This window comes from Streptomyces sp. NPDC028289 (assembly GCF_055565975.1).
The window spans coordinates 1,473,290-1,528,451 of sequence record NZ_JBVHTI010000001.1 but is presented as its reverse complement, the minus strand read 5'-3'; the positions used below and the strand labels follow the sequence as shown (position 1 = coordinate 1,528,451).

At 69.6% G+C, this 55,162-nt stretch carries 54 protein-coding genes, 1 tRNA gene and 4 pseudogenes (2 of these 59 cut by a window edge); 22 read left to right on the top strand and 37 right to left on the bottom strand.

Annotated elements, in window-relative coordinates:
* Window positions 1-55 (top strand): annotated as a pseudogene (locus tag ACZ4UV_RS06755) (Tn3 family transposase); its annotated part reaches 242 nt to the left of the window's first position; the annotation flags it as partial.
* A 50-nt stretch (window positions 56-105) separates the two neighbouring features.
* Here ACZ4UV_RS06755 and ACZ4UV_RS06750 read toward each other — a convergent pair.
* On the bottom strand, window positions 106-627 hold the full coding sequence (locus ACZ4UV_RS06750) for a MerR family transcriptional regulator (protein ID WP_467836109.1): 522 nt from the start codon (window positions 625-627) through the stop codon (window positions 106-108).
* 123 nt (window positions 628-750) lie between these two features.
* On the opposite strand from ACZ4UV_RS06750, the gene ACZ4UV_RS06745 reads away from it, so the two are divergent.
* The 3 genes and pseudogenes from ACZ4UV_RS06745 (at window position 751) to ACZ4UV_RS06735 (ending at window position 2,549) form a co-directional block, all read left to right on the top strand.
* Window positions 751-1,467, top strand: coding sequence for an SDR family oxidoreductase (locus ACZ4UV_RS06745; protein ID WP_467836107.1), 717 nt, complete (start codon window positions 751-753; stop codon window positions 1,465-1,467).
* A gap of 178 nt (window positions 1,468-1,645) precedes the next feature.
* A pseudogene (locus tag ACZ4UV_RS06740) lies at window positions 1,646-1,852 on the top strand (recombinase family protein); the annotation flags it as partial.
* Window positions 1,853-1,889: 37 nt separating this feature from the next.
* Window positions 1,890-2,549 (top strand): hypothetical protein, encoded by a 660-nt coding sequence (locus ACZ4UV_RS06735; RefSeq protein ID WP_467836105.1) that lies wholly within the window; start codon window positions 1,890-1,892, stop codon window positions 2,547-2,549.
* Window positions 2,550-2,580: 31 nt separating this feature from the next.
* On the opposite strand, the gene ACZ4UV_RS06730 is transcribed toward ACZ4UV_RS06735, so the two are convergent.
* The 3 genes from ACZ4UV_RS06730 to ACZ4UV_RS06720 form a co-directional block, all read right to left on the bottom strand.
* Window positions 2,581-2,871 (bottom strand): transposase, encoded by a 291-nt coding sequence (locus ACZ4UV_RS06730; protein ID WP_467836103.1) that lies wholly within the window; start codon window positions 2,869-2,871, stop codon window positions 2,581-2,583.
* 105 nt (window positions 2,872-2,976) lie between these two features.
* Window positions 2,977-3,939, bottom strand: coding sequence for a serine/threonine dehydratase (locus ACZ4UV_RS06725; RefSeq protein ID WP_467836101.1), 963 nt, complete (start codon window positions 3,937-3,939; stop codon window positions 2,977-2,979).
* An 81-nt stretch (window positions 3,940-4,020) separates the two neighbouring features.
* On the bottom strand, window positions 4,021-5,046 hold the full coding sequence (locus tag ACZ4UV_RS06720) for a carbon-nitrogen hydrolase family protein (RefSeq protein ID WP_467836099.1): 1,026 nt from the start codon (window positions 5,044-5,046) through the stop codon (window positions 4,021-4,023).
* Between the two features lie 80 nt (window positions 5,047-5,126).
* On the opposite strand from ACZ4UV_RS06720, the gene ACZ4UV_RS06715 reads away from it, so the two are divergent.
* Entirely contained in the window at window positions 5,127-6,071 is a 945-nt protein-coding gene (locus ACZ4UV_RS06715) for a LysR family transcriptional regulator (protein WP_467836097.1), read from the top strand.
* 301 nt (window positions 6,072-6,372) lie between these two features.
* Here ACZ4UV_RS06715 and ACZ4UV_RS06710 read toward each other — a convergent pair whose 3' ends face one another.
* The 4 genes and pseudogenes from ACZ4UV_RS06710 to ACZ4UV_RS06695 all read right to left on the bottom strand — a co-directional run bounded on the left by ACZ4UV_RS06710 (window position 6,373) and on the right by ACZ4UV_RS06695 (window position 9,264).
* Complete coding sequence (locus ACZ4UV_RS06710) at window positions 6,373-6,609, bottom strand: DUF4158 domain-containing protein (protein ID WP_467836095.1); 237 nt, start codon at window positions 6,607-6,609, stop codon at window positions 6,373-6,375.
* A 148-nt stretch (window positions 6,610-6,757) separates the two neighbouring features.
* Window positions 6,758-7,422 (bottom strand): annotated as a pseudogene (locus tag ACZ4UV_RS06705) (IS630 family transposase); the annotation flags it as partial.
* Between the two features lie 145 nt (window positions 7,423-7,567).
* Window positions 7,568-8,461: an SDR family oxidoreductase gene (locus tag ACZ4UV_RS06700; protein ID WP_467836093.1), complete on the bottom strand. Its 894-nt coding sequence runs from the start codon at window positions 8,459-8,461 to the stop codon at window positions 7,568-7,570.
* Between the two features lie 50 nt (window positions 8,462-8,511).
* Entirely contained in the window at window positions 8,512-9,264 is a 753-nt protein-coding gene (locus tag ACZ4UV_RS06695) for an SDR family oxidoreductase (RefSeq protein WP_467836091.1), read from the bottom strand.
* A 128-nt stretch (window positions 9,265-9,392) separates the two neighbouring features.
* On the opposite strand from ACZ4UV_RS06695, the gene ACZ4UV_RS06690 reads away from it, so the two are divergent.
* Entirely contained in the window at window positions 9,393-10,031 is a 639-nt protein-coding gene (locus ACZ4UV_RS06690) for a TetR/AcrR family transcriptional regulator (protein WP_467836089.1), read from the top strand.
* A 410-nt stretch (window positions 10,032-10,441) separates the two neighbouring features.
* Here ACZ4UV_RS06690 and ACZ4UV_RS06685 read toward each other — a convergent pair whose 3' ends face one another.
* The 7 genes from ACZ4UV_RS06685 to ACZ4UV_RS06655 form a co-directional block, all read right to left on the bottom strand.
* On the bottom strand, window positions 10,442-10,654 hold the full coding sequence (locus ACZ4UV_RS06685) for a hypothetical protein (protein ID WP_467836087.1): 213 nt from the start codon (window positions 10,652-10,654) through the stop codon (window positions 10,442-10,444).
* Between the two features lie 178 nt (window positions 10,655-10,832).
* The gene (locus ACZ4UV_RS06680) at window positions 10,833-11,102 is read right to left on the bottom strand and encodes a hypothetical protein (RefSeq protein ID WP_451020221.1); all 270 of its coding nucleotides are present in this window, start codon (window positions 11,100-11,102) and stop codon (window positions 10,833-10,835) included.
* A gap of 202 nt (window positions 11,103-11,304) precedes the next feature.
* Window positions 11,305-12,648: an endonuclease domain-containing protein gene (locus ACZ4UV_RS06675; protein WP_451020220.1), complete on the bottom strand. Its 1,344-nt coding sequence runs from the start codon at window positions 12,646-12,648 to the stop codon at window positions 11,305-11,307.
* A 465-nt stretch (window positions 12,649-13,113) separates the two neighbouring features.
* Window positions 13,114-13,186, bottom strand: a tRNA-His gene (locus ACZ4UV_RS06670).
* 116 nt (window positions 13,187-13,302) lie between these two features.
* Window positions 13,303-13,905: an oligoribonuclease gene (gene orn, locus ACZ4UV_RS06665; RefSeq protein WP_351497616.1), complete on the bottom strand. Its 603-nt coding sequence runs from the start codon at window positions 13,903-13,905 to the stop codon at window positions 13,303-13,305.
* A gap of 653 nt (window positions 13,906-14,558) precedes the next feature.
* Window positions 14,559-15,731 carry a helix-turn-helix domain-containing protein gene (locus ACZ4UV_RS06660; RefSeq protein ID WP_390042883.1) on the bottom strand — a complete coding sequence of 391 codons (1,173 nt, stop codon included), beginning with the start codon at window positions 15,729-15,731 and terminating at the stop codon, window positions 14,559-14,561.
* A gap of 377 nt (window positions 15,732-16,108) precedes the next feature.
* On the bottom strand, window positions 16,109-16,411 hold the full coding sequence (locus ACZ4UV_RS06655) for a hypothetical protein (protein WP_451022996.1): 303 nt from the start codon (window positions 16,409-16,411) through the stop codon (window positions 16,109-16,111).
* Between the two features lie 327 nt (window positions 16,412-16,738).
* Here ACZ4UV_RS06655 and ACZ4UV_RS06650 point away from each other — a divergent pair, with 327 nt between their 5' ends.
* Window positions 16,739-17,266 carry a universal stress protein gene (locus ACZ4UV_RS06650; protein WP_123976766.1) on the top strand — a complete coding sequence of 176 codons (528 nt, stop codon included), beginning with the start codon at window positions 16,739-16,741 and terminating at the stop codon, window positions 17,264-17,266.
* Window positions 17,267-17,420: 154 nt separating this feature from the next.
* Window positions 17,421-17,987 carry a GPR1/FUN34/YaaH family transporter gene (locus ACZ4UV_RS06645; RefSeq protein ID WP_451022997.1) on the top strand — a complete coding sequence of 189 codons (567 nt, stop codon included), beginning with the start codon at window positions 17,421-17,423 and terminating at the stop codon, window positions 17,985-17,987.
* Window positions 17,988-18,224: 237 nt separating this feature from the next.
* Here ACZ4UV_RS06645 and glmS read toward each other — a convergent pair whose 3' ends face one another.
* Complete coding sequence (gene glmS / locus ACZ4UV_RS06640) at window positions 18,225-20,042, bottom strand: glutamine--fructose-6-phosphate transaminase (isomerizing) (protein ID WP_467836083.1); 1,818 nt, start codon at window positions 20,040-20,042, stop codon at window positions 18,225-18,227.
* Window positions 20,043-20,072: 30 nt separating this feature from the next.
* Window positions 20,073-20,330 carry a hypothetical protein gene (locus ACZ4UV_RS06635; protein ID WP_388912219.1) on the bottom strand — a complete coding sequence of 86 codons (258 nt, stop codon included), beginning with the start codon at window positions 20,328-20,330 and terminating at the stop codon, window positions 20,073-20,075.
* Window positions 20,331-20,495: 165 nt separating this feature from the next.
* Here ACZ4UV_RS06635 and ACZ4UV_RS06630 point away from each other — a divergent pair, with 165 nt between their 5' ends.
* Window positions 20,496-22,061 (top strand): purple acid phosphatase family protein, encoded by a 1,566-nt coding sequence (locus ACZ4UV_RS06630; protein WP_467836082.1) that lies wholly within the window; start codon window positions 20,496-20,498, stop codon window positions 22,059-22,061.
* Between the two features lie 17 nt (window positions 22,062-22,078).
* Here ACZ4UV_RS06630 and ACZ4UV_RS06625 read toward each other — a convergent pair whose 3' ends face one another.
* From ACZ4UV_RS06625 to ACZ4UV_RS06580, 10 genes are all read right to left on the bottom strand, one after another.
* Window positions 22,079-22,948 carry a DUF4429 domain-containing protein gene (locus ACZ4UV_RS06625; protein ID WP_451022942.1) on the bottom strand — a complete coding sequence of 290 codons (870 nt, stop codon included), beginning with the start codon at window positions 22,946-22,948 and terminating at the stop codon, window positions 22,079-22,081.
* Between the two features lie 102 nt (window positions 22,949-23,050).
* Window positions 23,051-24,820, bottom strand: coding sequence for an IucA/IucC family protein (locus ACZ4UV_RS06620; RefSeq protein ID WP_467836079.1), 1,770 nt, complete (start codon window positions 24,818-24,820; stop codon window positions 23,051-23,053).
* Window positions 24,817-25,362: a GNAT family N-acetyltransferase gene (locus tag ACZ4UV_RS06615; protein ID WP_451020561.1), complete on the bottom strand. Its 546-nt coding sequence runs from the start codon at window positions 25,360-25,362 to the stop codon at window positions 24,817-24,819. The genes ACZ4UV_RS06620 and ACZ4UV_RS06615 overlap by 4 nt, the downstream gene beginning before the upstream one ends.
* Entirely contained in the window at window positions 25,359-26,636 is a 1,278-nt protein-coding gene (locus ACZ4UV_RS06610) for a lysine N(6)-hydroxylase/L-ornithine N(5)-oxygenase family protein (RefSeq protein ID WP_467836077.1), read from the bottom strand. The genes ACZ4UV_RS06615 and ACZ4UV_RS06610 overlap by 4 nt, the downstream gene beginning before the upstream one ends.
* The gene (gene desA / locus ACZ4UV_RS06605) at window positions 26,620-28,086 is read right to left on the bottom strand and encodes a lysine decarboxylase DesA (RefSeq protein WP_467836606.1); all 1,467 of its coding nucleotides are present in this window, start codon (window positions 28,084-28,086) and stop codon (window positions 26,620-26,622) included. The genes ACZ4UV_RS06610 and desA overlap by 17 nt, the downstream gene beginning before the upstream one ends.
* A 125-nt stretch (window positions 28,087-28,211) precedes the next feature.
* On the bottom strand, window positions 28,212-29,084 hold the full coding sequence (locus ACZ4UV_RS06600; RefSeq protein WP_467836075.1) for a siderophore-interacting protein: 873 nt from the start codon (window positions 29,082-29,084) through the stop codon (window positions 28,212-28,214).
* 50 nt (window positions 29,085-29,134) lie between these two features.
* Complete coding sequence (locus ACZ4UV_RS06595; RefSeq protein WP_451020564.1) at window positions 29,135-30,181, bottom strand: ABC transporter substrate-binding protein; 1,047 nt, start codon at window positions 30,179-30,181, stop codon at window positions 29,135-29,137.
* A 55-nt stretch (window positions 30,182-30,236) separates the two neighbouring features.
* The gene (locus ACZ4UV_RS06590; RefSeq protein ID WP_467836072.1) at window positions 30,237-31,130 is read right to left on the bottom strand and encodes a methyltransferase domain-containing protein; all 894 of its coding nucleotides are present in this window, start codon (window positions 31,128-31,130) and stop codon (window positions 30,237-30,239) included.
* A gap of 410 nt (window positions 31,131-31,540) precedes the next feature.
* Window positions 31,541-32,263, bottom strand: a complete 723-nt coding sequence (locus ACZ4UV_RS06585) for a hypothetical protein (protein WP_451020566.1) — start codon at window positions 32,261-32,263, stop codon at window positions 31,541-31,543.
* Between the two features lie 142 nt (window positions 32,264-32,405).
* Complete coding sequence (locus ACZ4UV_RS06580; protein WP_467836067.1) at window positions 32,406-33,008, bottom strand: hypothetical protein; 603 nt, start codon at window positions 33,006-33,008, stop codon at window positions 32,406-32,408.
* 546 nt (window positions 33,009-33,554) lie between these two features.
* Here ACZ4UV_RS06580 and ACZ4UV_RS06575 point away from each other — a divergent pair.
* The 7 genes and pseudogenes from ACZ4UV_RS06575 (at window position 33,555) to ACZ4UV_RS06545 (ending at window position 38,196) form a co-directional block, all read left to right on the top strand.
* Window positions 33,555-33,806 (top strand): hypothetical protein, encoded by a 252-nt coding sequence (locus tag ACZ4UV_RS06575; protein WP_467836065.1) that lies wholly within the window; start codon window positions 33,555-33,557, stop codon window positions 33,804-33,806.
* Window positions 33,807-34,202: 396 nt separating this feature from the next.
* Window positions 34,203-34,850: an alpha/beta hydrolase gene (locus ACZ4UV_RS06570; protein WP_467836063.1), complete on the top strand. Its 648-nt coding sequence runs from the start codon at window positions 34,203-34,205 to the stop codon at window positions 34,848-34,850.
* 155 nt (window positions 34,851-35,005) lie between these two features.
* Window positions 35,006-35,609: pseudogene (locus ACZ4UV_RS06565) on the top strand (transposase); the annotation flags it as partial.
* Between the two features lie 21 nt (window positions 35,610-35,630).
* Entirely contained in the window at window positions 35,631-36,044 is a 414-nt protein-coding gene (locus ACZ4UV_RS06560; protein WP_451020570.1) for a cytidine deaminase family protein, read from the top strand.
* A gap of 270 nt (window positions 36,045-36,314) precedes the next feature.
* On the top strand, window positions 36,315-36,812 hold the full coding sequence (locus tag ACZ4UV_RS06555; protein ID WP_467836061.1) for a DUF6083 domain-containing protein: 498 nt from the start codon (window positions 36,315-36,317) through the stop codon (window positions 36,810-36,812).
* Window positions 36,813-37,083: 271 nt separating this feature from the next.
* Window positions 37,084-37,254: a hypothetical protein gene (locus ACZ4UV_RS06550; protein ID WP_451020572.1), complete on the top strand. Its 171-nt coding sequence runs from the start codon at window positions 37,084-37,086 to the stop codon at window positions 37,252-37,254.
* A 732-nt stretch (window positions 37,255-37,986) separates the two neighbouring features.
* Window positions 37,987-38,196, top strand: coding sequence for a hypothetical protein (locus ACZ4UV_RS06545; RefSeq protein ID WP_467836059.1), 210 nt, complete (start codon window positions 37,987-37,989; stop codon window positions 38,194-38,196).
* A 74-nt stretch (window positions 38,197-38,270) separates the two neighbouring features.
* On the opposite strand, the gene ACZ4UV_RS06540 is transcribed toward ACZ4UV_RS06545, so the two are convergent.
* The 4 genes from ACZ4UV_RS06540 to ACZ4UV_RS06525 all read right to left on the bottom strand — a co-directional run bounded on the left by ACZ4UV_RS06540 (window position 38,271) and on the right by ACZ4UV_RS06525 (window position 42,236).
* The gene (locus ACZ4UV_RS06540) at window positions 38,271-39,746 is read right to left on the bottom strand and encodes a sialidase family protein (protein ID WP_467836057.1); all 1,476 of its coding nucleotides are present in this window, start codon (window positions 39,744-39,746) and stop codon (window positions 38,271-38,273) included.
* Between the two features lie 469 nt (window positions 39,747-40,215).
* Window positions 40,216-40,422, bottom strand: a complete 207-nt coding sequence (locus ACZ4UV_RS06535; protein WP_451019099.1) for a hypothetical protein — start codon at window positions 40,420-40,422, stop codon at window positions 40,216-40,218.
* Window positions 40,423-40,624: 202 nt separating this feature from the next.
* A complete protein-coding gene (locus ACZ4UV_RS06530; protein WP_451019098.1) occupies window positions 40,625-40,900 on the bottom strand; it encodes a hypothetical protein in 276 nt (91 codons plus the stop codon).
* A 667-nt stretch (window positions 40,901-41,567) separates the two neighbouring features.
* On the bottom strand, window positions 41,568-42,236 hold the full coding sequence (locus tag ACZ4UV_RS06525; protein ID WP_451019097.1) for a class I SAM-dependent methyltransferase: 669 nt from the start codon (window positions 42,234-42,236) through the stop codon (window positions 41,568-41,570).
* 189 nt (window positions 42,237-42,425) lie between these two features.
* Here ACZ4UV_RS06525 and ACZ4UV_RS06520 point away from each other — a divergent pair, with 189 nt between their 5' ends.
* Complete coding sequence (locus tag ACZ4UV_RS06520) at window positions 42,426-42,968, top strand: SUKH-4 family immunity protein (RefSeq protein WP_467836053.1); 543 nt, start codon at window positions 42,426-42,428, stop codon at window positions 42,966-42,968.
* Between the two features lie 149 nt (window positions 42,969-43,117).
* Here ACZ4UV_RS06520 and ACZ4UV_RS06515 read toward each other — a convergent pair whose 3' ends face one another.
* Together ACZ4UV_RS06515 and ACZ4UV_RS06510 are read right to left on the bottom strand one after the other, a co-directional pair.
* The gene (locus tag ACZ4UV_RS06515; RefSeq protein WP_467836051.1) at window positions 43,118-43,648 is read right to left on the bottom strand and encodes a PaaI family thioesterase; all 531 of its coding nucleotides are present in this window, start codon (window positions 43,646-43,648) and stop codon (window positions 43,118-43,120) included.
* Between the two features lie 52 nt (window positions 43,649-43,700).
* Complete coding sequence (locus ACZ4UV_RS06510) at window positions 43,701-44,207, bottom strand: winged helix-turn-helix transcriptional regulator (protein WP_451019094.1); 507 nt, start codon at window positions 44,205-44,207, stop codon at window positions 43,701-43,703.
* Between the two features lie 144 nt (window positions 44,208-44,351).
* Here ACZ4UV_RS06510 and ACZ4UV_RS06505 point away from each other — a divergent pair, with 144 nt between their 5' ends.
* Window positions 44,352-45,935: an MFS transporter gene (locus tag ACZ4UV_RS06505; RefSeq protein ID WP_451019093.1), complete on the top strand. Its 1,584-nt coding sequence runs from the start codon at window positions 44,352-44,354 to the stop codon at window positions 45,933-45,935.
* Window positions 45,936-46,007: 72 nt separating this feature from the next.
* On the opposite strand, the gene ACZ4UV_RS06500 is transcribed toward ACZ4UV_RS06505, so the two are convergent.
* The 4 genes from ACZ4UV_RS06500 to ACZ4UV_RS06485 are packed head-to-tail and all read right to left on the bottom strand — an operon-like array spanning window position 46,008 to window position 51,668.
* Window positions 46,008-47,168, bottom strand: coding sequence for an acyl-CoA dehydrogenase family protein (locus tag ACZ4UV_RS06500; protein ID WP_451019092.1), 1,161 nt, complete (start codon window positions 47,166-47,168; stop codon window positions 46,008-46,010).
* Window positions 47,169-47,173: 5 nt separating this feature from the next.
* Entirely contained in the window at window positions 47,174-48,121 is a 948-nt protein-coding gene (locus ACZ4UV_RS06495; protein WP_451019091.1) for a hydroxymethylglutaryl-CoA lyase, read from the bottom strand.
* Window positions 48,118-50,040: an acetyl/propionyl/methylcrotonyl-CoA carboxylase subunit alpha gene (locus ACZ4UV_RS06490; protein ID WP_467836046.1), complete on the bottom strand. Its 1,923-nt coding sequence runs from the start codon at window positions 50,038-50,040 to the stop codon at window positions 48,118-48,120. The genes ACZ4UV_RS06495 and ACZ4UV_RS06490 overlap by 4 nt, the downstream gene beginning before the upstream one ends.
* 11 nt (window positions 50,041-50,051) lie before the next feature.
* Window positions 50,052-51,668: a carboxyl transferase domain-containing protein gene (locus ACZ4UV_RS06485; protein ID WP_451019089.1), complete on the bottom strand. Its 1,617-nt coding sequence runs from the start codon at window positions 51,666-51,668 to the stop codon at window positions 50,052-50,054.
* Between the two features lie 86 nt (window positions 51,669-51,754).
* Here ACZ4UV_RS06485 and ACZ4UV_RS06480 point away from each other — a divergent pair, with 86 nt between their 5' ends.
* From ACZ4UV_RS06480 to ACZ4UV_RS06465, 4 genes are all read left to right on the top strand, one after another.
* On the top strand, window positions 51,755-52,354 hold the full coding sequence (locus ACZ4UV_RS06480; protein ID WP_451019088.1) for an SACE_7040 family transcriptional regulator: 600 nt from the start codon (window positions 51,755-51,757) through the stop codon (window positions 52,352-52,354).
* Between the two features lie 453 nt (window positions 52,355-52,807).
* The gene (locus ACZ4UV_RS06475; protein WP_294005894.1) at window positions 52,808-53,965 is read left to right on the top strand and encodes an acyl-CoA dehydrogenase family protein; all 1,158 of its coding nucleotides are present in this window, start codon (window positions 52,808-52,810) and stop codon (window positions 53,963-53,965) included.
* 35 nt (window positions 53,966-54,000) lie between these two features.
* On the top strand, window positions 54,001-54,867 hold the full coding sequence (locus tag ACZ4UV_RS06470) for an acyl-CoA thioesterase (protein WP_451019087.1): 867 nt from the start codon (window positions 54,001-54,003) through the stop codon (window positions 54,865-54,867).
* A 9-nt stretch (window positions 54,868-54,876) separates the two neighbouring features.
* Window positions 54,877-55,162 carry the 5' end (the start) of a cation diffusion facilitator family transporter gene (locus ACZ4UV_RS06465; protein ID WP_451019086.1) on the top strand. Its footprint extends 722 nt past the window's final position, so the window shows 286 of its 1,008 coding nt (coding positions 1-286); the start codon lies at window positions 54,877-54,879; the stop codon falls past the right edge of the window.

Sequence of the window (55,162 nt, the reverse complement as noted above, 5' to 3'; positions counted from 1 at the left end):
GCGACAGCTGCGTGACCCGAACACCGACGATGGGGACGACGGCGGGCAGGACTGAACGTCAGGCCCCGGCCGGGGCGCTGATCAGCTTGCCCGCCGCTGCCTTCGTCAGCCGTTTCGTGGCGGTCGGGGTCCGCTCCCAGGGCGCACACGGCTCGATGAAGTGCTGTATGCCGGGTCACAGCGGAAGGGGAACAGTTCCGCAATTTTTCCCGCACCTCTGGTAGGCGTCCTGTCCTGCCGCGCGCCGCTCGGCTCGGGGTCGAGCGAGGCCGGGCAGGATTCGGTGTCAGGGTGTGTGGCGAGTTCGATCAGAACATTGAGCCTTCGGCTCGCCGCCTGTAGCTCGACGGTCTTCGCGTCGATGCGGGCGCGCTCGTGCAGCAAGCGGTCCAGTAGCTCGGGGCCCATCGAACGGCCGTCGATGGCGGGCAGAAGTGCGGCGATCAGGCGGCTGCCGAGGCCGGCGGAATAGAGCTGCTGAATGAGCTTCACCCGGTCGACGGCGGCCTCGGGGTAGATGCGCTGGCCGCCGGACGTGCGCTGGGGACTGAGCAGGAGCTGCTCCTCGTAGTAGCGCAGGGCCCGCGTGCTGACTCCGGCCCGATCGGCCAGTTCGCCGATACGCATCGCGACTCCTTCTGCTCGTGCTGTCGCCGCCGGTCGATTTGCACTTCACGTCGACGTCAAGTTCTAGCGTAGGCAACACGGAGCGGGATTGCACCGAGCGCCCGCCCGAGAGAGGGAACGACCATGGACATCGCCGGTTCCACCGCACTCGTGACCGGGGCCAATCGAGGGATCGGTCGGCGCTTCGTCGAGCAGATGCTGGAGCGCGGAGCTGAGAAGGTCTACGCGACCGCTCGCCGCCCGGAGTCGATCGGCATTCTGGACCCGCGGGTCACGCCGCTGTACCTGGACCTGCTGGACGAGGCATCGATCTCAGAGGCGGCCGTAGCGGCGCAGGACGTCACGCTGCTGGTCAACAACGCCGGTATCAGCACCGGCGCACACCTCCTGACCGACGACCTGGATATGATCCGGCAGGACCTGGAGACACACCTTTTCGGCACCCTGAGGGTCATCCGCGCCTTCGCCCCGGCCCTGGCCTCCAACGGCGGGGGCGCGATCGTCAACATCCTCTCCGTGCTGTCATGGGTGGCAACCGCTGAAGGATCGGGGTCGTACTCGGTGGCCAAGGCTGCGGAGTGGAATATGACCAACGGCGTACGCGTCGAACTCGCCGGCCAGAAGACCCTCGTCCAAGGCGTACACCTGGGGGCTGCGGACACCGACATGATGGCGGGACGCGACGTACCCAAGATCGATCCGGCGGATGTCGCACGCGCCGCCCTCGACGGCGTACAGACAGGAGCCATCGAGGTGCTGGTCGACGACCCCAGCCGCTTCGTCAAGTCCGCCCTCGCCGGCGACCCGGCGCAGCTCTACGGCCAGCCGTCGGGCAACTGACCGCGCTCCGCCGGCCCTGTCGGCAAAGGATCGAATGGCGACAGGTTGGGCGGACGTCCAATGAACCCCGGATTTTCGGGGCCTGACGACGACTCGGATCCAATGAGATCCGATAGCAGTTGGCGACAGGGTTAGATGACAGCCGAGGTCCGATGCGGCGGCAGAAGCGGGGAAGAGCGTGGCCAATCTCGTCTACAAGCGGGTGTCGACCGACCAGCAGTCGACCGCCCGGCAGAACCTCGTCCTGGCCGAGGCCGGGATCGAGGACCCGGTCGTCTTCGAGGAAGAGGCCGGTACCTCCAGCCGCCTCCACCCGCTCCAGCGACCGAAGTTCGGCAAGCTGCACGACTACTCGCGGCCGGGCGACACCGTGCACATCTCCGAGATGTTCCGCCTGGTGCGCGGCACCGGGCACATCCTCGATGTGCTCGACGTCCTGCACCGCGACGCTCGCCCTGCGCATCCACGACGGTGCCTTCTCCGGCATGGACCTCACCGCCCGCCACCCGCGCACCGGCGAGCTGCTATCCACCGTGAAGTTCATGGTGCAGACCCTCGCCGCCACCGGCGAACTCCAGCGCGATCTCCAGCGCGAGCTGACGTACGACGGACTACGGGCCGCCGAGGCCAAGGGCAACAAGGGCGGACGCCGCCCCGCCCTCGCGGGCGACACCGTCGCCGACGTACGCACCGCGTACCTGAAGGGCCAGTCCATCGCTGCCCTGGCCCGCGAGCACGGCGTCAGCCGCGGCGCCATCCGCACGGCCGTCGCCGACCTCCTGCCCGAGCACGCCACCGACCAGGACGCCCCGGCGCCGGAGCTGCCCATCACCCTCGACATGCCTGGCAAGGTCGCCGACTTCCTACGCGCTGCCGAACTGGAGCCCGCCGAGCGGACTGCGCTGGAGATAGGTGTGCCCGTACGACGCGGCCAGGGCTACACCTTGCGCGTCAGCACCACCCCTGCGATCCACCGCCAACTCCTCGCTCACTGCCAGGCACTCGACAGCTCCGCCGCGATCCCTGCCCAGCGCAAGGCCCGGCGCGAGTACGAGAACCGCGTCGACACCCTCAGCCACTGACTACGGAGCTACTTTGCGGCTGGTGTCTGAGCTAGGACTTCAAGGCCAGTAGCCTGCGCAGGCGGCGCGGTTCCAGCCAGCCGTGGTTGACCGCGCCGTACATCGCTCCGGGCCCACGCCGGTGCTCGGCCGTGAGCGTCAAGTCGATCAGCGACGTCATCGGGCCGTCCGAGCACAGCACCGCGTCGGTGAGCTCGAAGAGCGCATCCGCCCGGGTGTAGAGGCAGTCGTGGAACTGGACACGAAAGTGGGACAGAACACCCAACGCGGCGTCAGCAGACTGTTCAGCGGCGGGACTCTTCACCAGCGGCCGTTCCTCCACGCGACGTTGCTCGACCCCTCGAAGCGTGAAGAACGGCCGCCCTGCTGTCCCGGGAACGAACCAAGATCAGCGGGTCAGGTGAACGGCCGAGGTTGAACACCAATCTCAGCAGCCGATACTCGACGAGGGTGCTGTGTTGGCTCCTGAGACGACGACGGTGGCCCCGTCCGGGAAGTGTTCGGGGTGGGCGAGCAGCGCGGCGAGAGCGGTGGCTCCGCCGGGTTCGGCCACGATGCGTAGCCGCTGCCAGAGGAGTGCGCGGGCGGCGGCGATGTCCTCGTCTGCGACGGTGAGGGTCTTCATGCCGAGCGAGAGGCCGACAGCGGTGGCGATGCGGCCCGCCCGGCGGGCACCCAAGCTGTCCAAGGCGATCCCGCCGACTTCCACGTCCACCGGTTCCCCTGCCTCCAGCGCTGCGGTGAGCGAGGGCGCTGAGGACGGTTCGGCTGCGGTTACGCGGTTGCGTCCGTCCAGCGCCAGGGCGACCCCTGCGTACAGGCCTCCTCCACCGCACCCGACCAGCACGGGCTGCCCCTCCGGTACCTGCTCGGCGAGCTCCAGGCCGAGCGTGCCCTGCCCTGCCACCGTCTGCGGGTCGTCGTAGGCGTCGATGTGGAAGGCGCCCTCGTGGCGGGCATGGTCCTGGCTGGCTGCCAGTGCGTCGGCGTAGAAGCCTTCGACGCGGCGCAGGCGTGCGCCGAGGGATTCGATGACGTCGGTCTTGGTCCTGGGTGAGAAGTCGGGCACGAACACGGTGGCGGGCAGGCCCGCTTCGCGCGCCGCCCAGGCCACGGCGGCCCCGTGGTTGCCTCCCGACGCGCAGCAGACGCCGGCGGTCGGCGCGCCGCGTTCCGCGGCGCGCAGGAGGGCGAGGGCGTTGGACGCGCCGCGGACTTTGAAGGAGCCGGTGTGCTGGAGGAATTCCAGCTTCAGATTGACGGGGATGGGCACGTCCAATTCCCCGGCCGCCACCTGTATCACGGGTGTGCGGCGCACTACGGTGCGGATCCGTCTGGCTGCAGACGCGATGTCGTTCAAGGAGGGGATGGCGACGGGCTGTGCGTTCATGGGCGGTGTCCAAGGGAGCGAGCCGGGATACCTCTGAGTGAGGATGGGCATATCGGTCGTGCCGTCAGGCGTGGCACGCGACTAGGTGAACGTGGTGGGCAGGTCGGCCGAGGGGGATGGGCTCAGACTGTCGTTGGTCTGTACGGCGCGGCGGGCCGTGGTGTCCACGTGGAGGCGGAAGACGTCGGGCCGCGCGTAATGGCCGACGGGGTCGAAGTCGTAGCGAGCGCGCGGGATCAGTCCCATGTCGAGGTCCGCGGTCAGCAGGACCTCCTGATCCAGGACGGGCCCGGCCAGCACTTCGCCCAGCGGGCCGATGATGCTGCTGCCGCCCCGGGAGATGAGTTGCTCCGGGTCGTCACCGTACGGCGTGGGGTGATCCGCCGGGAAGTCCCTCGTGCGCAGGCATTGGTTCGCCGCCAGCACGAAACACCTGCCCTCCATGGCGATATGGCGCATGGTCGCGTGGTGGCTTTCCCTGCTGTCCGCTGTCGGCGCACAGTACAGTTCAATGCCTTGCGCATACATGGCCATCCGCGTCGCGGGCATCATGTTTTCCCAGCAGATCACGGCCCCGAGCCGTCCGAGCTTCGTACGGTGCACATCAAGGGTTGAGCCGTCGCCGAACCCCCAGATCATCCGCTCGGCGCCGGTAGGCATGAGCTTGCGCCGCTTCCCGAGCAAGGCTCCTGTGTCGGAGAAGAACAGGACCGAGCAGTAGAGCGTGCCGTATTCCCGTTCGACGACGCCGATGACCAGGTGTGTGCGGGCACCGGCCGCCAGTTCGCCCAGGCGGTCCGTGACCGGGCCGGGCACCTCCACGGCGCCGTTCCAATACCGGGCGAACTCGTCTCGTCCGGCAGTGGTCCGGTCGCCCACCACACCCCCGAACGCCGATCCCTTGGGGTACCCGCCGATGAATGCCTCAGGGAACACCACGAGATCCAGGTTCCGCTCGGCTGCCTCGGACAGCCACCGTTCCACCACACGCAACGTGGCCACCGGATCGAACGGAACCGGGGCGGCCTGCACCACGCCTGCCCGAACGACACTCGCCGGGCCGGAACCTGTGTCCGGGCTGTTGTAAGTGCTGTCGTCACTGGTCATGCCTATACGCTGCACTGCTTTCACCTTGAAGCCAAGAGCGAGGTTCTTCAACAATCCTGAAGCATCACTACAGTAAGAGGATGAATGAACGGCAGTTGCAGATCTTGCGGGAGCTCGGCGAGCTGGGAAGCGTCACCGCGACCGCCGAGGTGCTGTTGATGACTCCCTCGGCAATCTCCCAACAGCTACGGCTGCTGCAACGCTCGATCCCGGTCCCACTCACCGAACGTGACGGACGGCGGTTGGTGCTCACCGATGCCGGGCAAGCCCTGGCCAGTGCGGCGATCGAGGTGGAGACCGCGCTGGCCAGGGCACGGCACACCATTGAGGAGTTCGTCGACCAGCCGGACGCAGAAGTGTCGGTAACGGCTTTCCACAGTGCGGCCGCCTCGTTCTTCCCACTGCTGCTTGCCCAGGCCGGCCCTGGACGCCCGCAGCTCTCGCTCGCCGACGAGGACGTCGCGCAAGACCATTTCCCGCGACTGACCCGGGACTACGACCTCGTACTCGCCCACCGTCTCGACCAAGCGCCACCGTGGCCGACTACGGTAACCACCAGCACGCTGCTGCGTGAACCGCTCGACATCGCCCTGCCGACCGACCACCCCTTGGCCGCCAAACGACGCCTCACGCCGCGAGACGTCGCGGATCAACCCTGGATCACCGTCAACGAAGGCTTCCCGCTGATGGCCACCATCGACGCCATCGCGACCGCCGCGAACCGGCGGCTCAACATCGTCCATCGCATCAACGAATTCGCGGTGGTCGCCGAAGCCGTTGCCGCCGGAGGCGGCCTGGCCCTGATGCCCCGCTGGACCACACGCCCGCACCCCGCAGTGATCCTCAGACCGCTCAGCGGCGTGCACACCCGACGCCGTATCGATGTGCTCCACCGCCCTGAACGTGCGGCACGGCGAGCCGTCCGGATGGTGCTCACTGAACTGCGCCGTGCGGCCGCAACGATCCAGAGCCGAGACGTCGGCGCGGGTTCCGGCGCGAAAGAAACACTCGCTGACGAAGCCTGAAGCGGCAAGTTGCCATCGGAGATCCGGTCTCGAACGGCTGCGCATGGCGAGGGCCGGGCACCGTTACAACAGCGGGGACAGTGCCCGCCGGTCCGCATCGGTGAGCTCCTCTGCCCACCAGGTCGCCGTCCTTGCCCCGGATCTTCTTCAGCTCGGCGTCCAGCTCCTTGTCGACCTTCCGCTCCGCGCGGGTGTTGATCTTCAGAACGAGCTGGATGAACGGGTCCACCAGCGAGACAGGCACAAGCCGCACCCCGTCCCAGCTGTCGCCTCGTGCAGCCCATGTGTCACATCCACTCCATCAGCCCCGACTGAGCGACGAATCCGTGCCGAGAAATACAGGAGGAAGCGCATTTTGAGGGAGGGAACCGAACTCCACCGCCTCGCCCGGCAGCTCGAACCGGCCACGGGGAAACCGGCCGTACTGCGTGTAGAACTTCAGTAACACGGCGAAGCCCAGTCGCGTCGCACCGCGCTTGCCGGACACAAGCCCCTGCTCGTCCTTCAACAGCGTCCAGTGCTCGACCAGGTCGTCCAAGTCCAAAGAGGTACGGGCCACAGTCGTCGATCGTCCTCTCGGGGCTTCACCCCGCGCAGCTGTACGACCCCGGACCCACCCACACGGGTGACACCTCCACAAGATCACCGCCGTTTGCGGCTAATGACAGCGTTCTTACCGGCACCCCGACCGGGTTGAGGTCGGGCGCATACCCGGGCAGCAGGACCACCGTCAGCCAGTTCCGGTCGGCCACGAGCGTCTTCATCGTCTTGGAGATGTGGGTGTTCAGCCGGTCCCACACCACGATCGGCGGGGCCTTCAGTAACTGGTGGGCGGCGTCGAGCAGGTGGATGTAGTCGCTCTCGCCGAGCGAGCGGCGCTCGCCCTTGCGGCCGGTATGCTGGCGCAGCCGGTAGCACAGGCGGGCGGGCAGGCCGGGCCGGTAGCACAGCAGCCTGGCCACCGAGAGCCGTCCCCGGCTGCGACCGGACACCTTGACCCTCGGGGTGATGCCACGCCTGCCCCAGGTGCGGCCCTTGGGCGGCCGGCCGATCACGCCCGCTTCGTCCTCGAAGCAGATGAACGTGCCGGTCGCCGCCCGGAGGGTTTTACCTCCTGCCAGGTCACCTCCCGCCACGCGACGACGGCTTCCTCGTCGCGCTCGGCGGCGGGCCGGGCGGGCATCTGCACGCTGAGGCCCATCCGGTGCAGCAGCCGGGTCACCCCGGAGACGCTGTAGGAGAGGTGGAACTTCCGCCCGATCAGCGTGCGGACCCTTGCGGTGGTCCACACCTGGTCCTCACTCCAGCAGTGAGCGGCCGGCCCCTCCTCCAGCCACATCGCGAGCTTGGCGCCTGGTCCATTCGGCATCTGGTGCGGCGAGGTCGAAGGGGAGCCGGACGGGTCCGAGTCGGCTGACGCAGGCGATGCCGCGTTGCGGTGCTGAGGTCGAGATTAACCTCACGGTGACCGCTGTACCGATCGTCCTGGGCCGGGCTCAGGCGTGGTGCGGTACGAGCAGGTCGTCGAGGCCGATGCGGTGGTAGAAGGCGGTACGCACCATGTCACCGACGCGGTTGACGGTCTCGGCGCCGTCGTCCACGGGGTCGATGTGGACACGGAAGGGGCGCTGCCCCTTGGGGGTGTCGACGACGCGCACGATCGCGGCGGCGACCTCAGCCGGGTCCGCGTCGGGCGGGGTGATCTCCGCCAGGCGTGCGCTGACCTGCTCCGACAGTCCCGCGTAGCGGGCCTCGTAGGCGTCGGCGACGGTGGTGTCGGCGGGGCGGCCGGAGTGGGTGAAGTGGTTGGTGCCGGAGGTGAATGCACCGGGGACCACAATCGTGGTGTCGATGCCGAAGCGGGCGACCTCGGCGGCGTAGGTGACGGCGAGGGAGTCCATGGCGGCCTTGGCGGCGAAGTAGGGGCCGAGGTAGGGCGGGGTTCCGCCGCTGGTGCTGGTCGAGCCGACCCACACCAGCAGGCCGTCGCCCTGTCGACGCAGGTGGGGCAGTACGGCGCGGTTGACGCGCTGGGTGGAGGCCGCGTTGACGTCGAACACCTCGTGCAGCTGTTCCGGTGTGAATGCCTCCAGCGGGCCCAGGACCATGTGGCCGGCGTTGTGCACGACCACGTCGATCCGGCTCGACTCGGCGACGATCGCGGCGATGGCTGCGTCCACGGACGCCTGGTCGCTGACGTCGAGTTCGACGCTGCGCAGGTCGACGCCGTGTTCGTGGGCGTAGCGGGCGGCCTCGGCGACGGCGGGGCGGTTGCGGCCGGTGGTGTGGCGGATGCCTGCGTAGACGAGGTGGCCGGCGTCGGCGAGGGCGCGTGCGGTCATGGCGCCGAAGCCGCTGGACGCACCGGTGATGAGCACGGTCTTGGACATGCTGTTCACGTTCCTTTCGAGTGTTTGGGAAGGGGTGGGTTGACGGGTGCTCAGATGACGCCGCCGTTGGCGTAGAGGACCTGGCCGTTGACCCAGCGGGCCGGGCCGGCCAGGAAGGAGACGACCTCGGCGATGTCGTCGGGGGTGCCCAGTCGCTCCAGGGGCGACATCTTCGTCAGGTGCTCGACGACGGCGTCCGGCTTGCCGTCCAGGAACAGGGCGGTCGCGGTCGGGCCGGGGGCGACGGCGTTGACGGTGATGTCGCGGCCGCGCAGTTCCTTGGCGAGGATCAGCGTCATGGCGTCGACGGCGCCCTTGGTGGCGGCGTAGGCGGTGTAGTTCGGCAGAGCGATCTTCGTGACCGAGCTGGAGAAGTTGACGATCGCACCCCCGGAGCGGACGCGGCGGGCGGCCTGCTGGCCGACGACGAAGGTGCCGCGCACGTTGATGCGGTGCATCCGGTCGAAGTCGGCGAGGTCGAGTTCGGCCATCGGCGCGAGCAGCATGATCCCGGCCGCATGCACCACGACGTCGACGCCGCCGAAGCGCTCCTCGGCCGCGTCGAACAGGGCGGTCACCTCGGTCTCGTCGGCGACGTCCGCCTTGACGGCGATGGCGGTGCCGCCCGCCTTCTCGATCGCCTGCACCGCCTCCTCGGCGGGGGCCGGGTTGCCTGAGTAGGAGACGACGACGGCCAGGCCGTCGTCGGCCAGGCGCTCGGCTGCAACCCGGCCGATGCCGCCGGATCCACCGGTGACGACGGCGACGCGCGGAGTGACGGTCTTGGTGTTGGTGCTGGTCATGGCAGGACTCCTTTCGGCGGCCGGAGGCGTCCGGCCGGTAATGGACGATGCGTCCATATTAGCAAGATGTAGACGCTGCGTCCATATAAACTGGAGAAGACGCATCGAACCGATCCGAGGAGGCCGCGGTGGCCAGGGCATCGACAGCAAGTTCAAGCACCAGCTCCACCCCGGAGGGCGGCGCACCCGTACGGCGCGGCCGGGGCAGGCGACCGGCCGACGAGGTGCGCCGCGACATCCTCTCCGCCGCCGGCGCACTGCTGTTCGACGAAGGCATGACAGGCTTCACCATCGATCGGGTCGCCACGACGGCGGGCGTCAGCAAGATGTCGATCTACAAGTGGTGGCCCTCAAAGGGCGCGCTCGCCCTCGACGGATACTTCACCGCGGTCGAGAACACGCTCGCCTTCCCCGACACCGGCGACATCGAGGCCGACCTGCTCACCCAGCTGCGCGCTTTCGTCCGCCTCACCGCGGACACCCCAGCCGGCCGCATCGTCATCGAACTGGTCGGCGCGGCGCAGACTGACCCAGACCTCGCCACCGCCTTCCGCGAGCACTACTCCGGTCCGCGCCGCCGCCTGGCCGTCGACGTCCTACAACGCGCCCAGCAACGCGGCCAGCTGCGGGCCGACGTGGACCCATGCATCGTCGTCGACCAACTCTGGGGCGCCTGCTACCACCGGCTGCTGATCCCCGACGAGCCCGTCACCGAGGAATTCGTGGCCGGACTCATCTCCAACCTGATGCACGGCCTACGACCATAGGCGGGTGGGACTGGGGCACTTGTGCAAGCCGTTCATCTGACGCTGCCGGAAATGCCACATCCAGCATGCGGAGAAGCCAGCTGACCAGCCGTCCGAGCGTCACCGGGGCACACCGTGATCAATCTCCGCGCCACCGGCTGTTCGGTGGTCCCCAAGGCCGTGGTCCGGCACCTTAAGCAGGGCGGCGTCCCCGGCCGGACTCCCAAGGTCACGTCAAGGCCCCTTTCATACGTACCTTGGCTGGACCCCCATAGAAGGTAGGCGTCGGAAGCTCGTTGCCGATCGGGAACCGGCCGGGCTGTGGGGATCAACCGACGACGGGCGCGAAGTTGACCGCCTGCGTTGACGGGACTGACCTCACGTCCCTCAGTCAGCAACATCCGCCTGACCTGGGCGTATCCGCGCGAGATCTAGATAAGAATGCTGACCTGGTCGTAGGTGATCGGTACGTTCCGCCAGGTGGCGAAGCCGCCGATCACGGGCTGGCCCGGCCGGCTGCACGTCATGGCCCAGAAGGTGATCTGGGCGCTGTACATGGTGTTACAGGCGGTCGTTGGAGCGGCCGCCTGGGCTGGTGCCGCTCCTGCGAGCGGCATGGCTATGCCCACGCCCACGATGGTCATCAGGGCCGCAAGTCTCCTGCGTGTGCGCAAAGTTGTTCCCCCTGCGACTGAGAGTGATGGTCGTGGCGCAACTTATCGAACACGTGATCTCGTAGCATCTTCACAAAGAGCGTGTTGCTCCGATCAAGGGCGTGATTGCCGTCACGTGCTGATGCGGTTGCGGGTGGGTCCACCGAGGTCACCGGGCGAGTGCCGACCAGACGGCGACAGCGAATCCGGCGACACCCGTGAGCGCGCTGATGGCCGGCAGGGGCCAGCGGGAGTGCTCGAGAGCGGTGACGCGGCGATCCAGTTCCTCGATGGCCTTGTCGGGCTGGTCGGAACGCAGGACCAGGAGCGTGAGTTGGCCGTCGATCCGCGCGAGCCCGACTTCGAGGGCGCGGCGGAGTTCGGCGCGCTCCAGGGCGATCTCCCCGAGACCGGTGGTGGCCTGAAGAGGGCACTCCACCGTCTGTGCGATGGCGGCGATTCCACCGTGGCTGAGTTGTCGGGCCTCCGCTCCGTGCGACAGCCGACGCTCGTTCAGGTGCGGTACCACCGCTCTCGGCTTCCCCGCAAGGACCGATCAACTCATCGAAACGCCCCGCGCCACGTCACGGAGTCGAAGTACCGGAAGCAACTCGTAGATCTTCGAGGGCTCCTGTGCCCGCTCAGAACAGTTCCAGATCCTCGCCGCTGGTTTCCGCGATGACTGGCCGGGGCTGGGCGGGGAGGCCGTCCAGGCGGTCAGGACCGGCCGCGGCGGCCACGGCGGGGGCCGTCTCTGCCAGCCAGGCACGAAACCGCTCGGCGGCTTCGCGGTAGGGGATTTGCGCAAGGACGCGGTGCTCGCCGGAGGGGCAGAAGTCGACGGCGACAGTGAGCAGGCAGGAACGGGGCGCGTTCTGACTGCCTGTCCAGGACACGCGCAGGACACCGCAGGGCTTGCGCCCGCGGGGGGCGGGGTGGGTCGGGCGCAGTGGTCGGCAGGCTGTGTGGGCGGTCCATGCGGCGAGGTGTGGCAGGGGCAGGGTGGTGCGTGCGCGGCAGCCGGGGCAGCGGTGCCAGTGGCGGAGCCAGTCGTCGGTGTCGGCGTGGAAGAGGCGTGTGTAGCGGTTCGCCACGCGGATGTCGTTGCTGTACAGGTGGTCGGGACGTTCCTGTGTGTTGCAGGAATGGCAGACGGGGGCGCGGACGTAGCCGTGTTCGTGGCAGTGGTCGAGGACGGCGGCCGGCGCGGTGCGGCAGACGGCGCACGCCCACCCGGCCACCCTGCGGGAGATACCGGGCTTTCTGCTGAGCACCGAGTACAGCTGGCCTTCCAGCTCTTTGCTGTACGGGCGCAGTGAGGCGGTGAGTGCCTCGGGGCTCGTCGTCTGTCGACCGTCGGCGTCTCGGGCCTGCCGGGGGTGGGAGGGCGGCTTGGTGGCGGCTGCGCTCGCCTGGCGGGTCCGCGCGGCTTGCACCCACTGCGTCTCGGCGTGCTCGGCCGCGTCGAGCAGCCTGACCACAGCGCGCGGCAGCAACCACGTCCGATGCGTCCCGTTGCGGGTCTGCTCCACGAGTATCCGTCGCCAGTCGATCCCCGCCAGGTGGTACGGCCGGCTGACTTCACGTCGTGCTGCCCGCTCGGGGCCGCCCAACTCCTGTAGTTCCCCCGTGATACGCCGGCGCCAACGCAGCGGGGTTCCCTCGTCGCACTCCTGCCTCGGCGCCCCACGGAACGGTCCGATGCGGACCAGTTCCTGCGGATCCATCCGCACTGCGTTGAGTTCCGCGGCCGCCCGGCGCACCTCGCCCTCCGGGACACACCACTGACCGCCGCTCGCCCTTATTGTCGCCACCACATGGCCGCCGAGCAGGACGTATCCCACCCGGGCACAAGCAGGAGAGCGGGTGAAGGCCCCAGCAGCCGTCGGCACAGCACTGTCGGCCGTCAGATCGACCCACAGAGCGTCCGCGACACCAAGGGTGATCAGGCCGTCCGTGCGACCGGGCGTGACACGCTCTGACATGCCGACAGGCTAACGGCCTGCAACGAGCCGACGGGCCTCAAGGTGCCTCGGTCAGCGCGGGCCACCGACATTCCTGTCGACCGCAGCTTTGGTGGCTTGGCTGCCAGCCCCCGACAACGCGGCGCACTTCTCAACCATGCACGGACGGGCGCGGACGCGGGAACAACTGCAGGCTGGCTTCGGCGTCAGTGCCGCGACGGCTTACTCCGCATCCGCAGCACGACTGCACTCCTCGCGTCCTTCGTCCCTGGCCGGGATCCCGTCACTCACCGGCGGATCGATGCACAGAAACCGCACAGTCTGCGACTGGATGCATGCGGTAGGTGAGATTCCATGCGGACTTATGGCTGTCGCCCCTTCCCGGGCGACTCGAATCCCGGGTGTATGGGCCGTAGTTCGGCCGTGGCCAAACGGCAGACAGGCCCCTGATCCGCGTTTCCGCAGGTCAGGGGCCTGTCATGCAAGGGTGAGTGACGGGACTCGAACCCGCGACATCCTGGACCACAACCAGGTGCTCTACCAGCTGAGCTACACCCACCACGACCGGCGGTGACTTTTTGGTTTCTCCGACCGGCCGAGAAAAAGTGTACAGGGTCCGAAGGGGTGCTCGCGCACGGCTTTCCGGGAGCCGCCTGCGGGGCCTCCCGGGGGGGGCTATTCCGCAGGCAGGACGTGCTTGGCCGCGATGGTCCGCGCGGTGTCCGAGTCCGGGCCGGGCTGCGGTACGAAGATGGCCTCGCGGTAGTAGCGCAGTTCGGCGATCGACTCGCGGATGTCGGCGAGGGCGCGGTGGTTGCCGTTCTTCTCCGGGCTGTTGAAGTAGGCCCGCGGGTACCAGCGCCGGGCCAGCTCCTTGACGCTGGACACGTCGACGATCCGGTAGTGGAGGTATCCCTCCAGAGCCGCCATGTCCCGGGCGAGGAAGCCGCGGTCGGTGCCGACGGAGTTTCCGCACAGCGGGGCCTTGCCGGGTTCCTTCACGTGTTCCCGTACGTAGGCCAGGACCTGCTCCTCGGCCTCGGCGAGCGTCGTGCCGCCGGCCAGCTCGTCGAGCAGGCCGGACGTGGTGTGCATCTGCCGCACCACCTCCGGCATCGTCTCCAGTGCCTTGGCCGGCGGACGGATGACGATGTCCACGCCCTCGCCGAGCACGTTCAGCTCGGAGTCGGTGACCAGTGCGGCCACCTCGATGAGCGCGTCGTCGGACAGCGAGAGGCCGGTCATCTCGCAGTCGATCCACACCATGCGATCGTTCATGCGACCACCCTAAAGCTGACGTCGGCATTTGGGTGCCCCCGGTGCAACGCCGACGTCTGCGGGGGCTGCCGCCCCCGCACCCCCCGCATCATCGGCCTGCGGCCTCGTCCTCAATCGCCGGACGGGCTGGGTGGGTGGCTGCGCGTCGGTGTCGTCAAGCTTCGGACGGCGTGGGTGGGTGGCTGCGCGTCGGTGTCGTCAAGCTTCGGACGGGCTGGGTGGGTGGCTGCGCGCTGGTGTCGTCAAGCTTCGGACGGCGTGGGTGGGTGGCTGCGCGCTGGTGTCGTCAAGCTTCGGACGGCGTGGGTGGGTGGCTGCGCGTCGGTGTCGGCAAGCGCCGGACGGGGTGAGACGGCAGCTGAGCGCCGTTGCTCTCGGGACCGGTGGTCGGGAGGGGGCGGCTGGGTGCCGTTGTCTTCGGGTGTGCCGCTTTGTCCTGTCGGCGCAGGTGCCCGGGTGTCCGGGTGGCTGGGAGGGTGCGGCTGGAAGCCGTCGTCCTTGGTCTCGCCCCCTTGGTCCGCCGAGGCGGGTGGAAGGGGAGGCCGAGCGCCGTGGGCTTCTCGCCTCGCTTTTTGTCCTACCGCGTCGGGTGGTGGGTGGGCGAGGCGGCCGGGGCCGCCCACCCGAGGGTTCGGGTGGGCGGCCCCGGCGGGTCAGCTGCCGGTGCGGGGGCCAGGGAGGCTGGCCGAGAGGCCCACCGTGGCTGTCCTGCGGGTCTGCATCGGCAGTACGCCCTCGGGGTACGGGACCGCGAGCGGGCCCGTGGTCGGCAGCGGGGCCGGTTCCGGGGTGTCGGGGCGGTCGGACTGCGGGCGGCGTGCCCGGTAGGCCGCCCGGTACGCCGCCGGGGACGAACCCAGCTGGCGGCGGAAGTGGCCGCGCAGGGCGACGGGGGAGCGGAAGCCGCAGCGGCCCGCCACCTCGTCCACCGAGTAGTCCGACGTCTCCAGGAGGCGCTGGGCCTGGAGGACCCGTTGCGTGATCAGCCACTGGAGCGGGGCCGACCCGGTCAGGGAGCGGAAGCGGCGGTCGAAGGTGCGGCGCGACATGTACGCGCGCGCCGCCAGCGTCTCCACGTCGAACTGCTCGTGGAGGTGCTCCAGCGCCCAGGCGACGACCTCGGCGAGCGGGTCGGCGCCGATCTCCTCTGGTAAAGATCGATCGAGGTAGCGCTCCTGACCGCCCGAGCGGCGCGGCGGGACCACCAGGCGGCGGGCGAGCGCGCCGGCCGCCTCGTTGCCGTGGTCCGTCCGCACGATGTGGAGACAGAGATCGATTCCGGCCGCCGTACCGGCGGAGGTGAGGACGTCGCCGTCGTCCACGAACAGTTCCCGTGGGTCGACGTGCACCGACGGATAGCGCTTGGCCAGCGTCGGCGCGTACATCCAGTGGGTGGTGGCCGGGCGGCCGTCCAGCAGGCCTGCGGCGGCCAGCACGAACGCGCCCGTGCACAGCCCGACGATGCGGGCCCCCTCCTCATGGGCGCGGCGCAGCGCGTCCAGTGCCTCTTCCGGTGGCGGCGCGGTGATCGAGCGCCAGGCCGGTACGACGACCGTGCCGGCGCGTGAGATCGCTTCCAGGCCATGCGGCGCGGTGAGTTCCAGGCCCCCTGTGGTCCGCAGCGGGCCTTCCTCGCCACCGCACACCAGCAGTCGGTAGCGCGGTACGCCGGCGTCCTGGCGGTCTATCCCGAACACCGACAGCGGTATGGAACTCTCGAAGATGGGGCCGCCGCTGAACAGCAGCACCGCGACGATCTCCTTGCGGCGTCGCCCGGACAGTTTCCGGGCCGCGGCTTCCGGCGCGGCAGTGGAGTCGTGGCTCATCCTGCTAAGCCCCCCTCGGTGGTCGCGGCTCCTCGGTTGTGTCGCTCCTGCACGTTTCCCCTCGGTCCTGCACGAGTCCCCCGCCGTAAGACGTCAAGATCGAATCTACTGGTTTCCGCGGTCTCGCGTTGACCAGTTCGACACGCCGTCGATTGTCGACATGACAACTTGGCGTGAAGCATTCGATCACGAAGGGTTGCACTCACGGGCCGTGCAGGGAAGTGCGCCTCGTCGCAGTGGCCAAACCGCGTAGGGTGCGGAGGGTCCTGCAGACCCTTTCCGTGCAGGTGGAACGGGGGTTGGGGGGTGGTTGGCGCCCCTCCTGCGCAGGTCCGCCAAGTTGGCTGAAAAGAAGCGTTGGCGTGCGCGGAAACCGGTCAGTCGACCGGTGTACTGCTCCGGGTGTGACGTCCGCCTCCCCGGGCCGCCGTCCCGCGCTCGGCGCCGAGCCTCGCACCGAGCTCCGAGCGGCGCAGCAGGAAGCGGCATACGGTGGTGACGGCGGCGAGGCCGAGGGCGGTGCCGGCCGCGCCGGCCGGCGAGGTGCCGTACCAGAGGAGCACGACGGGGACGAGTGTGCAGGAGAACGCGGCCCAGCGGACCACGTCTCCGGCGGCGTCCGGGGCGCGGCGTGGGCCGGGGGCGCGGCGTGGATTGGGGGCGCGGTGCGGTCCGGACATGGTTGTACTCCCTCGTGACGCACTCGTACCGGGATCAACGCGCGTTCGAGCGGTCGGTCACCGTGCGTGGCCCCGCTGCTGTCCGAATCCTGTGCAAACCGCCTGTACGGGGCAGCAACCATTGCGTTACGGGCGCGGCTCGTGCATGCTCCCTGGAACCCCTAACCGACTCCGGGGAAGGTCCCCTACGGAGAGTGCGCGGGATCTGGGCTGAGGAGGCGTGCCGCCGTACCCTTGGGGGTATGGGGTTGGGAAGATGTTTCCCGGACACAAGCTCGCCGCACACTGTCGTCCCTCCCACACAAGGATCACAACGCCGAGACAGCCATGGCCGGTCACGAATTCTTCGATCCAGCGGACCGCAAGCGGCCGGTCGCCGACCCCACGGCGGCCGATGCGCTGGCGGCGGAAGAGGCACGCCCTTCCTGCGATCCCGCCTTCAAGCACGGAGTGGTCGTCGGCTTCGACGGCTCCACCTCCAGTGAGCGCGCCCTCGCCTATGCGATCGGCATGGCACACCGCTCCCGTGCAGGGCTGATCATCGTCCACGTCGCCAACCGACTGCCGACCACCGTGTGGGCCGGCTGCGAGCCACCCGTCTTCGTCGACGTTCCGGACCACCGGACGGAGGTGCTCGGGCTGGAGCTCGCCTGCGCCGAGTACCTGGCCGAGGTGCCCTGGATCCTCGTCGAGCGCGGCGGTGACATCTGCCACGAACTCGAAGAGGTGGGGCGGGAGTACGAGGCCGACGCGATCGTCGTGGGGTCGACCCACGGGATCGTCGGGCGAATCTTCGGCTCCGTCGCCGGGCGGCTCGCCAAGCGGGCCAAGCGCCCTGTCGTTGTCATTCCGTAACTCCACGTTCTCCCAGGTGAGATGCGCCGTGGGAACGGTCCGGCTCTCTTTGTGCAGCGCCTGAAATTCCTGGCGTGCAGAGGTGTTTGTGCCCTTGTGAAGGGCATATATCGGTCACCGCGCACAACTGCACAAGGCATGAAGGGAGCCCGCCGTGGACAACGACGTCTCTGCGGGAAGCGGAACCACCACCGTGGCCGGTCGACTCGCCCTGGGAATCACCCTGTTGGCGTTCGGACTCGGCACCACCGGTGTCATCGACAACGTCACCACCTCTGACGCCGTGTCAATCGCCCACTACGTGGGCGGAGTCGCCCTCTTCCTGGTCGGCCTGCTGGCCTTCCGCGACCGTGACGCCGCGAACGGCACGGGCTATGTGGCCCTCGGCGCCCTCTGGTTCACCTGGGCCGTCTCGTCCGGCGGCCACGCCTCGGCCAACGGGGCCGGGCTCTTCCTGCTCCTCTTCGCCCTCGTGGCCCTGTCGTTGACCCTCGCGGGCGGCGACCAGCTCGGACAGGCCATGCACGGGCTGCTGTTCCTGGCGATGCTCGTGCTCGCCGTCGCGCAGTTCGCCGACAGCTCGTCACTGACCAAGGTCGGCGGCTGGGTTGCGGTGGCGGCGGGGGCGGTGGCCTGGTACGCCGCGACGGCCGCGCTCGCGCACTGGCCGACGGTGCTGCCGGGGCGGGCTGCCGGTCGGGGGGTGACGGCCCACGGCTGATATGGCAGCCGACGCCGGGGAGTTGGGCTACCCCGGCGATCCAATGAGCGGACCCCCCGTGGTTTGGTGGCACACGTGGGGGTCCGTTCGGTTTCGTCGGCCCGTGCGGGTGCGTGGGGGCGGGCCGCGCAGTTCCCCGCGCCCCTGAAGGGGCGCTCGCCCCTGGTCTTTTAGGGGCGCGGGGAACTGCGCGAGCAACCCCCACGCACCCGCACAGTCAACGCGACCGGATGACCCCTACTCCACCGTCACCGACTTGGCCAGGTTCCGGGGCTTGTCGATGTCCCGGCCCAGCGCCTTCGCCGTGTGGTAGGCGAGGAGCTGGAGCGGGATGCCCATCAGGATCGGGTCGAGTTCGTCCTCGTTCTTCGGGACGACGATCGTGCGGTCCGCCTTCTCCTGGTGCTGGTGGGCCACCGCCAGGATCTTGCCGCTGCGGGCCTTGATCTCCTCCAGGGCCGCGCGGTTCTTCTCCAGGAGGTCGTCGTCGGGGACGATCGCCACCGTCGGAAGGGCCGGCTCGATGAGGGCCAGCGGGCCGTGCTTGAGCTCGGACGCCGGGTACGCCTCCGCGTGGATGTAGGAGACCTCCTTGAGCTTCAGGGAGGCCTCCCGGGCCACCGGGTAGCCCCGGACGCGGCCGATGAAGAGCATCGAGCGGGCCTCGGCGTACTCCGCGGCCATCTTCTCGATCTCCGCCTCCTGAGCGAGGATCTCCGAGATCTGGGCCGGCAGCTTGCGCAGGCCCTCGATGATCCGCTTGCCGTCGCGGACCGAGAGGTCGCGGATGCGGCCGAGGTGCAGCGCCAACAACGCGAACGCGACCGTTGTGTTCGTGAAGCACTTGGTGGACACCACGCAGACCTCCGGGCCCGCGTGCACGTACGTCCCGCCGTCCGCCTCCCGCGCGATCGCCGAGCCCACCACGTTCACCACACCCAGCACCCGCGCGCCCTTGCGCTTCAGCTCCTGGACGGCGGCGAGCACGTCGTACGTCTCACCGGACTGGGATACGGCGATGTACAGGGTGTCGGGGTCGACCACCGGGTTGCGGTAGCGAAACTCCGACGCCGGCTCGGCGTCGGCGGGGATGCGGGCCAGCTCCTCGATCATCTGGGCGCCGATCATGCCCGCGTGGTACGACGTGCCGCAGCCGAGGATCTTCACGCGGCGCACGGCGCGCGCGTCGCGGGCGTCGAGGTTGAGGCCGCCGAGGTGGACGGTGGAGAAACGGTCGTCGATGCGGCCGCGCAGCACGCGGTCGACCGCGTCGGGCTGCTCGAAGATCTCCTTGTGCATGTAGGTGTCGTGGCCGCCCATGTCGTACGACTCGGCCTCCCACTCCACGGTGGTCGGCTCGGCCGTCGTCCGGGTGCCCTCGGTGGTGTAGGTGCGGAAGTCGTCGGCCTTGAGGGTGGCCATCTCGCCGTCGTCGAGGGTCACTATCTGGCGGGTGTGGGTGACCAGGGCCGCGATGTCGGAGGCGACGAACATCTCCCTGTCGCCGATGCCGAGGACGACCGGGGAGCCGTTGCGGGCGACCACGATCCGCTCGGGGAAGTCGGCGTGCATGACCGCGATGCCGTAGGTGCCCTCGATCAGGCGCAGCGCCTGGCGGACCTTCTCCTCCAGGGTCTCCGCCTGGGAGCGGGCGATCAGGTGGGTGAGGACCTCGGTGTCGGTCTCCGAGAGGAACACCACACCGTCCGCCTCCAGCTTGCGGCGCAGCTCGGCGGCGTTGTCGATGATGCCGTTGTGGACGACGGCGACCTTCTGGTCCGCCGACATGTGCGGGTGGGCGTTCACGTCGGAGGGGGCGCCGTGGGTGGCCCAGCGGGTGTGGGCGATGCCGGTGGTGCCCTTGAACCGCGCCGGGACCTTGGCCTCCAGGTCGCGGACCCGGCCCTTGGCCTTCACCATCTTCAGGCCGGCCGTCTTCGGCGCGGAGACGACGATGCCCGCCGAGTCGTAACCGCGGTATTCCAGCCGCTGGAGACCTTCGAGGAGGAGGGGGGCGACGTCGCGCTTACCGATGTATCCGACAATTCCGCACATATATAGGTGTTCCGTATCCCTAAGCCGTAGTCATCCGTAGACCATGCGACGCAGCTGCCGGAGGGTGAGCTCCGGCGGGGCGACCGCCCTGTACTTCAGGTCCGCCGCGATCCGGTCGAAGATCTCCGCGTTGACCAGGCCTTCGGCCTGGAGCTCGCGGTGGCGGCGACGGACGTAGTCCGCCGTCGTCTCGTCGAAGTAGGCGAGCACGTCCTGGATCACCCGCAGCGCCTCGCCCCGGCTCAGGGGCGAGGACCGCATCAGATGATCAACGAGTTCGTCGTGCACCCGGTAGATCCTCGGGTACCGGCGCCGGTTTCGCAAGAATCCTGCCCGATTCCGGGCAACAGGCTGTTGAATCTCTTATGGGGTGCTGTTCGCAGCCTGTCCATCCTGTGTCTTGCGCCACGTTGCTTGTGGAGACGATTTTCAGACGCCATGGACATTCCTCGTATGGGCGTACCCGATGAGCTCGCCGACCGCATGAGCATGGCCGAGCAGCACGAGTACCTCCGCGCCAAGTTCTCCCGGCGCTCCATGATCAGAGGCGGCGCCGTCACGCTCGGCACCGTCACGGGCGGCTCGTTCGGCCTGGGCGGCACCGCCCAGGCCGCCGTCCCGACCCAGTCCTCCGCCCCCGCCACCGAGTACGTCGACGGCGCCTACGTCGCCCCGTTCGGCCGCCACCTCGCCTTCGGCAACGACGCCAGCACGGAGATGACGATCTCCTGGCAGGTCCCGGTCGCGGTCAAGAAGCCCTTCGTCCGCATCGGCACCCACGCCTCGCACCTCTCGGTCAAGATCGACGCCGAGATCCGCACCCTGTACACCCCGGCCGGCATCGGCGCCAGCGGCGACCACACCCAGTACTACGTGCACGCCAAGCTGGCCAACCTCAAGCCCGGCCGCACCTACTTCTACGGCGTCGGCCACGACGGCTTCGACCCGGCCTCGCCGCAGTTCGCCGGCACGATAGGCACCTTCACCACCGCGCCCCGCAACAAGCAGCCGTTCACCTTCACGGCCTTCGGCGACCAGGGCGTCAGCTACCACGCCCTGGCCAACGACAGCCTGATCCTCGGCCAGAACCCCAGCTTCCACCTGCACGCCGGTGACATCGCCTACGCCGACCCGGCCGGCCAGGGCAAGACCTCGGACACGGTCTTCGACTCCCGCACCTGGGACCAGTTCCTGGCCCAGACCGAGTCGGTCGCCAAGTCCGTGCCGTGGATGGTGTCGTACGGCAACCACGACATGGAGGCCTGGTACTCGCCGAACGGCTACGGCGGCGAGGAGGCCCGCTTCACCCTGCCCGACAACGGGCCGGACAAGAAGAACCTGCCGGGCGTCTACTCCTTCGTCCACGGCAACACGGCGATCATCTCGCTCGACCCGAACGACGTCTCCTTCGAGATCCCGGCGAACCTGGGCATCTCGGGAGGCACCCAGACCACGTGGTTCGAGGCGCAGCTGAAGAAGTTCCGCGCCTCGAAGGACATCGACTTCATCGTCGTGTTCTTCCACCACTGCGCGTACTGCACCTCCACGGCGCACGCCTCGGAGGGGGGCGTGCGACAGGAGTGGGTGCCGCTGTTCGAGAAGTACACGGTGGACCTGGTCATCAACGGCCACAACCACCAGTACGAGCGCACCGACGTCATCAAGGGCAACACCGTCGTCAAGAAGCTCCCGATCGGCGAGACGGCCTACTCCGAGACCGAGGGTGTCGTCTACGTCACCGCGGGCGCGGCCGGCCGCAGCCTCTACGCGTTCACCGCCCCGGACTCCTACGAGGGCCACCTGAACGAGGTCGACTCCGTCGCCTCCTTCATCAACACCAAGGACGGCAAGGTCAACGAGACCGTCACCTGGTCCCGGGTGCGCTACCTCAACTACTCCTTCCTGCGCGTCGACGTCGAGCCCGCCCCGCGCGGCCAGTACGCCAAGCTGAAGGTGTCGGGCATCGCCGAGACCGGCGACCGCATCGACCACTTCACGGTGGCGCGCAAGGCCAAGTAAGGCTCCGCAGGCGGTCCTCACAAGCGTTTGAGGACCGCCTGTTTGGCCAGCGTGAACTCCTCGTCCGTGAGCACCCCCTCGCGATGCAGCTCACCCAGCTCGCGGAGCCGGCGCAGCAACGCGTCGTGATCGGCCTCGGACGCCCTGGGCGCCCCCGGCTCCCCGGACGCCTCCGGGACGACGGCCGCCGACGGATGCGGCAGCCGCGCCTGCACCGCCGCCGCGACCAGCGCCATCAGCGGATCCCGCCTGAACCCCCACAGCTCCACCGCGTTCGGGTCGTACTTGGCCCGCTCCCGGGCCGGCGCACCGGTCACCCGGAACCGCAGATGGCCGTTCTCCAGCCCGGCGGACGGCTGCCACTCCACGCCGAGGATGTCCGCCAGGGCCAGCGTGCGCGGACCAGCGGCGGCCTTGACGTCCTCCGTCTTCCAGTTCCACTCCAGGCGCACCCGCTCCCCGTCGAACGACGCCGTGCCGTCCCCGGCGGAGACCGACAGCGGCAGCGGCGGCCCCGGCAGCAGGTACTCGCTCACCGGCGTGCCCGGCACCTGCTCCAGGAGCAGCGCGTCGCGCACCTCGTCCGTGAAGTACTCGGCGACCCCGTACCGGTCCGGCTCGACGGTCAGCCGGTAGGGATCGTGGGGTTCGGCGAGGCGGCCCCCGGTGGCGTGCAGCAGCGGATCGGCGCCGTCCCGCAGCCGCAGCCTCAGCCGCCCCTGCCGGCGGCCCTGCTCGAACGAGATCCCCGCCAGCGCGCCCAGCGGCACGACCAGTTCACCCAGGGCCCGTCGCAGCACCCCGACGTTCTTGTCCCGCCCGGGAGTCAGCCGCAGCGCGGCGCCGTCGAAGGCCCAAGTGCCGTCTTTCTGGATGATTTCCGCCACGGCAGGATTGTTCCACCGGAGCACCGGAAGGCGGTCTCGCCCCGTCCCGGTCGCCGGCGGGCTCCCCCGGGGACCGTACCCGGGGGAGCCCGCCGGCCTGGATCAGAACCCCGCGACGGGATTCTTCAGGGTTCCGACCAGCTGGAGGGCGCCCGACGGGTCCGCCAGGTCCACCATCTGCCGGTTGTCGCGCAGCTGGAGCCGGTTGAGGCAGGACAGGGCGAACTCGGGCGCGAACATGTCGTACTGCGCGAACCTGTCGGCGAGTTCGGGAGCCGACTCCTGGTATTCGCGGGTGACCTCGGCGACCGTCCGCCAGAAGTCGTCCTCCGCCAGCACCCCCTCGGCCGCGAGGTTCGCGGCGAGGAAGCGGAAGAAGGAGTCGAAGACGTCCGTGAAGATCGAGAGGAGCTTCTTCTCCTCCGGGACGTCGACGCGCAGCCGCTCCACCGCCGGCGGCAGCACCGCGTCCGGGTCCATGACCGCGATCTCCTCGGCGATGTCCTTGTAGACCGCCCGCCGCACCACACCGTCCGCCAGGACCAGGATGACGTTCTCGCCGTGCGGCATGAAGACCAGGTCGTAGGCGTAGAAGCTGTGCAGGAGCGGCGTGAAGTAGGCCCGGAGGTAGGCGCGCAGCCACTCCCGCGCCGGCAGCCCGCTCCGCTCGATCAGCGCGGCTGCGAAGGAGGCGCCCTCGTGGTCCACGTGGAGCAGGGAGGCCATGGTCGCCAGGGACTCGCCCTCCCGGAGGGAGGCGACCGGGCTCTCCCGCCACAGCGCGGCCAGCATCTTCCGGTACGGCGAGTACCGGTCGGTGGCCTTCTCGTACTCCAGGTGCCGGTAGCCGACGGCCGCCCGCTCCCGGATGATCGACAGCCCGGTGGACCTGAGCACCGGGTCGTTGTCGATGAGCTGGACCAGCCAGTCGTTGATGGCCGGGGTGGCCTCCATGTAGGCGGCCGAGAGCCCGCGCATGAAGCCCATGTTGAGGACCGAGAGAGCGGTCTTGACGTAGTGCTTCCCGGGGTGCGAGCGGTTGAAGAAGGTCCGGATGGACTGCTGGGCCAGGTACTCGTCGTCGCCCTCGCCCAGGCAGACGAGGTGTTCGCGGGCGACCTCGGCGGCGAAGGTGACGGTGAGCTTGTTCCACCACTGCCAGGGGTGGACCGGGATCAGCAGGTAGTCGGCGGGGTCCAGGCCCCGGTCGCGCAGGACGCCGTCGAACCGCTCGACGGTCGCCGCGCCCAACTCGTCCCGTACGAACGACTCGTAATCGATCCCCACCCCGGCCGTGAACGCGGCCCGTGACCGGTGGGCCGCCAGCCACACCAGCCTCACCGGGTTCGCGGTCTCGGGGGCGTACGACAGGTACTCGTGGACACCGAAGCCGAGCCGTCCGTTGTTGGCGACGAAGCAGGGGTGGCCCTCGGTCATCCCGGTCTCGATGGCCTGGAAGCCGCTGCTGACGAGCTCGGCGACCGGGACCTGGGGCTTGGCGAGCTTGTAGCAGGTACCGGAGAGGGTGGAGGAGATCTCCTCCAGGTAGACCGGCAGGATCTCGTCGCTCAGGCCCAGCGACTTCTGCAGCTCGATGAAGAAGTCCAGCGCCGCCAGCGGAAGTTCGGTGCCGTCGCGGGTACGGGAGATGGAGCCGGCGTCCACCTGCCAGTGGTCCAGGGCGCGGCGGACGGCGGTGAAGCGGTAGCGGGTGAGCCCGTCGTCGCTGCGGACGACGTACGACGTCCCGTCCGGCTCCGGGGTGATCAGGCGCTCGTGGGCGAACTCGGCGAGCGCCTTGCGTATCAGCAGCCGGTTGGCCTTCTCCCAGCGCTCGGGGGAGAGGTGGGCCACGGCGTCGGCGAGGGTCATACGGCGGCCACCGCCCTCGCGAACCGCTCCCGGGTGCAGTAGCTCAGCAACGCCTTCTTCTCCGGCTTCTGGATCTCCCGTACGGGCACGAACCCGACGGCCTCGTTCAGCGCGTGCACGGCCTTGTTGCCGACGTCCGGCTCGACGACGATCCGGCGGGTCGCCGGGTCCTCGAAGAGACGGGCCACCACGGCCGTGATGACGGCCTTCGTGAAGCCGTGCACCGGGGTGTCCGTGGCGGGGGTGAGGAAGTGCATCCCGACGTCGCCGGGCTCGGGCTCGTACAGCCCGACCAGCTCGCGGTGGACGGGGTCGTAGTACTCCATGAGGAAGGCGGCCCGGCCGTCCTCGCCGAGGCCGAGCAGCGCGTGGTGGTGCTCGTCGGCGGCGATCTCCATGTACGCCCGCTCGACGTCCTCCAGTTTCGCGTCCTGCATCATCCAGTAGGCCGCCTTGGGGTGGGTGACCCAGCGGTGCACCAGCTCGGCGTCCCGGAGGGGGTCGAGGGCGCGGAAGGCGAAAGTCGTCGTCATCGTGGTCATACCGCGAACTCCTGGAAGGCGATCGTCTTCTCCACCGGGTAGTACTCCGAGCCGAGCAGCTCGCGGATGATGTACGCGTTCCGGTAGGGGCCCATGCCCAGGTCGGGGCTGGTGATGCTGTGGGTGTGGACGCCGGCGTTCTGCAGGAAGACGCCCCGGCCGGTGACGTCGATCGCGTAGTTGCGGGCCACGTCGAAGTTCCCGTGCGTGTCGTAGCGCAGCCGGTCGCGGACGGGCCTGAGGAACTCGGGCTCGGCGTACCGGTAGCCGGTGGCCAGGACCAGGCCCTGGGTCTCGATCTCGTAGTCCTTGCCCTGCTCCTCCTGGCGCAGTTTCAGCGTGTACCTGCCGTTGTCGTAGGCGGCCGCCCGCAAGGAGGAGTTGGTCAGCAGTCTGGTGGGGACCGGGCCGCCGAGGCTCTTCTGGTAGAGCAGGTCGAAGATCTCGTTGATCAGGTCGCCGTCGATGCCCTTGAAGAGGCCCTTCTGCTCGGCGGTGAGCCGGTAGCGGGTCGCCTCGGGCAGCGCGTGGTAGTAGTCGACGTACTCCGGGCTGGTCATCTCCAGGGTGAGCTTGGTGTATTCGAGCGGGAAGAAGCGGGGGGAGCGGGTCACCCAGTTCAGCCGGTAGCCGTGGACGTCGATCTCGCCGAGCAGGTCCTGGTAGATCTCGGCGGCGGACTGGCCGCTGCCGACCAGCGTGATCGACTCCTTGGACTGGAGTTCCTGCTTGTGCCGCAAGTAGCGCGAGTTGTGGATGAAGTCGCCGCCCAGGCCCCGGCAGGCCTCGGGGATGTGCGGCGGGGTGCCGGTGCCGAGGACCAGGTGTCGGGCGCGGTAGGTCTCCCCGGCGGCCGTCGTCACGACGTAGACGTCGTCCTCGTACCGGACCTGCGTCACCGTCGTACCGAAGCGGACGTTGGTCAGCCGGTGCGCCGCCCAGCGGCAGTAGTCGTCGTACTCGACCCGCAGCGGATAGAAGTTCTCGCGGATGTAGAACGGGTACAGCCGGCCCTTCTCCTTCAGGTAGTTGAGGAAGGAGTAGGGGGACGTCGGGTCGGCGAGGGTGACCAGGTCCGACATGAACGGGGTCTGGAGGTGGGCGCCGTCCAGGAACATGCCGGCGTGCCACTCGAAGTCGGGCTTCGAGTCCAGGAAGACGCCGTCCAGTTCGGCGATCGGCTCGGTCAGGCAGGCGAGGCCGAGGTTGAAGGGCCCGAGCCCGATGCCCACGAAGTCATAGGTCTTGGACGGGTGTTCAGGACGCGCGGTCAAGGGAGTCTCCCAGGTACTGCTCGGCGTGGCCGGCGATCAGGTCGAGGACGGCGGCGATGTCGGCCGTCGTGGTCTCGGGGTTGAGCAGGGTGAACTTCAGGTAGTGGCGGCCGCCGACCTTGGTGCCCGCGACCACCGCGTCGCCGGAGGCGAACAGGGCCTTGCGGGCGTACAGGTTGGCGCGGTCGATCTCGGCCGGGTCGGTGACGGCCGCCGGGATGTAGCGGAAGACGAGGGTGGAGAGGGACGGCTCGACGACGACGTCGTAGCGCGGGTCGGCCGCGAGCAGCTTCCAGCCCTCCTCGGCCAGCTCGCAGACCTCGTCGAAGAGTTCGCCGATGCCGTCGGCGCCCATGGTGCGCAGGGTCATCCACAGCTTGAGGGCGTCGAAGCGGCGGGTGGTCTGGAGGGACTTGTCGACCTGGTTGGGGATGCGCTCGGTGACCATGCGGCGGGGGTTGAGGTAGTCCGCGTGGTAGGTGACATGGCACAGGGTCGAGGCGTCCCGGACCAGCACCGCGGACGAGCTCACCGGCTGGAAGAAGGACTTGTGGTAGTCCACGGTGACCGAGTCGGCGCGCTCGATGCCCGCGAGCCGGTCCCGGTGCTTCAGGGAGGCGAGCAGCCCACAGCCGTAGGCCGCGTCGACGTGCATCCACACGCCGTACTGCTCGCACAGCCCGGCGATCTCGGGGAGCGGGTCGATGGAGCCGAAGTCCGTGGTGCCGGCGGTGGCGACGACCGCCATGGGCACCAGGCCGTCGTTCTCGCACCGCTCCAGCTCGCGGGCGAGGGCGACGGTCTGCATCCGCTTGTCGGCGCCGACGGGGACGGGGACCACCGCGTCCTGGCCGAGGCCGAGCAGTTTCGCCGACTTCTTCACGCTGAAGTGGCTGACTTCGGAGGCGAAGATGCGCAGTTTGCCCAGGCTGACCGTCCCTTCCCACTCTCCCGGCCCCGGCTTCGCCTCCTCCCTGGCCAGCAGCAGCGCCTGGAGGTTGGACTGGGTGCCGCCGGAGGTGAACACGCCGTCGGCCGCGTCCCCGAAGCCGATGCGGGCGGTCGTCCAGTCGATCAGCTTCCGCTCGATGAGGGTGCCGCCGGCCGACTGGTCCCAGGTGTCCAGGGAGGAGTTGACGGCGGAGAGCACCGCCTCGCCGAGCACCGCCGGGATGACCACCGGGCAGTTGAGGTGGGCGAGGTAGCGGGGGTGGTGGAAGTAGACGGCGTCCCGGAGGTAGACGTCCTCCAGCTCGTCCAGGACCGCGGTGGTGTCGTGCAGCGGCCGGTCGAGGTCGATGCCGTCGATGCGGGGGGAGAGGGCGTCGACGGTGACACCCGTGAACGGACGGTCGGTGGTGGCGAGTTTGGCCGCCACCCGCTCTACTCCTTCGGTCACGGAGCGGCGGTACTGCTCCGCTGTGAGGTCATTGAGCAGGTGCGAGCGCATGAGGGGGTCCTCCGGGACGATCCGTGCGGGGGAGGGGAGCCATCGCTCCACTTAGGTTAGCCTAACCTAAGTAACGCGGTGAAGCACTACCCTTCTCGTGACAGCCGTCACGTCGACAGCCGTAACTACTCGCCGGCCGCCCGGAGCTGCTCCTCCGTCAGCCCCTGTCGCCAGTACCCGACGAAGGTGACCCGGCGCCGGTCGATCCCGCGCTCGCCGACGAGATGCCGGCGCAGCTCCTTCACCCGCCCCGACTCCCCGGCGATCCAGGCGTACGGGTGCGCGCAGGAGGGGAGTTGTGCGGCGCGGATCTCCGCCACGGCATCGCGGCCGCCCACCAGCCAGGTGATCTCCGCGTCCGCCTCCGTGGCCACGTCCTGGACGTCCCCGGCGTGCGGCACCTCCAGCCAGGCGCGTACCCGGGTGCCGGCGGGCAGCGATTCGAGGATGGCGGTCGCGGCCGGTACGGCGGTCTCGTCGCCCCAGACCAGCACCAGGTCGGTGTCCTCGGGCGGCCGGCAGCGGATCGCCCGGTTGTCGGCGACCGCCGGGCCGAGGAGGACGACCCGGTCCCCGGCGCACGCCCGTGCCGCCCAGCGGGACGCGGGCCCGGCGGGGGTGGCCGCGCCCGGCTCGATCCCGTGCAGCACGAAGTCGATGTCGATCTCGTCGGGGTCCCGGCGCAGCGCCCGCAGCGTGTACGACCGCATCACGGCCCGTACGTCGTCGGGCAGTTCGCGCCAGCCCTGCCACCACCCTCCCCCACTCTCGGCTTCGCTCGAGCGGGGGGACCCCCATCCGAGCTCGACGGGCACCGCCGGCTCGGTCTGCCCCTCGGCCGGGATGAACAGGGAGAGCGACTGGTCGCGCCCGTGGGAGTGGAAGTGCGCCAGGTCGGCACCGGCGAAGGTGACCCGGACCCGAGACGGACCGAGCCGCCTCGTCCGTACGACCTGGAGGGAGAAGAAACGGAACGGGGCGGCCACGGCCGTCGTCATATGAGCTCCTGGGACTCAGGAAGTTGTATGGGCGTGCTGCTTCGTGCAGGTCAACTGACCTTCTTCGCCGTCTCGATCGCCTTGGCGAGGTTCTCCACCATCGCGACGCACTTGTCGTAGGAGAAGATCGGCTCGGGGGAGCGGGCGATGACCTGCCCGGCCTGCACCGCGGCGAGCTTCTTCCAGGTGGCCTGGGTGATGTCGGCGGGCTGGATGGTCGCCGTACGGTCGTCCATCATGATGATGTCGGCCTTGTACTTGTCGACGTTCTCCCAGCTCAGCGACTCGTACCAGCCGCCGCTCGCCTTCAGTACGGACGCCGAGGGCTCGACGAGGTTCACGCCGAGGGCCTTGAAGTACTCCAGGTCCACGGAGAGGTTGGAGCCGGAGACGTAGAACAGGTCCTGGGCGGCGGAACCGGCCATCACCGTGATGCCGGGGTGCGCCTTGGCGGCGGCGCGCAGCCGGGACGACGCCTCCTCGAACCGCTTCTTCGCGTCGGTCACCTTGCTCGCCGTCATGTCCGCGCCGAGCGACTCGGCGAGCGCCCAGACGCGCTGCAGCGGGACGGTCAGCTGACGGTCGTAGGCCGAGATGCCGACGCTCGGGGCGAGCTTGGCGATCTTGTCCTTGGAGTCGTCCGGGACGTACCAGAGGGTGCCGGCGCCGTCGAACATGGTGGTGATGAGAACGTCCGGCGCCAGCGCCGCGTACTTCTCGACGTTGAACTGCCCCCACTCGTTGCCGAGAACGGTCAGCTTGCTGATGTCCATGTCGCCGGCCTGGACATCGGCCTTGCCGGCCTTGGTCCTGGTCGGCCCGAAGACGCCCTTGACGCCGATGCCGTAGTCGTACAGCGCGGCGGCGACGCCGACGAACGCGACGATGTTCGCGGGGGCCTTGTCCAGCTTCACCGTGGTCCCCCGGTCGTCCTTGAACGTCCAGGGACCGGACTTGGCGGCCGTCGTCTCCTTGTCGGAGAAGCCACCGCTTTTGTCGTCGTCACCGCAGGCGGCAAGCACGGCGCCGAGACCGAGGGCACCACCGGCGGCGAGGATGCCACGGCGGGTGAGGTGGGCTGCTCTGGCGTTGGGCATAGGTGTGCCTGCTTTCGGACGTGCGGAAACACCGCCGGACGGGATGAAGATTAGGTTAGCCTAACCTCAGATGTACAGGCCCGGCCCCTCGGTGCTCCGTCCGGGGCCGGTAGGCGGTGGCCAGCACGGAGACGGTGATCCGGTCGGGCAGGAGGCTGGCGCCGCTCATGTCCGCGTGGCTCACGTGGCGTGCACTCGGCGTCATCGCCAGCAGGTCGAGGGCCTCCTTCCCGGCCGGGGTCGCGAAGTACTCCACCTCCTCGGTGGCGGCGACGGCGAAGAACGGATCCAGTGCCCGGTGCAGGCGCTGCTCCTTGGCCGGGTCGATCGTCACCATCGCGGGCACCCGCTCGCGCAGCTCGGCCAGGTGGCGCCCGGTGGGGCGGACCACGACCAACCGGCCGGTCGGGCGCAGGACCCGGTGGAACTCGGCCGGGTTGCGCGGGGCGAACACGTCCAGCACGACGTCGGCCGCCGCGGTGGCCAGCGGAAAGGGACGGAAGACGTCCCAGGCCGCCGCGGCGGCACGGGCATGGGCCCGGGCCGCCGAGCGCAGCGCACGCACCGACGTGTCCAGGCCCAGACCTCGGGAGCCGGGCAGTTGGTCGAGAACACCGGCCAGGTAGTAGCCCGTGCCGCAGCCCACGTCCAGCACCGTGGCCCGCTCGGGCGCGGCCGCGGCCGCCAGACGCGCCACGACGTCACGGATGGGCGCGTAGCCGCCGGTGGACAGGAACCGCTCCCGGGCCTGCACCATGACCGCGTCGTCGCCGCTGGTGGCGCGGGTGCCCGTCAGCAGGCCGGCGTAGCCGTGGCGGGCGATGTCGAAGGTGTGGCCCGCCGGGCAGCGCAGCGCGTTGCCGTCGGGGTACAGGCGGTACGTGCGGCACGTCGGGCAGCACAGCAGGTCGAGGGAGAGTTCGAGGGCAGGGGGAAGCGACACGGGCACGAGGCACTCCTGGCGACGGTGGAAGGAGAAGGGCCGTGCCTGCGTGCGCACGCAGAAGGCTGCCGCCGTGGAGAGGAACGGGCAGTGACAGCAACGTGGTTCACACAGCAGGCACACCAACGAGAGCGACGCCGACCGGCATCGCCCTCAATGCCTTCCGGTCACAGGAAGCAGTGGTGCGGGGTGCTCAGGAATGCCACGCCACGAGTTTACGGGCGCCGAGCAGGGCCCGGGCCGGGCGAAGCCGAGAGACCGCTGCCGAAGTCCCAGAACTTGTGACCGCCGATGAGACGTAAAACGTGCGCACTGCGGTGAAGTCTGCTGACGCCGGCGAAGCCACTGTTCAGCTGTCCGTCCAGGGCGGGGCTGTAACGGGCCCGGGACGACCGCGGCTCCCCAGGCCCAGAGCTTCAGTCGGATGCCCGGTGCGGCCGTCGCTGCTCGCCGTTCAGAGCGTTGCTGATCTCCCGAAGGCGCCTCTCCGGCAGAGCAAAGGCGTTGCAGGGGTTTCGGTAGGAGTGCCCGCCGTCGTTGATCCAGACGGTGTCCGCCAGCCTCCAGTAGGCAGGCTCCCACTGCCCCTGGTTTTCCAGCAGCATCCCCGCTACTTCGGCGGGCTCTTCAATCAAGGTGAGAGCGGCAAGCGCGGCAGTGAGGGGTACAGCAGCGTCGTCGGGGAGCCGCGCATCACCGAGGGTCGGGAAGAGCAACAGGAGGCGAGCGTCGGCATCGCCAACCCCCTCTGGTGCCGGCTGTCGCGCAGCGGACAGCAGTTCCAGCCAGGCCGTGCCGGGCCCCATGAAGTGGCCGTCGTCCACCGCGAGAGTCTCTGCTGCGGGCCAGGCCGGATGATGTATCAGGTAGTCCACTCCCCGGTCCCCGTCGAGGTTGCGGTAGACGACATAGAGGGTGTGGCCGGAGTACAGGGGCACCCTGAACACGGGCCACTCGTGGGCGGCGGAGAGCACTCGGTGCAGCTCCATGGCCGCGTCCCAGTCGGCACCGAACGCAGCTCGCTGCGCGTCCTCACCGCGCAAACAGGTACCGAGGTGCACCGGCCAGAACAACGGGGCGTCCAGGTAGGCGCTCCCTTCGACCAAAGGGCCGCCTTGGTATCCCGGGATCTGCAGCACCCGAGGATCATGGCATGAGACGCGGACACTCCTGCCTCCACGCCTTCGACAGGATGTGCATGCGGCCTCGCACCACAAGCGCCCAAATGCCCGCAGCTTCCAAGCTGAGGTCATCCGCCAGCGCGCGTACCCGGGAGCAGGGTCAGAGAAGGTCCCGCCAGAAGGGAACCGTTGCTCGCGGGTCCCAGCTCTCGTCGACCTCACCCCGCGCCTCGTCGAACTCCTGGTGCATGTAGTCGACCAAGTCCAGCCCGTAATAGATGATGTCGGTCTGCCACATCGAGAGCACCGGATGCCCGAAGCTCCCCCGGCCGGCGGGCAGGTACCGGTGGGCATACACGGGCACCATCAGCGGCACCTCCAGCAGACGATGCCGCGCCGCGTCCAGCGCCGCCGCCTCCTCGGCCGGACGCTCACCCCAGCCCGCGTACCAGAACCTGTTGTGTTCAACACCGAGCAGTACACCCTCGACCGGCCAGTCGAGCTGTCGGCGCAAGCTGTCCGGATCACCGCCGCGCCACTCCGGCCAGGGCCTGGACCAGGTCTGTCCGTCCTCAGGCGGGACATTGACCGGTAGGCCGGCCGCAAGGAAGGCTCGGTGATCGTCCGCGAACTCGAAGCCGTAGTCGCGTTCGATGCGCTCGAACTCGACATCCGTCAGCCCCGGCTCGAACTCATAGAGGCCTATCGCTGCCAGACGATGTGCGGCCTCCGCACCCAGACGTACTCCCTCACAACTGATCACCGCCGCACGCTAGCGCCAAGTGAGACCCGCAGCCATGGGAGTTGCGCGCGCTCCGTCTTGATGACCGATCTCTGTAGACCTACGGATCAGAAGACTTCTGACATCCACGACTGACATCAACGACGCCAGGCGGGGACGTACGCCGGCATCTCTGTCCGACTGCCGCATCATGCGGACGCTGCCGCCGGAGCAGGCCCGGATCGATCCCCTCGAACTGGCCCCTTGCGAGGGTCACGGCCTGCCACGCACGTGCCACAAAGTCCACTGGGACTCCACTGGCCCCGCTCATGGCAGATCACCGCAGAGGGCGGCAGTCACGGCCCAATCCAGCCTCCAGCGGGGCGCTCAGGCTGCGAGATGGCGGGGGCGCCGTTCGCGAGTGCCGGCGAGCAGTGGCGTGCATGTGGAGCCGGGGTGGGCGGTGGTGGCGGGAGCGGGAACCTGACGGGCGCAGGTCAGTCCTGCACGCTGCGGTACCTTGCGGCGATGAATGCGGCGGCAGTGGGGTCTCCGGAGCCCTGCGACTGGTGCGGGCGGCTCGGATCAGTGATCCAGTTTGACAGCTGGGCGGAGGACGGGACACTCCTCTACCGTGACCCGGCCCTGTGCCACGTGTGCGAGCTGCTCACCGATGCCGACACAGGCGAGGTCGGCGACGCCTTCTGTCAGCTCGTGGCAGATCTCGATCTTCGACTGGCGAACTTCGAGGCCGGGTTGGCTGCGCGGTGGCAAGAGAAGGTCCGTATCGGGCAGCGGCAGCCACAGCGGGCGGACGAGCGGCCACCAGGGCAACGCTGAAGCTGGGGCGTAGCCGCCAGCGCCGGCTCAGAGGGGCGTATTGGATATCGCCGCAGGTGCCAGCCCTCGGACGTGAGTTGAGGTGAGTCGCGCGCTCGCAAGGGTGGAGGTTCCAAGGGTGACCATGGCCCGGATTCGAACCGGGGTTTCCGTATCGGGGCGAACCCGAGTGCGACGTCCCAGTGCCGCGTCAGGCAAGGTTCGCCCTGTCCGCGTGGGCCTGGATGAGCAGCCTGATCGTTAGGGTCGGGGCCCCGCCGCGCGATGCGCCAGGACGTCGTGCGGAACGGGGCGGGAAGTGTTGACCGTGGATGTCGCTGTGGTGAGCGGGCTCGTATATGGAGCCAGTGGACAGCGTTTGGACGTCGGCCTGCGACTTCGGAGGCGTCGCCGGTCGTGCTGCTCTGGCACGGAAGAGGTCCCGAGGAGCGGGACGTTCTCGCGCCGCTCGCCCGGGCCGCGGCTTCGCTGGGTGCCGTGTGCTTCGTCCCGGACTGGCGGTCGGACGCCGACGATAGTGGTCGAACCCACCTACGCGAGTCCGCCATGTTCGTCCAGCAGAACGCAGCCGAATTCGGGGGAGACACCGGACGGATCGCGCTTGCCGGCTGGTCCCTGGGGAGCAAGGCTGCGATGGCCGCCGCCATGGACCCCGGCGCACTCGACGGCTGGAGACCCCGTGCCGTCGTCGGTATCGCCGATGGATACACCCGACCGGAACCGCTGACGGGTCGCGCCCCGATCGACGAACTGACAAGGGCCCAAGAATCGCTGCCGGCCATCCCCGTCTGGCTGATCCATGGATCTGCTCTTCCGGTCGTGGACGTCCAACAGCCACGCCAACTCCATGCGGCTCTTCAGCACCGGGGCTGGCCAACCTCGCTCGACGTGCCCGACACCGACCACGCCGGTGTGATCATGACCGAGTACGACCCCGAGTCCCGCCGCTGCCGACCCAGCCACGCCGACCACGCCGTACGGGCAGGAAGCCAGACAGCCCACCGCCTCTTCCGCGCCGACAATTTCGCATCCCGCGCCTGCTGAACGGTCCGCGGGCCGTCCTGAGCACGGACCGTCTGGTGACCCGTAATCGCCCTTGCCCCGGGGTGACATGACGCGCCGTTCGGATACTGGGCCGGACGGCGCAGTGGTGTCAGGCTGCGCGGGTGGCAGGACGAGTACGCGTCCGGGAAAACGATGACGACGAGGTCATACCCAAGGAAGACGAGCCCGAAGTCGTCTTCTGCCTGGACGAGTTCGGTTCGCTCAATCTCCAGCCTTACCCCGGTCGGCAGCGGGCCGAGCGCGGCGGCAGGCACAAGGACCCCGACCAGGAACCGGCTCCGCCGACGCGCGGCCTACACCCGCCCGCACGGAGTCAGGCACCTGTTCGCCGCCCACGACCTGGGCAGGGACAAGCTCTACGGCCACATCAAGACGAAGAAGAACCGGACAAGGCTTCTGGAGTTCTGCAGCTACCTGCGCAGTCTCTACCCGCCCAGGATTCGTATCGCGATCGTGCTCGACAACTCCTCCCCGCGCCTGACCACCGAGAAGGACACCCGGGCCGGCGACCGGGCCAAGGCCGATAACGTCGAATTCGCCTGCACGCCGACCAATAGCTCGTGGCTGAACCGGATCGAGGCCCAGTTCACCGCCCTGCGCTCCTTCACGCTGGACGGCACCGACCACAGCAGCCACAAGGAACAAGGCAGCGTGATCCGCCGCTACATCATCTGGCGGAACAAGCACACCGCCGATATTCGCTTGCACGCCATCGTCACTCAGGTCAACGTCGCCTGACACCTGACGAAGGCAGAGAAGATGACCACGCAGACCCACCCCGTCGACCACGAACTCATCCAGGCCGCGGCGCACGTCGCACGCACTCGCTGCCGCGGCGACAACCACACCATGGCGGCCGCGGCCCGCGCCCGGGACGGCCGGATCGTCACGGCGGTGAACGCCTACCACTTCACGGGAGGCCCCTGCGCCGAGCTGGTCGTGATTGGCGCGGCAGCCGCCCAGGGCGCCTACGAACTGGACACGATTGTCGCTGTGGGCGACCGCGACCGGGGGGTTGTCCCCCCGTGCGGCCGGTGCCGTCAGGTCCTTCTCGACTACTTTCCCGCCCTCCAGGTCATCGTCGGCGAAGGCAACCACCTCCGAACCGTCCTTGTCACCGACTTGCTGCCTGAAAGCTACGTCTGGGCCGATCACCAGCTCGACGCCGAGTAGACCGCGCCACTCAGCACGAGCTGGCACCGCCCGCCGGCGACAGCGCGAACATTGCTCGATACGGCACTAGGCCGCTGAACGACACATGCCGGGCGGATCGCACTGACTCAGAGACCGCCGAGCCCACCTCCTTTTGCGGGATGGCGCCTCAGGGACGCCGGCCCAGGTCGAGCCCATCGCCGCGCCGAGGCTCACCTGCTCTCCTGATCGTCAAATGCGGCCAAATCGCGCCCTACTACGAATTGCTCAGACTCGCTCACACTCGGATACATGGGGGCGAGCGACGATCGCGACGAGCACTTATGCCAGCGCTGTGGGGAGGACGGCCCGACGGTCCGTAGCCGAGGGCGCATTGATCTCATGGCTGTACTGTGCGACGGCTGTTGGAATCGGCTCGCCAACGAAATGGCGGAGCAAGAGGGCGCAACAGCGCCACCTCGACACGAGTTCGACCCCGACGATGTGACGTTTGTGGAGCCGCCGACTTGCCGTCTGTGCGGGGCTGATGTGCGGGTCTATCCCACTGTCTACGATCGATGGGTCCACCTGGCCATGACGGACCTACCGGCCAAGGACGTCCCCCGGCCTTTCCGGTGGCGGCTGGTGAAGGTCACGCCCCCTCACTCGCCCGTCGTGATCGACATCGTGGCTGTCCGAGTGCGCGGCATTGATCCGATACCCGGTGAGCTGGTGACGCCGGCTCATCAGTTCCTGTGCGCTGCGCCGCAGGCCGAGCGATCGGTTGTCAAGAGGTCGCTCGATCGCTGACACCAGCGGGCGGCGTCGAGCCGCTTTCCCAGCGAAGTGCAGGGCCCGGAGGGTGCCGCGATCGACCTGACGAAGATGAGACCACAGGTTCAAATTCCGTGCTCAACCCGGGGTGGCAACCGCAACTGATGGATGGCGCCCCGCTGACTTGCATCAGGGCGATCAAGGTTTGCCCCATGGTTTGAGCAGGTGTGGAGATTCCCCCTGGAAGATCCCGTGACTTACGATCACGCCCTGGATCACCGGGAAGTCATCGCAGCCAGGGGGCATCATGGACTTCTTTATCGGCATCCTTCTGATCATTTTTGTGGCACCGCTGGTCGGGATCATAGGCCGGCGGGTCGAGAACGCTGGTCGCGAAGGTTTGGGTAAAACACTCTCTATCGGTGGATACCTGCTGGTGCTCGGAATCGCCGGATGGTTGATCATCCGTAGCTTCTGACTTCGAGTGGCAACGTCCTGGCGTGGATGCGCGCGGTACAGCACTGAAGTACACCAACCACAGCCGTCGTCCGTGCCCGGCAGTGCTCATCAAGGGCGCGAGCGAACCTCTGCAGCAGGCGCCATGAGCCGTGGGGATCGACGTGGAACTGCACTCAGCACCGCGCGTAACCGGCGCAAGTCTCGAGCGACGCTGCTGTTGCCGACGAGCAGGACGACACCGATTCCACGGCGGTGCCGGACAGGGTCCTGTGGCGCGCATTGCAGGGTGATCCCGGAGCGCGGGAGGAGCTGTCGGCCATGCTGTCCGCTCCGGCTGGGGGCGCGGTCGCCATCACGGCATCGGGTCAGCGGGCGATCGCCGCGCAGCGTACAGGTTCCGCGACCACCGGTGACGGTCACACCCCCCACGGCCGTGACCGAGAGGCGACGCCGTACCCGAGCCGCAAGTCGAGGAGTCCGGGCGGGGGGGGGGGCGACAGCGGCGCGGTAGATCGGTACCGGTGACACGGGGATGTGCTGCCCTGCGAAGCCCCGCAGGGGGCTGGCGCGCAGTCGGGGCCCGCGATCCCGCATGGTCTCTTCGTTCCAGGGCCTGTCTGACGGGGCGCGTCACCGGCCCCGCGCCCGACAGCTCTGTCACCCGAATGGCCCAACGTGACGTGCCACCCACATGGGTGAAGATCAAGCTGGCTAGTGCCCCAACCGAGGCAATCCGTGAAAGGCGAACCACATGCGCATTCGACGAATCCTCGGCGCCGTCATCGCCACGGCAGCCCTCGCCGGACTCGGCCTGACAGGCGCCGCCACCGCCACCGCCGCCACCGCACAGGGTGCCCCGTCCTACGTCACCCCTTCCCATTGCAAGCAGGGCGGTGGAACGCCCGATCTGGCGGACAACCTCTGCAAGGGCGGTACGTACGACGGGGAGCAGGTCGACTGAACCTCACAAGGCGCCCCGCAGCCACGCGCCGCGGGGCGCTCCCGTTGGCGGGCGGCCGACGGCGTCCGCGTCGGTCAGCGGGTGCGGAGACTGCCGGTGTACACGTCCGTACGGTTCTGCGGTGCGCCGGAGTTGGTCTCGGTGAGTACCGCCCGTACTCCCTCGCCGTCTGCCGCCAGGCCTTGGTAGTCGCCGAGGAAGTAGCCCCCGGCGTACGGCGCCTGCAGCCAGTCGAAGACCCGCGAGATCCGGCGTTCGGTCCGGAGCCTCGGGTCTCCGTGCTGCAGCGTGGCCAGTTGGTAGGCGGTGGGCAGGGTGGTGGTGTTGCCGGGCCTGAGGAAGCGCAGGTCGTAGTAGGTGAGCGCGACCGTGCCCCGCTCGGCGACCGCGATCGACGGTGAGAAGGCCGGAACGCCCTTGGGGCTGATCAGCTCCGGGGTCCCCCAGGTGCGTCCGCCGTCGGTGGACCGCACGAGCTGGACGGAGTCGAACTTTCCACCCGAGAAGTCCGAGCCCTCGTAGGCCATGTACAGCGTGCCCGTCCCGGGGTCGACGGCCGGACTCGGCAGGGTGGACCCGGCGCGCAGCGGTTTGGCGGGGTCGTTCGGGTCGACCTCCGGTACGGAGGTGTCCCGGGCCACGGTGACCGGGGCGCTCCAGGTCTCTCCGGCGTCGGTCGAGGTGACCACCTCGTAGCGGGCTTCGACGACGGTGCTCAGATCGTCGGAGAGGGTGATCCGGTCGAAGAAGTCGTACAGGATGCCGGTGCGCCGGTCGGCGACGATCAGATGGCCGATGGTCTGGGTGTTCGGCACGGTGCTGGTGTCGACGAACGGACGGGCCCTGCTCCAGGTGCGGCCGCCGTCGCGGGTGAGGGAGATGTAGCCGGGACCGTCGAGGGAGCTGGGGCCGGGCGGGTCGTTGTCGAGGCGGTCCCAGACCTGGTAGGCGGTGCCCTTGCGGACCGGGTCGGCGGTGAGCGAGGGCTTGTCGTTGAAGAACGGCTGCTCGTCGACGTGCGTGGTGGTGAGGTTCTGCCAAGTGCGGCCGCCGTCGCGGGAGGTGACGGCCAGGAGGGCGCTGCGCGTGCTCTTCGTGAAGTCGACGCCCTCCCCGCCGGCGTAGACCGTGCCGTCCGGTCCGGTGCTCACCCAGGGGTCGGAGGCCCGTTCGTAGTCCGCGCCGCCGGGGGCGCACAGGCTGAACGGCAGCGTGCTCCGGTGGAAGGTGTGGCCGTCCGTGGTCCAGCCGGCCGCCAGGCCACGGGCGGCTCCGTCGTTCCAGCGGTCCTGCTGGAACACGGTGACCACGCGCCCGGGGTCGCGCGGATCGACGGCCAGGTACGGCTCGACCTCGGTGCCCGGGTAGACGATGCTGTCGGGGGACCTCGCTCCGATGGTGCACGTCGCGTACGGGTCGCCGTGGGACACCTTGACCAGCAGTGGTGTGCCGTCGGGGTTCCGGTCTGCCGTGGCGGGAGCCGCGCCGGTGGCCGTGACGAGCAGGAGCGCGGCGGTGGTGACGGCGGTCAGGGGCAGGACGACGCGCATGCGGGATCTCCTCCGGGCCTGTCGGCCGGGGTACGGGACCGCCGTCATCGGGGCGGCCTGGGGCGCGGAGGCGTACCGGAACGCGAGGGTGGGCGACTCCGTTGGTCCTTTTCGGCGTTGCAGCCGATGCCCTTGATGGGCCGAACGACGGAGTCGTCCCCGGAGTCGTCGAGAGCACGGCGGAGCCGACCGACGGGTGCGGGTGCACCGTGCCGGTCGGCTCCTTGGTCGTGCCCGTTCTTCTGCGCCTGTTCAGGACCTGCCGAGTGTCAACGACGCTCGTGGTCCGTACAGCAGGGCAGTCCGAATCGTTACAGCTGGGACATGCGGACGACCTCGGCGGTCGCTGTCTGACGACATGGCCGAGGCCGTTCAGGACGGCGTCGAGCGCGGTGTTCGGGACGGCCCGGACCGTCCCGAAGCGGTGACGGCCTTGGCTTCGGGACGGTCCCGGCCGGGCGCAGGCCGGTCAGGTGATCGCCTGCGCGGTCCCGTCGGGCAGTGCGCAGACGTAGCCGGCGTAGGGGCGGGCGACGATCTGTCCGCCGACGGCTGTGCAGTCGTCTCTGGAGATGTTCGGAGACGAGGCGGCCCCGGCGCTGACGGCGCCGACGGCGCTCACGCCGGCCAGGGTTGCCGCGGCCAGGGCGAGGCCCAGGATCCTGCGCATGCGCATGACTTCCTCCTCCTCTCAGGCGCCTTCGTTCGCCCTTCGGGACGGACAAGTCTCAAGACGACGGCGCCCTCTCACCCAGCATGGGCGCTCCGCATGAGCCCTGCGAGACGAGACGAGACGAGACGAGACGAGGTGAGACGAGGTGAGACGAGGTGAGACGAGGTGAGACGAGGTGAGACGAGGCTGGGCGCCGCGCGGTCCGCTAGCGCGGTTCGTGGGCCGCCGCCCGGCAGGCGGCGGTCGCGGCGCCGCCCGCCACTCCGGCCCCGGTCAGCCCGCTCACACAACTCTGCAGGTCTCCGACCACGCCACGGCTGCAGGCCGCCGTGACGGAGTCGGAAGCGGTGGCACCGGCCAGTTCGGCCATCTTCGTGCAGGCGGGGATGTCCGCCCGGGCCGCGGGAGCGGCGAGGACCGCGCCACCGAGGGTGAGGGCCAGGCCGGTGAGGGCACCGGCGATACGGGTCGACGTGCGCATGGGGACGCACCTGCCTTCCGGGTCGGTCGCGTGGTCCTGGCCCCGGCGGGCCGGATCCACGCGGTAAGGCCGCCCGGCGACGCTCGGTGAGTGCTGCGGCGGCCGGCAGGCTCACAGAGCAGACTGACCGCACGCTTCTGCGGCGCATCCATATGAGCCGCACCGGGACATCGTCGCCGGGTCGAAGGAGAGGGCCCCGGCCGCGGATGAGACGCACTCGGACCCTCCACTCGCGGGCCCCTCTCTCCAGCGTCGCATCCTCTCCCTCGCCCGTCCTGGGCATCCGGAGGCGGCCGCGCTGAGTAACCGCGACTGCGCAAAGCGCGATAACCGGCGCGTCCGCCGACCAGGTGGATCGGACGACCCATCCCCCCGCCCGGCCTGTCCTCTTCCCGGCACGGGCCCGCTTCCGCATGACCTCAACGGCCGCTCAGACCGCGGCCGATACTCCGGATCCGTAGCCCTCATCACCACGCCACCAACGCACGTACGGTGCCCGACCGGCGCAGCGTACCGACTGGCCGTGAGTCGGACGTCGTCCCGGACAAGTCATGCCTGGTCGACTACGTACACCGGGCCCTCGGGGGGTGTCCGAACGGAAAACAGCGGTAGGCGTCAGGCGGAGTCCCGGCAGCGGATCCTGTGCCGCTCCGCTTCCTGGTGATCATCAGCCGGGGCGCTTGGCCATGACGACCAGACCGGGCCCGCTGTACTCCTCCGGGGGGAGTCGCAGTTCGGCGACCGGGTTCAGGCCGGCTTGCTCGATCAGTTCGACGAGTTGTTCCGGCCGCCACTTGTGTGTCGTCCAACGGACGGGTACGCCTCCGTATGCCTCGGTGCGCACCGCGTCCTCGTCACCGACGTGTGTTCCGGTGATGAAGTGTCCGCCTGGCTTCAACGCGCGCGCGAACACGGCGAGGACCTGGGGAAGGACGTGCCGGGGGAGGTTGAAAAGTGACCACCAGCCGAGCACTCCGCCCAAAGACGCTTCACCGAGGTCGAGTTCGGTGGCGGAAGCGACTGCGAAGCGGCACTCCGGATGAAGCCGGCGCGCGTTCTCGATCATGCGAGGAGAGAGATCCACCCCGGACACATCGAGTCCGCGTTCGGCGAGGTAGGCGGTCACCGTTCCGGGCCCGCAGCCGACGTCGAGGACGGGCCCAAGCCCGCGCACGGTGTCGGCGAAGGCGTCGATCGACGCCTTGAGCCATGGATGCCTACGGATGTCGCCGACTCCCGTCGTCACGACCATGTGGGCGTAGTTGTCGGCTACCCGGTCGTAGGACTCACGTACGACGTCGAGATCGGCCGGGCGGTCCACAGGGTGTGCGCGCATCAGCCAACGATATGGCTGCACGGGGGATTTGGGGCCGCCTCCGTGCAGAATCTCCCGGGCCACCGCGTGGCCGCTCAGGGGGTATCGATCGCCCTGGCACACCGGTCCGCCGCGACCGTGCCTGTGGACAACGTCCGGCCCCAGCCTCGGTAGGGTCCGCATCGCAGCCGGCCGCGGAAGGACTCTCACATGCCGACGTTCGACGAGCTCACTGCCTGGGCCGGCACCGGGAACGTTGCAAGGGCAGACTCGGTAGTCGTGTCGGGCTGGCAGATCCCCGAGGAGCAGAAGGCACTGCTCGTCGATGTCGGGATCCCTGTCGTCGACCAGTTGATCGAGTACGTGTCGTTCGAGGTGGCGGCAGCTCCCACACTGCAGACGTCGGCTCGGGGGTCGCTCTTCCTCCTCACCCGGAATCGCCATGGCGGCCTCGTGCCGGGACTGCAATGGTCGTTCGGCGTCGAACCCGGCACGGGGACGGTCTACTACGTCCTTCCTCAGGGCGAGGCATGGTTCGCCAACTCCTCCATCGACCTGTGGCTGCGGACCCTGCACCACTACGGCCTGCACGTCAGCGAGTCCGAGATCCTCAGCGATCCGGATGAGCGCGAGGACGAGGCCCTGGCCGAGCTCAGCATGCTCGCTGACGAACTCAAGAAGATCGATCCGCCTGCCTTTGACGGCTACCACGGGTTCATCTGGGCCGAGTTCCTCGACCGCTGGCTCTGGTAGTTGCCCGAGCGGCTCGCGACTACGCGACACCTCGACGTGCGAGCCCACCAGTCCCGAGGGCCGTCCTGCCCGCAGCACATGATGTCGGTCTGCCGCATCGAGAGCACCGGATGCCCGACCCTCCCACGGACCGGCGCCGTTTCCCAGGCTCATGCGTCCTGGCGGCCCCCGATCGGAAAGAGCATGCAGCTGCTGGTGGCATGGGCCAGCAACCGGTCCTCGGAGTCGCGGAGTTCCGCCTGGGCGAGGGCGGTGCGGCGGCCGCTGTTGAGGACGGTGCCGATGGCGCGGATCTTGCCGGTGTCGACGGTGACCGGGCGCAGGAACTTCAGGGTCAGGTCGATCGAGGTGTACCCGGTGCCCTGGGGCAGCACGGACTGCACCGCGCAGCCGGCCGCGGAGTCGAGGAGCGTGGCGTACACGCCGCCGTGGACGCTGCCTATCGGGTTGTAGTGCTCCTCGCCCGGCACCAGTGCGAAGACCGCGCGGCCGTACTCGGCCTCCTCCAGGGTGAATCCCAGGGCGGCGGCGACCGGCGGGGCGGGCAGGCGGCCGGCCAGGATCTCGCGGAGGAAGCCGAGGCCGCTGTGGTGCGGGACGGCGTCGGCGGAGACGGCGGGGTCTCCCCAGCTGAACGTGCGTGACCTGGTCCCCTGGCCGGGGTGGAAGTCGAGCGTCAAGGCAACTCCTCGTGGTGGGTGATCGCGGACGCCGTGGTCGTCCCGCGGCGTCTCAGTCGCCGTCGGGTTCGGGGCTGTCCGGGCCGACGCGGATGAGACCCGGGCCGGCGTCGACGAACGACTCCCCGAGCCGTACGTCGTGGCCGTCGTCGCAGCGCATCACCGCGTGCACCGCGGCGCCGCAGTCCCGGTGGCGTACGACCAGCGGGGGCCCCTGTTCGTCCGTGGCCCAGGTGTCGCCCCACTGCCGCAACGCCGTGAGGACGGGCAGGAAGTCCCGCCCCTTCTCGGTCAGTTGGTAGGCGTAGCGGGTCCGCTGGCCGGGTTCCTGGTAGGGCGCGCGTTCCAGGAGCCCGGCGGCGGTCAGCTCCTTCAGGCGCGCCGAGGCGGCAGGTTCGCCGATGCCCACCCGCCTGGCGAAGTCGTCGAACCGGCGGGTGCCGAAGAACGCCTCGCGCATGATCAGCAACGCCGTCCTGTTGCCGGCGATCTCCAGGGTCCGGGCGACGGAGCAGTTGGCCATGGACCAGGCGTCCCGTTCCCGCAGCAGGTCCGTCATCTCTCCACCCTCCGCCTGACTTGCCTCATACGAAGCCAGCCTATAGCGTCGCGGCTGACTTGCTCAATCGTAAGTTAGCTCGGGTCTCCGACGGCGCCCCACGCCCCCGCCCGCCACTCGCAGCTCGGCTGAGACGAGGACACGATGGTTTCCACCCCTTCGCCCGCCCCGGGCCGACTCAGGCCGGCCGACCGGCAACCCGGTGACCGGCTCACCTCCCACCGGCCCTCCCGGCGCGCGGCGGCCGTCACCCTCGTCGCGATGTGCCTGGGCGCCATGACGACCTTCCTGCTGATCACCGCATCGGTGTCGGCACTGTCGGCCATCCAGGACGACCTGCACGTCTCCCCGACCGGCCTCGTCTGGATCCCCTCCGCGTACACCCTGCTCGTGGCCAGCCTGGTGATGTCCGCGGGCACCATCGGCAACCTCTACGGCCGCAAGCGCGCCTTCCTCGCCGGCGCCGCGGTCATGATCATCGGGTCGCTCACCGTCTACGCCGCGGGCTCGACCGGAGGCGTCATCGCCGGCCAGCTCGTCTCCGGCCTCGGCGGCGCCCTCATCCTGCCCAACAGCCTGGCCATCCTGGGGGCGGCCTTCCCGGACCCCCACCGGCGCACCGAGGTCGTCACGGCCTGGGCGGCCGCCTCCGGTATCGGGCTCGCCGCCGGCCCGCTCATCGCGGGTACCCTGCTGGACCATTTCCACTGGAACACGGTCTTCCTGTCGACCGCCGCCCTCGCGGTCGTCACCATGGCCGCCGCCGTCTTCGTCGCCGAGTCACGCGGCCCCGCCGGCAAGCTCGACGTCTCCGGCCAGATCCTGGCCGCCCTGGGCATCGCCGCCCTCGTCTACGCCCTCATCGAAGGCGGCCACGACGGCTACACCAGCCCCCGGATCCTGACCGCCTGGGTCGTCGCGGCCGTGGCCCTGAGCGGCTTCGTCCTCGCTGAGCGGGCCGCCCGCACCCCCATGCTGGACATGAGCCTGTTCCGGTCGGCGTCGTTCAGCGCCGTCATGTTCGTCGCGGCCGTCTCCCTGTTCGGCTTCACCGGGGTGGCCATCCTCTCGGTGCTCTTCTACGAGCGCGTCCAGCAGCTCTCCGCCCTGGACGTGGGCTGGCGGCTGCTGGCCTTCTTCGGCGTCTACGTCGTCGTCGCCTACGCGACCGGACGCGTGATCCGCCGAACCGGCTTCAAGCTCCCGCTCACCCTGGGCTTCCTCGTCGGAGCCGCCGCCACGGCCGGGTTCACCACGCTGGAGCCGACCACCCCCTACGCCCGGGTGTGGTGGCTGTACGTGCTCTTCGGCGCCGCATCCGGGATGGTGGCCGCGCCGAGCACCGCCGCCGCCCTGGTCAGCGTCTCCCACGAACACGCCGGCATGGCCTCCGGAGCCGTCAACGCCTTCCGCCAGATCGGGTCCGTCACCGGCTCCGCCCTCCTCGGCGCCCTGCTGGCGAGCCGGCTCCGGTCCCGGCTGCCCGACCGGCTCGACGCGCACCACGTCCCCCGGGCGGTCCGGCCCGCCGTCGAACACGCCGTCTCCACGGGCACCGGCGGTCACGGAACGACCCCGCCGAACGTGACCGCCGCGGTCGGCGACGCCTTCACCTCCGGCGTCCACCTCGGCATGGCCGTCGTCGCCGCCGTGTTCCTGTGTGCGGCCCTGGCCTCGGCCCTGCTGGTACGCAACCGGCCGCACCACACCACTGCCACGACGAACTGACGCGCCACGCGGATCCGCCCGCGGGCGTGCTCCGGCACCGAGGCCTGCCGGAGCCCACACCGCCGTCCGGCCTCAGCTCACCAGCCCCAACTCCCGCGCGATGAGCATCCGCTGCACCTCGCTCGTGCCCTCGCCGATCTCCAGGATCTTGGAGTCGCGCCACATGCGGGCCACCGGGTACTCGTTCATGAAGCCGTAGCCGCCGTGGACCTGGGTGGCGTCGCGGGCGTTGTCCACGGCGACGGTGGAGGAGTACAGCTTGGCGAGGGCCGCCTCCTTCTTGAAGGGCTCGCCCGCCACCAGGCGGGAGGCCGCGTCCCGCCAGGCGAGGCGGGCCGTGTGGGCCTTCATCTCCATGTCGGCGATCTTGAACTGGATGGCCTGGTTGGAGCCGATGGGGCGGCCGAAGGCGTGGCGTTCCTTCGCGTACTTGACCGACTCGTCGACGCAGCCCTGGGCCAGGCCGGTCGCCAGGGCCGCGATGGCGATGCGGCCCTCGTCGAGGATGCGGAGGAACTGGGCGTAGCCGCGGCCCTCCTCGCCGAGCAGGTTGGCGGCGGGGACCCGGACGTCGGCGAAGGACAGCTCCCGGGTGTCGGAGGCGTTCCAGCCGACCTTGGAGTAGGGGGCGGCGACGGTGAAGCCCGGGGTGCCGGAGGGGACGATGATCGACGAGATCAGCGGCTTGCCGTCCGGCTTGCGGCCGGTCACCGCGGTGACGGTGACCAGGCCCGTGATGTCCGTCCCGGAGTTGGTGATGAAGCACTTGCTGCCGTTGATCACCCATTCGTCGGTGGCGGGATCCAGGCGGGCGGTCGTACGCGTGGCGCCGGCGTCGCTGCCGCCGTCGGGCTCGGTGAGGCCGAAGGCGCCGAGGATCTCGCCGGAGCAGAGCCGCGGCAGCCACTCCTGCTTCTGCTCGGGCGTGCCGAAGACGTGGATGGGCATGGCGCCCAGCGAGACCCCGGCTTCGAGCGTGATCGCCACCGACGAGTCGACCCGGGCCAGCTCCTCCAGGGCGATGCCGAGGGCCAGGTAGTCGCCGCCCATGCCGCCGTACTCCTCGGGGAAGGGCAGGCCGAACAGGCCCATGCGGCCCATCTCGCGGACGATCTCGTACGGGAACTCGTGCCGCTCGTAGAAGTCGCCGATCTTCGGCGCCACGACGTCGTGCGCGAACTCCTCCACCGTGCGGCGGAGTTCTTCCAGTTCGGGGGAGAGGCGGTGGTCCATGGTCGTCACTCCTGGTGGGAGAGGGCGCGGACGGTACGGGACGGGCTGGGTCGGCCCAGTTGTTCGGCCATCCACACGCTGGTGGCGGTGAGTTTGCCGAGGTCGACTCCGGTCTCGATGCCGAGGCCCTGGAGCATCCAGACCAGGTCCTCGGTGGCGAGGTTGCCGGTGGCGGACTTGGCGTACGGGCAGCCGCCGAGCCCGCCGGCGGACGCGTCGACCGTCGTCACGCCGTGTTCCAGGGCCGCGTAGGTGTTGGCGAGCGCCTGGCCGTAGGTGTCGTGGAAGTGCACGCCGATGACGTTCGTCGGCACGCCCTCCTCGTTGAGCAGGGAGAGCAGTTCGAGGACGTGGCCGGGGGTGGCCACGCCGATCGTGTCGCCGAGGCTCAGCTCGTCGCAGCCCATGTCGCGCAGCGCCTTGCAGACCCGGACCACCTGGTGGAACGGGACGGCGCCCTCCCAGGGGTCGCCGAAGCACATCGAGACATAGCCGCGGACGTGCACGTCCGCGTCCTTCGCCTGCCGGACCACCGGGTCGAAGACGGCCAGGGACTCGTCCAGCGAGCGGTTGAGGTTGGCCCTGGCGAAGGACTCGGTGGCGCTGGCGAAGACGGCGACCCGGCGGGCGCCCAGGGCCAGGGCCCGGTCCAGGCCCCGCTGGTTGGGGACGAGGACGGGGAGGGCGACCCCCGGGAGATCCGCGAGCCGGGGGAACAGGTCCTCCGCGTCCGCCAGTTGGGGCACCCACTTGGGGTGGACGAAGCTGGTCGCCTCGATCGTCGTCAGGCCGGCGTCGGCCAGGCGGTGGACGAACTCGGCCTTCACCGACGTCGGTACGGCCGTCTTCTCGTTCTGCAGGCCGTCGCGCGCGCCGACCTCGTGGATCCGGACCCGGGCGGGCAGATCCGTGGCCGGTACGACCATGGGGAGGGCGCTCTCCGGGGCGGTCATGCCGTCTCCTCCTCGTGCGGGGCGATCACGGCCAGCACCTGGTCCATGGCGACCGTGGCGCCGGGCTTCACGTCGAGTTCGGCGACCGTGCCGGCGTGCGGGGCGGAGATGACGTGCTCCATCTTCATCGCCTCCACCACCAGCAGGCTCTGCCCGGCGGTCACCTCGTCCCCGACGGCGACCTTCACCACGGTCACGGTGCCGGGCATGGGCGCGGTGAGCGAGTCGGCGCCGGCGTGCGCGGTGCGGTTCAGCGAGGCGGCGACCGGGTCGTGGTCGCGGACCTGCCAGGCGTCGCCGTCCCGCCCGATCCAGTCGGCGGCGCGGTGGAAGGTGTGGCGGACGCCGTCCAGGGTGACGGACACGCGGTCGGCGGTGACGGTGTGCGTGCCGTGCGGGGTGTACTCCACCGGCTCCTGCACCCGGAGGTGGAAGCCGACGGACCTGGGGGTACCGCCGAGGCGCCAGCCGCTGGGCACGGAGAAGGGGTCCGTCCAGCGCCCCTCCGCCGCGACCGGCCGCAGCGCCTCCAGCCGTACGGCCGCCGCCGCCTCGTACACCTCGTCCGGTACGTCCGCGGTGACCAGGTCGTCCACCACCCGCTCGACCAGGCCGGTGTCCAACTCGCCCGCCACCACCGCCGGATGGGCAAGGAGGCGGCGCAGGAACCCGGCATTGGTCTGCACGCCCAGGGTGACCGTCTCCGCGAGGGCCCCGCGCAGCTTCCGGAGCGCGGTCTCCCGGTCCGGGCCGTACGCGATCACCTTGGACAGCATCGGGTCGTACAGGCTGCCGACCTCGGTGCCCTCGCTGAGCCCGGAGTCGGTGCGGACGCCGTCCCCGGAGGGCTCGTTCAGCAGGAGGACCGTGCCGCCGGTCGGCAGGAAGCCGCGCGCCGGGTCCTCGGCACAGATCCGGGCCTCCACCGCGTGCCCGGTCAGCCGGACGTCCTCCTGCGCGAACCCGAGCCGCTCCCCGGCCGCCACCCGCAGCTGCCACTCCACCAGGTCGAGTCCGGTGACCAGCTCGGTGACCGGGTGCTCCACCTGGAGGCGGGTGTTCATCTCCATGAAGTAGTACGAGGAAGGGTCGCCGCCCGGCACGATGAACTCCACCGTGCCCGCGCCGACGTACCCGCAGGAGCGCGCCGCCTGCACCGCGGCCTCGCCCATCGCCGCCCGGGTCGCCTCGTCCAGCAGGACCGACGGCGCCTCCTCGATCACCTTCTGGTGCCGGCGCTGGAGCGAGCACTCGCGCTCGCCGAGGTGGACGACGTTGCCGTGGCCGTCGGCCAGGACCTGGATCTCGATGTGCCGGGGGCGGTCGATCCACCGCTCGACGAGAAGGGTGTCGTCGCCGAAGGAGGCGCGGGCCTCGCGGCGGGCGGCGGCGATCTCCTCGTCGAGGAGGGTCAGGTCCCGGACCAGCCGCATGCCCTTGCCGCCGCCGCCCGCGGACGGCTTGAGCAGGACGGGTGCCCCCAACGTGCGGGCGGCGTCCGCGAGTTCTGGATCACGGCCGCCGGGCACCACCGGCACCCCGGCCGCGCTCACCGTCTCCTTCGCCCGGATCTTGTCGCCCATCAGCGCGATCGCCTCGGCCGGCGGGCCGATGAAGACCAGCCCGGCCTCCTCGCAGGCCCGCGCGAAGGCGGCGTTCTCGGCGAGGAAGCCGTACCCGGGGTGGACCGCCCGGGCGCCGCTCGACCGGGCGGCCGCCAGCAGCCGCTCCACCGACAGATAGCTCTCGCCCGCCGGCGCCGGACCGAGCCGGACCGCCGTGTCGGCCTCCCGGACGTGCCGCGCGTCCGCGTCGGCGTCGGAGTACACGGCCACCGAGCGCACGCCCAGCGACCGCAGCGTACGGATGACCCGGACGGCGATCTCGCCCCGGTTGGCCACGAGTACGGTGTCGAACACGAGTCCCCTCCTCACATCCGGAAGACGCCGAACTGGGGGTCACCCAGCGGCGCGTTGCCACAGGCCGTCAGGGCCAGTCCCAGCACCTGCCGGGTGTCGAGGGGGTCGATGACCCCGTCGTCCCAGAGCCGGGCGGTCGCGTAGTAGGCGTTGCCCTGGCGCTCGTACTGGGCGCGGACGGGCGCCTTGAAGGCCTCCTCGTCCTCGGCCGGCCAGGACTCTCCCCGTGTCTCCAGCTGGTCCCGCTTGACCGTGGCCAGCACGCTGGCGGCCTGCTCGCCGCCCATCACCGAGATCTTGGCGTTGGGCCACATCCACAGGAAGCGGGGGGAGTAGGCCCGGCCGCACATGGAGTAGTTCCCGGCGCCGTACGACCCGCCGACCACCACCGTCAGCTTCGGCACGCGCGTGCACGCCACCGCCGTGACCATCTTCGCGCCGTGCTTGGCGATGCCGCCGGCCTCGTAGTCCTTGCCGACCATGAAGCCGGAGATGTTCTGCAGGAAGACGAGCGGGATGCCGCGCTGGTCGCACAGCTCGATGAAGTGGGCGCCCTTCTGGGCGGACTCGGAGAAGAGGATGCCGTTGTTGGCGACGATGCCGACCGGGTGGCCGTGGATGCGGGCGAAGCCGGTGACCAGTGTCTGCCCGAACTCGGCCTTGAACTCGGCGAACCGGGAGCCGTCGACGACCCTGGCGATGATCTCGCGGACGTCGTAGGGGGTGCGGGAGTCGACGGGGACGGCGCCGTAGAGGCCGTAGGGGTCGGCCTTCGGTTCGACGACCGCGGTGACCTCCCAGGGGAGGGCGCGCCGGGCGGGCAGGGTCGCGGCGATGTTCCGTACGATCCGCAGCGCGTGCGCGTCGTCCTCGGCGAGGTGGTCGGTGACGCCGGAGACCCGGGAGTGGACCTCGCCGCCGCCCAGCTCCTCGGCGGTCACGACCTCACCGGTGGCGGCCTTCACCAGCGGGGGCCCGCCGAGGAAGATCGTGCCCTGGTTCCGGACGATGACCGCCTCGTCGCTCATCGCGGGGACGTACGCCCCGCCCGCCGTGCAGGACCCGAGCACGGCCGCGATCTGCGGGATGCCCGCACCCGACATCCGGGCCTGGTTGTAGAAGATCCGCCCGAAGTGGTCGCGGTCCGGGAAGACCTCGTCCTGCATGGGGAGGAAGGCGCCGCCGGAGTCGACCAGATACACGCACGGCAGCCGGTTGTCGAGGGCCACCTCCTGCGCCCGCAGGTGCTTCTTCACGGTCATCGGGTAGTAGGTGCCGCCCTTGACCGTGGCGTCGTTGGCGACGATCACGCACTCGCGCCCGCTGACCCGGCCGATCCCGGCGATCACGCCGGCCGCCGGGGCCGCCCCGTCGTACATCCCGTCGGCGGCCAGGGGGGCCAGCTCCAGGAACGGCGACCCCGGATCGAGCAGGGTGTCCACCCGGTCCCTCGGCAGCAGCTTGCCGCGTGCGGTGTGCCGGGCCCGCGCCTTCTCGCCACCGCCCAGCGCGGCCGCGGCGAGCTTGGCGCGCAGCTCCTCCACGAGGACGCGGTGCGCCTCCTCGTTGGCCCGAAAGGCCTCCGACGCGGGGTCCGCCGCGCTCGTCAGCTCCGGTGCCTGGTCCATGCCGCGATCCCCTCACCTTGTTAATGAGCGTTAACGCATCGCCTTCAGGTTAACGACCGCTAACCTCCCTGTCTAGAATTGCCTTCATGGTCACGAGAACCGACGCCCCGACCCGTCGCGAGCAGATCCTCAAGGAGGCCGCCAGGCTCTTCGCCGAGCGCGGTTTCCACGGCGTCGGCGTGGACGAGATAGGGGCCGCGGTCGGCATCAGCGGGCCCGGTCTCTACCGGCACTTCGCGGGCAAGGACGCGATGCTCGCGGAGCTGCTGGTGGGGATCAGCGGGCAGCTGCTGACGGGGGCCAAGCTCCGCCTGGCGGAGGCCGACGGGGACACCGCGCCCTCGGCGGTCCTGGACTCCCTCATCGAGGGCCACATCGACTTCGCCCTCGACGACCGTCCACTGATCACCCTGCACGACCGCGAGCTGGACCGCTTGCGCGACAGCGACCGCAAGCTGGTGCGGCAGCTCCAGCGGCAGTACGTCGAACTGTGGGTGGAGGTGGTCCGCGGCGTCTACCCGGAGCTCCCGGAGCCCGCGGCCCGCTCGGCGGTCCACTCGGTCTTCGGCCTCCTGAACTCCACCCCGCATTTGGGCCGACCGGGTTCCCTGCCGGGCCGCGGGGCCACGGCGGTCCTCCTGCACCGGATGGCGAGGGGCGCCTTCGGCGCGGCGGCGGAGGAGTGACGGCGCCTTTCCGCCCCTGCTCTGGTCCGGCCTGCTCACCCTGTGTCTGCTCCTGCTGTGCCTGTCCTGCGGTGTTCGCCCCGCCTCGCCCCGCCGTGCTTCGCCCCGTCGCGCCTCGCCCCGCCGTGCCTGCCTTCGCGACTGCCTGCCCCACCGTGCTCGCTCCCCCCGAATCCGGCGCGCCGTCGCGGCGGGACTTGTTCGGGGGCTTCTCGTCGGCAGGCCGTGTAGGCGCGGTGGCAGGGGCCCCGTCCAGGGGCACCAGCGGTCCCGCGGTGTGCGGGGTTCCTGGGCGGTGGCGCGTTCACGTGCCGAGGTCGGAGGTCTGTCGTCAGGCGTGACGAGCGTTACCCCCTCGGCGCGCTTCCCACCCTGGACCCGTCGCCCTACCCACCGGTACCTTGGAGTCTGAGCAAGCGCTTAGACATGCCGAAGTCCGTGGAGGTGGCGGCCGTGCGCCGTACGTTGTTCGACGAGGATCACGAGGCGTTCCGGGAGACCATCCGCGCCTTCATCGAGGCCGAGGTCGTACCGGTGTACGACGAGTGGTTCGCCGCTGGCCAGGCCCCCCGTGACTTCTACTACAAGCTCGCCGAGCTCGGCGTCTTCGGCATCCGTGTCGACGAGGAGTACGGCGGCGCCGGCATCGACTCCTACAAGTTCGAGGCCGTCCTGTACGAGGAGACCGCCCGCGCGGGCGTCGCCTTCGGCGGCTCCGGCGTGCACGTGCTGCTCGGCCTGCCCTACATAAAGCTGCTGGCGACGGACGAGCAGAAGAAGCGCTACCTGCCGAAGTTCGTCTCCGGCGAGGAGATGTGGGCCATCGCGATGACCGAGCCGGGCACCGGCTCCGACCTCGCGGGCATGAAGACCACCGCCAAGCTCAGCGAGGACGGCACGCACTACGTCCTCAACGGCGCCAAGACCTTCATCACCGGCGGTGTGCACGCCGACCGCATGATCGTCTGCGCCCGTACCTCCGCGCCCACCAAGGAGGACCGCCGCCACGGCATCTCCCTGTTCGTGGTGGACACCAAGGCCGAGGGCTACTCGGTCGGCCGCAAGCTCGACAAGCTCGGCCTGAAGACCTCCGACACCGCCGAGCTGGCGTTCGTCGACGTCAAGGTCCCCGTCGAGGACCTCCTCGGCGAGGAGAACAAGGGCTTCTACTACCTCGGCCACAACCTCGCCTCCGAGCGCTGGGGCATCGCCTTCGGCGCCTACGCCCAGGCCAAGGCCGCCGTCCGGTTCGCCAAGCAGTACGTGCAGGAGCGCGTCGTCTTCGGCCAGCCCGTCGCCGCCTTCCAGAACACCAAGTTCGAGCTGGCCGCCTGCCAGGCCGAGGTGGACGCCGCCGAGGCCGTCGTGGACCGCGCCACCGAGGCCCTCGACGCCGGTGAGCTGACCCCGGCCGAGGCCGCCAGCGCCAAGCTGTTCACCACCGAGGTCGCGCACCGCGTGATCGACCGCTGCCTCCAGCTGCACGGCGGCTACGGCTTCATGAACGAGTACCCCATCGCCCGCCTGTACGCGGACAACCGCGTCAACCGCATCTACGGCGGCACCAGCGAGATCATGAAGACGATCATCGCGAAGGACATGGGTCTGTAGGGCCACCGCAACAACCCGCCAGTAGAAAAGGTGCCATGAACCAGGCACTAAGTGATCTCCTCGACCTGCTCGACCTGGAGCAGATCGAGGAGAACATCTTCCGCGGCCAGTCCCGGTCCGCCGTCGTCCCGCGCGTCTTCGGCGGACAGGTCGCGGCACAGGCGCTGGTCGCCGCCGGGCGCACCGTCCCGGCGGACCGGCACGCCCACTCGCTGCACGCGTACTTCCTGCGCCCCGGCGACCCCGGCGCCCCCATCGTCTACACCGTCGAGCGCATCCGCGACGGCCGCTCCTTCACCACCCGGCGCGCGGTCGCCGTCCAGCACGGCCGGCCGATCTTCGCCCTGTCGGCCTCCTTCCAGCTCGACGAGGGGGGCCTCGACCACCAGGCCCCGATGCCCGCCGCCCCCGACCCGGCGACCCTGCCCACCTCGGCGGACCGCTTCCGCGACTACGACCACCTCGACCCCGCTGTCGTGGAGAAGTTCCTCGAGGCCCGCGAGGCGATCGACCTGCGCTACGTCGAGGAGCCGCCGTTCGGCAAGTACGGCGAGCCGCGCGAGCCGCACAGCCAGGTGTGGTTCCGCACCAACGGCAAGCTCGCCGACGACCCCCTCCTGCACGTCGTCCTCGCGACCTACGTCTCCGACATGACCCTCCTCGACTCCGTCCTGCTCGCACACGGCCGCGGCGGCTGGGCGGTCGGGGACGTGGTGGGCGCCTCGCTCGACCACGCCATGTGGTTCCACCGGCCGTTCCGCGCCGACGAGTGGCTGCTCTACGACCAGGAGTCGCCGTCCGCACACGGCGGCCGTGGCCTCGGCCAGGCCCGGATCTACACCCAGGACGGTTCACTCGCCATTTCCGTGATCCAGGAGGGTGTGGTCCGCGTCCCCAGGTAGAACTGGGGCATGGCCCAAGCCGAACACCTCGAACAGACCCGGCAGGGCGGCGGCGAGAGCACCGTCACGGTGATCGTCGCCGCCGTCGCCAACCTCGGGATCGCGCTCGCCAAGGCGGTCGCCGGAGTCGTCAGCGGCTCCAGCGCGATGCTCTCCGAGGCGGCGCACTCGTTCGCCGACACCGTCACTGAGCTGCTGCTCCTCACCGCCCTCAAGCGCAGCGGGAAGCCGGCCGACGAGGAGCACCCGCTGGGCTACGGCCCCGAGCGGTACATCTGGGCCATGCTCGCCGCCG

Excerpts from the sequence above, each read along its gene's own strand:
- ACZ4UV_RS06525 (WP_451019097.1), bottom strand. The coding sequence starts at position 42,236 with ATGCGCGCACACCCTGTGGACCGCCCGGCCGATCTCGACGTCGTACGT.
- ACZ4UV_RS06470 (WP_451019087.1), top strand. The coding sequence starts at position 54,001 with ATGAACCAGGCACTAAGTGATCTCCTCGACCTGCTCGACCTGGAGCAG.
- ACZ4UV_RS06505 (WP_451019093.1), top strand. The coding sequence starts at position 44,352 with ATGGTTTCCACCCCTTCGCCCGCCCCGGGCCGACTCAGGCCGGCCGAC.
- ACZ4UV_RS06540 (WP_467836057.1), bottom strand. The coding sequence starts at position 39,746 with ATGCGCGTCGTCCTGCCCCTGACCGCCGTCACCACCGCCGCGCTCCTG.
- ACZ4UV_RS06675 (WP_451020220.1), bottom strand. The coding sequence starts at position 12,648 with ATGTCAGAGCGTGTCACGCCCGGTCGCACGGACGGCCTGATCACCCTT.
- ACZ4UV_RS06630 (WP_467836082.1), top strand. The coding sequence starts at position 20,496 with ATGGGCGTACCCGATGAGCTCGCCGACCGCATGAGCATGGCCGAGCAG.
- ACZ4UV_RS06650 (WP_123976766.1), top strand. The coding sequence starts at position 16,739 with ATGGCCGGTCACGAATTCTTCGATCCAGCGGACCGCAAGCGGCCGGTC.
- ACZ4UV_RS06530 (WP_451019098.1), bottom strand. The coding sequence starts at position 40,900 with ATGCGCACGTCGACCCGTATCGCCGGTGCCCTCACCGGCCTGGCCCTC.
- ACZ4UV_RS06560 (WP_451020570.1), top strand. The coding sequence starts at position 35,631 with ATGACCACGCAGACCCACCCCGTCGACCACGAACTCATCCAGGCCGCG.
- ACZ4UV_RS06595 (WP_451020564.1), bottom strand. The coding sequence starts at position 30,181 with ATGCCCAACGCCAGAGCAGCCCACCTCACCCGCCGTGGCATCCTCGCC.
- ACZ4UV_RS06745 (WP_467836107.1), top strand. The coding sequence starts at position 751 with ATGGACATCGCCGGTTCCACCGCACTCGTGACCGGGGCCAATCGAGGG.
- ACZ4UV_RS06700 (WP_467836093.1), bottom strand. The coding sequence starts at position 8,461 with ATGTCCAAGACCGTGCTCATCACCGGTGCGTCCAGCGGCTTCGGCGCC.
- ACZ4UV_RS06735 (WP_467836105.1), top strand. The coding sequence starts at position 1,890 with ATGTGCTCGACGTCCTGCACCGCGACGCTCGCCCTGCGCATCCACGAC.
- ACZ4UV_RS06500 (WP_451019092.1), bottom strand. The coding sequence starts at position 47,168 with ATGGACCACCGCCTCTCCCCCGAACTGGAAGAACTCCGCCGCACGGTG.
- ACZ4UV_RS06750 (WP_467836109.1), bottom strand. The coding sequence starts at position 627 with ATGCGTATCGGCGAACTGGCCGATCGGGCCGGAGTCAGCACGCGGGCC.
- orn (WP_351497616.1), bottom strand. The coding sequence starts at position 13,905 with ATGAACGATCGCATGGTGTGGATCGACTGCGAGATGACCGGCCTCTCG.
- ACZ4UV_RS06550 (WP_451020572.1), top strand. The coding sequence starts at position 37,084 with ATGGACTTCTTTATCGGCATCCTTCTGATCATTTTTGTGGCACCGCTG.
- ACZ4UV_RS06655 (WP_451022996.1), bottom strand. The coding sequence starts at position 16,411 with ATGTCCGGACCGCACCGCGCCCCCAATCCACGCCGCGCCCCCGGCCCA.
- desA (WP_467836606.1), bottom strand. The coding sequence starts at position 28,086 with ATGCGCTCGCACCTGCTCAATGACCTCACAGCGGAGCAGTACCGCCGC.
- ACZ4UV_RS06495 (WP_451019091.1), bottom strand. The coding sequence starts at position 48,121 with ATGACCGCCCCGGAGAGCGCCCTCCCCATGGTCGTACCGGCCACGGAT.
- ACZ4UV_RS06600 (WP_467836075.1), bottom strand. The coding sequence starts at position 29,084 with ATGACGACGGCCGTGGCCGCCCCGTTCCGTTTCTTCTCCCTCCAGGTC.
- glmS (WP_467836083.1), bottom strand. The coding sequence starts at position 20,042 with ATGTGCGGAATTGTCGGATACATCGGTAAGCGCGACGTCGCCCCCCTC.
- ACZ4UV_RS06480 (WP_451019088.1), top strand. The coding sequence starts at position 51,755 with ATGGTCACGAGAACCGACGCCCCGACCCGTCGCGAGCAGATCCTCAAG.
- ACZ4UV_RS06615 (WP_451020561.1), bottom strand. The coding sequence starts at position 25,362 with ATGACCACGATGACGACGACTTTCGCCTTCCGCGCCCTCGACCCCCTC.
- ACZ4UV_RS06555 (WP_467836061.1), top strand. The coding sequence starts at position 36,315 with ATGGGGGCGAGCGACGATCGCGACGAGCACTTATGCCAGCGCTGTGGG.
- ACZ4UV_RS06485 (WP_451019089.1), bottom strand. The coding sequence starts at position 51,668 with ATGGACCAGGCACCGGAGCTGACGAGCGCGGCGGACCCCGCGTCGGAG.
- ACZ4UV_RS06725 (WP_467836101.1), bottom strand. The coding sequence starts at position 3,939 with ATGAACGCACAGCCCGTCGCCATCCCCTCCTTGAACGACATCGCGTCT.
- ACZ4UV_RS06715 (WP_467836097.1), top strand. The coding sequence starts at position 5,127 with ATGAATGAACGGCAGTTGCAGATCTTGCGGGAGCTCGGCGAGCTGGGA.
- ACZ4UV_RS06535 (WP_451019099.1), bottom strand. The coding sequence starts at position 40,422 with ATGCGCATGCGCAGGATCCTGGGCCTCGCCCTGGCCGCGGCAACCCTG.
- ACZ4UV_RS06685 (WP_467836087.1), bottom strand. The coding sequence starts at position 10,654 with ATGACCATCGTGGGCGTGGGCATAGCCATGCCGCTCGCAGGAGCGGCA.
- ACZ4UV_RS06660 (WP_390042883.1), bottom strand. The coding sequence starts at position 15,731 with ATGAGCCACGACTCCACTGCCGCGCCGGAAGCCGCGGCCCGGAAACTG.
- ACZ4UV_RS06620 (WP_467836079.1), bottom strand. The coding sequence starts at position 24,820 with ATGACCCTCGCCGACGCCGTGGCCCACCTCTCCCCCGAGCGCTGGGAG.
- ACZ4UV_RS06695 (WP_467836091.1), bottom strand. The coding sequence starts at position 9,264 with ATGACCAGCACCAACACCAAGACCGTCACTCCGCGCGTCGCCGTCGTC.
- ACZ4UV_RS06520 (WP_467836053.1), top strand. The coding sequence starts at position 42,426 with ATGCCGACGTTCGACGAGCTCACTGCCTGGGCCGGCACCGGGAACGTT.
- ACZ4UV_RS06720 (WP_467836099.1), bottom strand. The coding sequence starts at position 5,046 with ATGACCAGTGACGACAGCACTTACAACAGCCCGGACACAGGTTCCGGC.
- ACZ4UV_RS06545 (WP_467836059.1), top strand. The coding sequence starts at position 37,987 with ATGCGCATTCGACGAATCCTCGGCGCCGTCATCGCCACGGCAGCCCTC.
- ACZ4UV_RS06510 (WP_451019094.1), bottom strand. The coding sequence starts at position 44,207 with ATGACGGACCTGCTGCGGGAACGGGACGCCTGGTCCATGGCCAACTGC.